The organism is Ekhidna sp., from assembly GCF_039960695.1.
GTDB lineage: Bacteria > Bacteroidota > Bacteroidia > Cytophagales > Cyclobacteriaceae > Ekhidna.
On sequence record NZ_JBDVKP010000020.1, the window covers coordinates 1 to 57,671 of the forward strand.

49 protein-coding genes, 1 tRNA gene and 1 rRNA gene (1 of these 51 running past the window's edge) are annotated in these 57,671 nt (G+C 38.5%); 16 read left to right on the plus strand and 35 right to left on the minus strand.

Annotation, left to right across the window (positions count from 1 at the left end):
• The 5 genes from ABJG98_RS16210 to ABJG98_RS16230 all read right to left on the minus strand — a co-directional run.
• Positions 1 to 92, minus strand: a 16S ribosomal RNA gene (locus ABJG98_RS16210); the annotation flags it as partial.
• A 348-nt stretch (positions 93 to 440) separates the two neighbouring features.
• A complete protein-coding gene (locus ABJG98_RS16215; protein WP_348280590.1) occupies positions 441 to 1,706 on the minus strand; it encodes an adenylosuccinate synthase in 1,266 nt (421 codons plus the stop codon).
• 4 nt (positions 1,707 to 1,710) lie between these two features.
• A complete protein-coding gene (locus tag ABJG98_RS16220; RefSeq protein ID WP_348280591.1) occupies positions 1,711 to 2,049 on the minus strand; it encodes an STAS domain-containing protein in 339 nt (112 codons plus the stop codon).
• Between the two features lie 9 nt (positions 2,050 to 2,058).
• Positions 2,059 to 2,523, minus strand: a complete 465-nt coding sequence (locus ABJG98_RS16225) for a transcriptional repressor (RefSeq protein WP_348280592.1) — start codon at positions 2,521 to 2,523, stop codon at positions 2,059 to 2,061.
• Between the two features lie 25 nt (positions 2,524 to 2,548).
• The gene (locus ABJG98_RS16230) at positions 2,549 to 4,753 is read right to left on the minus strand and encodes a bifunctional (p)ppGpp synthetase/guanosine-3',5'-bis(diphosphate) 3'-pyrophosphohydrolase (protein ID WP_348280593.1); all 2,205 of its coding nucleotides are present in this window, start codon (positions 4,751 to 4,753) and stop codon (positions 2,549 to 2,551) included.
• Between the two features lie 97 nt (positions 4,754 to 4,850).
• On the opposite strand from ABJG98_RS16230, the gene ABJG98_RS16235 reads away from it, so the two are divergent.
• From ABJG98_RS16235 to clpX, 4 genes are all read left to right on the plus strand, one after another.
• Positions 4,851 to 4,932 (plus strand) — tRNA-Leu (locus ABJG98_RS16235).
• A gap of 83 nt (positions 4,933 to 5,015) precedes the next feature.
• The gene (locus ABJG98_RS16240; RefSeq protein ID WP_348280594.1) at positions 5,016 to 6,332 is read left to right on the plus strand and encodes a trigger factor; all 1,317 of its coding nucleotides are present in this window, start codon (positions 5,016 to 5,018) and stop codon (positions 6,330 to 6,332) included.
• 90 nt (positions 6,333 to 6,422) lie between these two features.
• Entirely contained in the window at positions 6,423 to 7,091 is a 669-nt protein-coding gene (locus ABJG98_RS16245) for an ATP-dependent Clp protease proteolytic subunit (RefSeq protein WP_348280595.1), read from the plus strand.
• Positions 7,092 to 7,096: 5 nt separating this feature from the next.
• A complete protein-coding gene (gene clpX / locus ABJG98_RS16250) occupies positions 7,097 to 8,326 on the plus strand; it encodes an ATP-dependent Clp protease ATP-binding subunit ClpX (protein WP_348280596.1) in 1,230 nt (409 codons plus the stop codon).
• Here clpX and ABJG98_RS16255 read toward each other — a convergent pair.
• The 16 genes from ABJG98_RS16255 to ABJG98_RS16330 all read right to left on the minus strand — a co-directional run bounded on the left by ABJG98_RS16255 (position 8,323) and on the right by ABJG98_RS16330 (position 26,393).
• A complete protein-coding gene (locus tag ABJG98_RS16255) occupies positions 8,323 to 9,315 on the minus strand; it encodes a hypothetical protein (RefSeq protein WP_348280597.1) in 993 nt (330 codons plus the stop codon). The two genes, clpX and ABJG98_RS16255, sit on opposite strands and share 4 nt — an antisense overlap.
• Positions 9,312 to 9,734 (minus strand): 6-carboxytetrahydropterin synthase, encoded by a 423-nt coding sequence (locus tag ABJG98_RS16260; RefSeq protein ID WP_348280598.1) that lies wholly within the window; start codon positions 9,732 to 9,734, stop codon positions 9,312 to 9,314. The genes ABJG98_RS16255 and ABJG98_RS16260 overlap by 4 nt, the downstream gene beginning before the upstream one ends.
• Positions 9,735 to 9,792: 58 nt before the next feature.
• Positions 9,793 to 12,348, minus strand: a complete 2,556-nt coding sequence (locus ABJG98_RS16265) for a T9SS type A sorting domain-containing protein (RefSeq protein WP_348280599.1) — start codon at positions 12,346 to 12,348, stop codon at positions 9,793 to 9,795.
• Positions 12,349 to 12,358: 10 nt separating this feature from the next.
• Positions 12,359 to 13,054: a hypothetical protein gene (locus ABJG98_RS16270; protein WP_348280600.1), complete on the minus strand. Its 696-nt coding sequence runs from the start codon at positions 13,052 to 13,054 to the stop codon at positions 12,359 to 12,361.
• Between the two features lie 101 nt (positions 13,055 to 13,155).
• Positions 13,156 to 13,959, minus strand: a complete 804-nt coding sequence (locus ABJG98_RS16275; RefSeq protein ID WP_348280601.1) for a hypothetical protein — start codon at positions 13,957 to 13,959, stop codon at positions 13,156 to 13,158.
• Between the two features lie 8 nt (positions 13,960 to 13,967).
• Entirely contained in the window at positions 13,968 to 15,365 is a 1,398-nt protein-coding gene (locus ABJG98_RS16280; protein ID WP_348280602.1) for a RagB/SusD family nutrient uptake outer membrane protein, read from the minus strand.
• Between the two features lie 14 nt (positions 15,366 to 15,379).
• Positions 15,380 to 18,394 carry a TonB-dependent receptor gene (locus ABJG98_RS16285; RefSeq protein WP_348280603.1) on the minus strand — a complete coding sequence of 1,005 codons (3,015 nt, stop codon included), beginning with the start codon at positions 18,392 to 18,394 and terminating at the stop codon, positions 15,380 to 15,382.
• 247 nt (positions 18,395 to 18,641) lie between these two features.
• A complete protein-coding gene (locus tag ABJG98_RS16290; RefSeq protein WP_348280604.1) occupies positions 18,642 to 20,594 on the minus strand; it encodes an OmpA family protein in 1,953 nt (650 codons plus the stop codon).
• Entirely contained in the window at positions 20,549 to 21,166 is a 618-nt protein-coding gene (locus tag ABJG98_RS16295) for a 7-carboxy-7-deazaguanine synthase QueE (RefSeq protein WP_348280605.1), read from the minus strand. The genes ABJG98_RS16290 and ABJG98_RS16295 overlap by 46 nt, the downstream gene beginning before the upstream one ends.
• Positions 21,150 to 22,019, minus strand: coding sequence for a bifunctional 5,10-methylenetetrahydrofolate dehydrogenase/5,10-methenyltetrahydrofolate cyclohydrolase (locus tag ABJG98_RS16300; protein ID WP_348280606.1), 870 nt, complete (start codon positions 22,017 to 22,019; stop codon positions 21,150 to 21,152). Before ABJG98_RS16300 ends, ABJG98_RS16295 begins: the two co-directional genes overlap by 17 nt.
• A 31-nt stretch (positions 22,020 to 22,050) precedes the next feature.
• A complete protein-coding gene (locus tag ABJG98_RS16305) occupies positions 22,051 to 22,422 on the minus strand; it encodes a four helix bundle protein (RefSeq protein WP_348280607.1) in 372 nt (123 codons plus the stop codon).
• A gap of 16 nt (positions 22,423 to 22,438) precedes the next feature.
• On the minus strand, positions 22,439 to 24,226 hold the full coding sequence (gene lepA, locus ABJG98_RS16310; protein WP_348280608.1) for a translation elongation factor 4: 1,788 nt from the start codon (positions 24,224 to 24,226) through the stop codon (positions 22,439 to 22,441).
• A gap of 95 nt (positions 24,227 to 24,321) precedes the next feature.
• Positions 24,322 to 24,774 carry a D-aminoacyl-tRNA deacylase gene (gene dtd / locus ABJG98_RS16315; protein WP_348280609.1) on the minus strand — a complete coding sequence of 151 codons (453 nt, stop codon included), beginning with the start codon at positions 24,772 to 24,774 and terminating at the stop codon, positions 24,322 to 24,324.
• Complete coding sequence (locus ABJG98_RS16320; protein WP_348280610.1) at positions 24,771 to 25,445, minus strand: NAD-dependent epimerase/dehydratase family protein; 675 nt, start codon at positions 25,443 to 25,445, stop codon at positions 24,771 to 24,773. The genes dtd and ABJG98_RS16320 overlap by 4 nt, the downstream gene beginning before the upstream one ends.
• Before the next feature lie 33 nt (positions 25,446 to 25,478).
• Positions 25,479 to 25,874, minus strand: a complete 396-nt coding sequence (locus ABJG98_RS16325; RefSeq protein WP_348280611.1) for a YkvA family protein — start codon at positions 25,872 to 25,874, stop codon at positions 25,479 to 25,481.
• A gap of 3 nt (positions 25,875 to 25,877) precedes the next feature.
• Positions 25,878 to 26,393, minus strand: a complete 516-nt coding sequence (locus tag ABJG98_RS16330) for a hypothetical protein (RefSeq protein ID WP_348280612.1) — start codon at positions 26,391 to 26,393, stop codon at positions 25,878 to 25,880.
• 186 nt (positions 26,394 to 26,579) lie between these two features.
• Between ABJG98_RS16330 and ABJG98_RS16335 the strand changes: the two genes are divergently transcribed.
• Complete coding sequence (locus tag ABJG98_RS16335; protein WP_348280613.1) at positions 26,580 to 26,861, plus strand: iron-sulfur cluster biosynthesis family protein; 282 nt, start codon at positions 26,580 to 26,582, stop codon at positions 26,859 to 26,861.
• Here ABJG98_RS16335 and folB read toward each other — a convergent pair.
• From folB to ABJG98_RS16350, 3 genes are read right to left on the minus strand one after another with little or no spacing between them, the layout of a single operon-like run.
• The gene (gene folB, locus ABJG98_RS16340; RefSeq protein ID WP_348280614.1) at positions 26,858 to 27,208 is read right to left on the minus strand and encodes a dihydroneopterin aldolase; all 351 of its coding nucleotides are present in this window, start codon (positions 27,206 to 27,208) and stop codon (positions 26,858 to 26,860) included. The two genes, ABJG98_RS16335 and folB, sit on opposite strands and share 4 nt — an antisense overlap.
• A 4-nt stretch (positions 27,209 to 27,212) precedes the next feature.
• Positions 27,213 to 28,226, minus strand: a complete 1,014-nt coding sequence (locus ABJG98_RS16345) for a DivIVA domain-containing protein (protein ID WP_348280615.1) — start codon at positions 28,224 to 28,226, stop codon at positions 27,213 to 27,215.
• Positions 28,223 to 29,128 (minus strand): WD40 repeat domain-containing protein, encoded by a 906-nt coding sequence (locus ABJG98_RS16350; protein WP_348280616.1) that lies wholly within the window; start codon positions 29,126 to 29,128, stop codon positions 28,223 to 28,225. The genes ABJG98_RS16345 and ABJG98_RS16350 overlap by 4 nt, the downstream gene beginning before the upstream one ends.
• Before the next feature lie 29 nt (positions 29,129 to 29,157).
• Here ABJG98_RS16350 and ABJG98_RS16355 point away from each other — a divergent pair, with 29 nt between their 5' ends.
• A complete protein-coding gene (locus ABJG98_RS16355; protein ID WP_348280617.1) occupies positions 29,158 to 29,763 on the plus strand; it encodes a 4'-phosphopantetheinyl transferase superfamily protein in 606 nt (201 codons plus the stop codon).
• Here ABJG98_RS16355 and ABJG98_RS16360 read toward each other — a convergent pair.
• Positions 29,760 to 30,110 (minus strand): DoxX family protein, encoded by a 351-nt coding sequence (locus tag ABJG98_RS16360; protein WP_348280618.1) that lies wholly within the window; start codon positions 30,108 to 30,110, stop codon positions 29,760 to 29,762. The two genes, ABJG98_RS16355 and ABJG98_RS16360, sit on opposite strands and share 4 nt — an antisense overlap.
• Positions 30,111 to 30,189: 79 nt before the next feature.
• On the opposite strand from ABJG98_RS16360, the gene ABJG98_RS16365 reads away from it, so the two are divergent.
• Positions 30,190 to 31,323, plus strand: coding sequence for a helix-turn-helix transcriptional regulator (locus tag ABJG98_RS16365; protein WP_348280619.1), 1,134 nt, complete (start codon positions 30,190 to 30,192; stop codon positions 31,321 to 31,323).
• Between the two features lie 11 nt (positions 31,324 to 31,334).
• Here the strand turns inward: ABJG98_RS16365 and ABJG98_RS16370 are convergent, their stop codons facing one another.
• From ABJG98_RS16370 to ABJG98_RS16405, 8 genes are all read right to left on the minus strand, one after another.
• The gene (locus ABJG98_RS16370) at positions 31,335 to 33,938 is read right to left on the minus strand and encodes an ABC transporter permease (RefSeq protein ID WP_348280620.1); all 2,604 of its coding nucleotides are present in this window, start codon (positions 33,936 to 33,938) and stop codon (positions 31,335 to 31,337) included.
• Positions 33,931 to 36,555, minus strand: coding sequence for an ABC transporter permease (locus ABJG98_RS16375; protein ID WP_348280621.1), 2,625 nt, complete (start codon positions 36,553 to 36,555; stop codon positions 33,931 to 33,933). The genes ABJG98_RS16370 and ABJG98_RS16375 overlap by 8 nt, the downstream gene beginning before the upstream one ends.
• The gene (locus ABJG98_RS16380; RefSeq protein ID WP_348280622.1) at positions 36,552 to 36,890 is read right to left on the minus strand and encodes a helix-turn-helix transcriptional regulator; all 339 of its coding nucleotides are present in this window, start codon (positions 36,888 to 36,890) and stop codon (positions 36,552 to 36,554) included. The genes ABJG98_RS16375 and ABJG98_RS16380 overlap by 4 nt, the downstream gene beginning before the upstream one ends.
• Before the next feature lie 103 nt (positions 36,891 to 36,993).
• Positions 36,994 to 37,689: a DNA alkylation repair protein gene (locus ABJG98_RS16385; protein ID WP_348280623.1), complete on the minus strand. Its 696-nt coding sequence runs from the start codon at positions 37,687 to 37,689 to the stop codon at positions 36,994 to 36,996.
• Entirely contained in the window at positions 37,686 to 38,537 is an 852-nt protein-coding gene (locus ABJG98_RS16390; protein ID WP_348280624.1) for a transglutaminase-like domain-containing protein, read from the minus strand. Before ABJG98_RS16390 ends, ABJG98_RS16385 begins: the two co-directional genes overlap by 4 nt.
• A gap of 12 nt (positions 38,538 to 38,549) precedes the next feature.
• Positions 38,550 to 40,178 carry an acyl-CoA carboxylase subunit beta gene (locus ABJG98_RS16395; protein WP_348280625.1) on the minus strand — a complete coding sequence of 543 codons (1,629 nt, stop codon included), beginning with the start codon at positions 40,176 to 40,178 and terminating at the stop codon, positions 38,550 to 38,552.
• 9 nt (positions 40,179 to 40,187) lie between these two features.
• Complete coding sequence (locus tag ABJG98_RS16400; RefSeq protein ID WP_348280626.1) at positions 40,188 to 41,105, minus strand: MlaD family protein; 918 nt, start codon at positions 41,103 to 41,105, stop codon at positions 40,188 to 40,190.
• 12 nt (positions 41,106 to 41,117) lie between these two features.
• Positions 41,118 to 41,918, minus strand: a complete 801-nt coding sequence (locus ABJG98_RS16405; protein WP_348280627.1) for an N-acetylmuramoyl-L-alanine amidase — start codon at positions 41,916 to 41,918, stop codon at positions 41,118 to 41,120.
• Positions 41,919 to 42,084: 166 nt separating this feature from the next.
• On the opposite strand from ABJG98_RS16405, the gene ABJG98_RS16410 reads away from it, so the two are divergent.
• From ABJG98_RS16410 to ABJG98_RS16445, 8 genes are all read left to right on the plus strand, one after another.
• Entirely contained in the window at positions 42,085 to 44,841 is a 2,757-nt protein-coding gene (locus tag ABJG98_RS16410) for a putative LPS assembly protein LptD (RefSeq protein WP_348280628.1), read from the plus strand.
• Between the two features lie 151 nt (positions 44,842 to 44,992).
• The gene (locus tag ABJG98_RS16415; protein ID WP_348280629.1) at positions 44,993 to 47,980 is read left to right on the plus strand and encodes a TonB-dependent receptor; all 2,988 of its coding nucleotides are present in this window, start codon (positions 44,993 to 44,995) and stop codon (positions 47,978 to 47,980) included.
• Between the two features lie 15 nt (positions 47,981 to 47,995).
• Positions 47,996 to 49,456, plus strand: coding sequence for a RagB/SusD family nutrient uptake outer membrane protein (locus tag ABJG98_RS16420; RefSeq protein ID WP_348280630.1), 1,461 nt, complete (start codon positions 47,996 to 47,998; stop codon positions 49,454 to 49,456).
• A 25-nt stretch (positions 49,457 to 49,481) separates the two neighbouring features.
• Positions 49,482 to 50,318 (plus strand): hypothetical protein, encoded by an 837-nt coding sequence (locus ABJG98_RS16425; protein WP_348280631.1) that lies wholly within the window; start codon positions 49,482 to 49,484, stop codon positions 50,316 to 50,318.
• Between the two features lie 70 nt (positions 50,319 to 50,388).
• The gene (locus ABJG98_RS16430) at positions 50,389 to 51,099 is read left to right on the plus strand and encodes a hypothetical protein (protein ID WP_348280632.1); all 711 of its coding nucleotides are present in this window, start codon (positions 50,389 to 50,391) and stop codon (positions 51,097 to 51,099) included.
• Positions 51,080 to 53,398 carry a T9SS type A sorting domain-containing protein gene (locus ABJG98_RS16435; RefSeq protein ID WP_348280633.1) on the plus strand — a complete coding sequence of 773 codons (2,319 nt, stop codon included), beginning with the start codon at positions 51,080 to 51,082 and terminating at the stop codon, positions 53,396 to 53,398. The genes ABJG98_RS16430 and ABJG98_RS16435 overlap by 20 nt, the downstream gene beginning before the upstream one ends.
• A gap of 108 nt (positions 53,399 to 53,506) precedes the next feature.
• Positions 53,507 to 54,577: a DUF3179 domain-containing (seleno)protein gene (locus ABJG98_RS16440; RefSeq protein ID WP_348280634.1), complete on the plus strand. Its 1,071-nt coding sequence runs from the start codon at positions 53,507 to 53,509 to the stop codon at positions 54,575 to 54,577.
• A complete protein-coding gene (locus ABJG98_RS16445) occupies positions 54,564 to 55,529 on the plus strand; it encodes a hypothetical protein (RefSeq protein ID WP_348280635.1) in 966 nt (321 codons plus the stop codon). The genes ABJG98_RS16440 and ABJG98_RS16445 overlap by 14 nt, the downstream gene beginning before the upstream one ends.
• On the opposite strand, the gene ABJG98_RS16450 is transcribed toward ABJG98_RS16445, so the two are convergent.
• On the minus strand, positions 55,512 to 56,288 hold the full coding sequence (locus ABJG98_RS16450; protein ID WP_348280636.1) for a helix-turn-helix domain-containing protein: 777 nt from the start codon (positions 56,286 to 56,288) through the stop codon (positions 55,512 to 55,514). The genes ABJG98_RS16445 and ABJG98_RS16450 overlap by 18 nt on opposite strands.
• A gap of 142 nt (positions 56,289 to 56,430) precedes the next feature.
• The gene (locus ABJG98_RS16455) at positions 56,431 to 56,880 is read right to left on the minus strand and encodes a helix-turn-helix domain-containing protein (RefSeq protein WP_348280637.1); all 450 of its coding nucleotides are present in this window, start codon (positions 56,878 to 56,880) and stop codon (positions 56,431 to 56,433) included.
• A 611-nt stretch (positions 56,881 to 57,491) separates the two neighbouring features.
• Between ABJG98_RS16455 and ABJG98_RS16460 the strand changes: the two genes are divergently transcribed.
• Positions 57,492 to 57,671, plus strand: partial view of a sigma-70 family RNA polymerase sigma factor gene (locus ABJG98_RS16460; protein WP_348280638.1) — the start only. It continues 408 nt past the right edge of the window; only the first 180 of its 588 coding nucleotides appear in the window; it begins with the start codon at positions 57,492 to 57,494; its stop codon lies off the right edge, out of view.

Genomic DNA, 57,671 nt, shown 5'->3' on the forward strand with positions numbered 1-57,671 from the left:
CCACCAGTCCGAAAACCGTGCTGCCCCTCGACTTGCATGTATTAGGCCTGCCGCTAGCGTTCATCCTGAGCCAGGATCAAACTCTCCATTGTATATAAATCTTAATGTACTGTTTAAACCTAGCTACTTATTACTCAAATATTAAAACTTAAGTTGGAACTAAATTGCTACATAACAACATCCGTTCAAAGAACTTTTGCTTGACTTTTCAAGCTTAGAGAGCATTTAAAGACTGATTTTCATTACTCTGTGTCTTGCCTCCCTGCGAAAGCGGATGCAAAGATAAGAACATCTTTTTTAACCGAGCAAGGATTTCAAAAAAATATTTTAAAAAATTTTCGAAATGTTTTCAGGAAGCGATATGCTTAGAGGCTTTCCTCCGTAGCGGGATGCAAAGATAACTAAAGGATCGATTTCACAAAGTCGAAAATTACTTTTTTCTAACTTTTTTTCAGGACTGTTTCCTTACGGTCTGGTCCTAAGGAGATTAGGGTTATTGGAACGCTTACTGATTGCTCAATGGAGCTAATAAATGCATGCAAATTCTCTGGCAATGCTTTGTAATCTGAAATTCCATCAAGCTTCCACCCTGACATCTCGTTTAGGATTGGAGAATACGAATCATTGTAGGCGTAAGGGAATTCTGTAGTTACACCATCACTTGAGTTATATGAATCGCAAACCTTAACAGGCTGAATACCTGAAAGTACATCAGCTTTCATCATAAAGAGTTGTGTGACCCCATTGAGCATGCAAGAATAGTTTAATGCTGGAATGTCTAACCAGCCACACCTCCTTGGCCTTCCTGTAGTTGCGCCGAATTCATTACCAAGCTTTCTTAATTCTTCTCCTTCTTCATTAAAAAGTTCTGTTGGGAATGGCCCACTGCCTACTCGTGTGCAATAAGCTTTGAAGATTCCGAATACTTCGTTGATCTGATTTGGTGCAATACCCAATCCTGTACATGCGCCGGCTGTTGTCGTATTTGAACTTGTAACAAATGGATAACTACCAAAATCAATATCAAGTAATGTTCCTTGTGCTCCTTCTGCAAGGATCTTCTTTCCTGAAGTAAGTGAGTCATTAATAAGATACTCGGTGCTTAATATCCTAAATTTTCTCATAAGATCAAGACTTTGAAAGAATTGAGCTTCTTGAGCTTGAAAGTCATCATCTAATTCAAGTGAAGAAAGAAGGGACAAGTGTTGTTTTTTTAGCTTTTGATACTTTGCATCAAAATCCTTCTCTACTATATCTCCAATTCTTAAGCCATGCCTTCCAATCTTATCTTGATAGGTTGGTCCAATGCCTCTTAATGTAGAACCTATCTTTTCCTCGCCTTTTGCTAATTCAAGTGCTTTATCAATTAATTTATGGGTTGGCAATATAAGTTGTGCTTTATTGGAAAGCACTAACGTTTTTGTGGCATCTACACCAAAAGGTTCTAGGTCTCTTATTTCTCTTGCAAATACAATTGGATCAATTACTACTCCATTTCCTATAATATTTAGTATGTCTGGATGGAATATTCCTGATGGTATTTGGTGTAGCACATGCTTCTTACCATCAAACTCCAACGTGTGACCTGCATTTGGCCCGCCTTGGAAACGAGCCACTATATCATACTTAGGTGCGAGAAAATCAACCGCTTTACCCTTACCCTCATCTCCCCATTGAAGACCTAAGAGTACATCTACTTTTGACATTACTTTATCTGATTTTTTGGAGTGCTTCTTCTTCTGATTGTGCAATATTAAATATTGCTTGAAGTTTTGTCATTATAAGAAGCTTATTAACATGGTCTGAAGGCTTAATTATATAGAGATCACCATTCTTATTTCTAAATTTGGTCAATAGCGTAATCAATACGCCAATACCGCTACTATTTATGTATCTGACATCAGATATATTCAGCATGCAATGAGTTACTCCATTGGCTATAGCATCGTTGGCTAGCTCGACTACTTCAGGCCCGTTATTCTCTCCAATAAGGTCTCCTTCGAAATGGAGTTTTAGTACTTTATTATTTATCTCCTGGGTGTACTTCATTTACTTAACTTATGAGACTACTTTGTTTTGACAATTTTCTTTTTGGCAGCTAGCGTATAATATCAACGAGTGATGCATCACTTTGAATTGTAATAGTTGACCAACGGTAGTTTGAATGTTTTGAATTCTCGGATCACAAAACTCATGTACTTTATTACAATCTGTGCAAATTAGGTGATCGTGCTGTCTAAATCCGTATGCTTTTTCAAATTGCGCCAAATTTTTACCAAACTGATGTTTTGTTACCAGATCACAATCTACTAGTAGGTCAAGTGTGTTATACACAGTTGCTCTACTCACCCTGTAGTTCTTATCCTTCATGCTTACATATAGGGACTCGACATCAAAGTGGCCATCTCGATCATATATTTCTTCAAGTATTGCAAAACGTTCTGGGGTCTTACGCAAATTCTTATTCTCAAGATGTGCTTGAAAAATTTTCTTTACCTCATCCCTTATATTCTGTCCCGACATACTGCAAATATAATTTAAGGTCTGATCAATTGGTTCGACTGACTTTAACAACACCGTTCACCTTTTCCAGCTTTTTAGCCAATGTGTCAAGATGCGAGGTGTCTTCTACATATAAGCGTATAATGCCTTCAAAAATTCCTCCTTCTGTATTAATAGAAAGTGATCTCATATTTACTTTCAATTCCTCTGAGATAATGTTGGAAACATCACTAACCAATCCCAATCTATCGGTACCTATAATAGAAAGTGTTGCTTCAAATGAATGCTTTCTGGAAGAGGCCCATTTCGCTTTTATAATTCTATATCCATAATTAGAAAGAAGTTCAGCTGCATTGGGACAGGTCGTTCTATGAATTTTAATTCCATCACTAACCGTTACGAATCCAAAAACATCGTCTCCTGCAATAGGATTACAGCACTTCGCAAACTTGTAATCAATAATATCCAAATCTTCACCTAGTAATAATAAGTCACTATCTGTTTTTCTTACTCTACTAAGTTTTTCTTCAACATCTTTCGCTCCATGGGTTCGACTATCAGATTTTGAAGTTTTATTACCCGCTTTGACGAAAGACTTAATGAGTGAGTGATCTATTTTTCCAGTTCCCACTAAATACAACATATCTGCTGGAGACTTAACGTTAAAGTAATGAGCTATATCCTCAAGAACTGTTTGATTATATTCAATTTTCAGCTGTTTTAGCTTTCGTTTTACGATTTCACGCCCTTCATCTATAAAGACCTTTCGCTCCTCTTTGAGCGCATCCTTGATTTTAGATTTGGCTTTAGAGCTTACTACATATTGGAGCCAGCTTTCATTTGGTTTTTGCTTGCTCGATGTGAGAATTTCTACCTGATCTCCATTTTTAAGTTCGAAGTTTAATGGAACCAGTTTCTGATTGACTTTTGCTCCAAGGCAGTGCTCTCCTATTTCAGTGTGAATATCAAAGGCAAAATCTAGAGCAGTGGCACCTTGCGGAAGCGTCTTTAAATCTCCCTTTGGGGTGAATACAAAAACTTCATCACTGTAAAGGTTAGATCTGAAGTCATCTACAAACTCAATTGCATTGCCGTTATTCTGCTCGAGAATTTCACGAACTTTTGCGATCCACATCTCAAGTCCTGTTTCATCAGAAGATTTGCCGTCTTTATATTTCCAATGTGCCGCATAGCCCTTCTCAGCAATTTCATCCATACGAGTTGTTCGTACCTGAACCTCAACCCATTGACCTGTATCACTCATTACAGTTGTATGTAATGATTCATATCCATTGGCTTTTGGGATACTGATCCAATCTCTAAGTCTATCTGGATTTGGTTGATAATAATCTGTAACTAATGAATAGACTTGCCAACAAAATCCTTTTTCATCTTTATATGGAACATTGAGTATGATTCTAACTGCAAATAGATCATAGACTTCATCAAAGGGAACGCTTTGTTTTTTCATTTTATTCCAGACGGAATAGATTGACTTTGGCCTTCCTTTGATCTCATAATCTACATTTAGAGAATTTAGCTTATCCTTAATTGGCCTTATGAAATTCCGGATAAACTTGTTCCTTGAATCTTTAGTCTCATTAATTTTACCGGAGATATCATTATATACCTCAGGCTCAGAATATTTCAGATATAAATCTTCTAATTCTGATTTAAAAGAATAAAGTCCTAACCTGTGCGCCAGCGGAGCATATAGATAGATAGTCTCATTGGCGATCTTAAGTTGCTTATTCCTAGGCATACTTTCCAATGTCCTCATATTGTGAAGACGATCTGCAAGTTTTATAAGAATTACTCGCACATCATCAGAAAGCGTCAATAGCATTTTTCTGAAATTCTCAGCTTGCTGAGAGCTTCCTTGATCAAATACTCCAGAAATTTTAGTCAGTCCATCGATGATTACGGCAACTTTTTTCCCAAAAAGTCTTTCGATATCATCAAGTTCATAATCAGTATCTTCTACTACATCATGCAAAAGGGCGGCTATGATTGAAGTTGTGCCCAAACCGATTTCAGAGATGCAAATTTCTGCCACCTCCAATGGATGGAATATGTATGGTTCACCAGATCTTCTTCGCATCCCACTGTGTGCTTCCATAGAAGTATAGAATGCCTTTTTTATCAGCTTAGCATCTCCATCCTTTAGCACTGGTTTCGCTTTTCGAAGCAGACGCCTATAACGTCTGATGATTTCCTTTTTTTCTGATTCTAAATCTTCCTCTACAACCATAATAATTTTACAAAATTAAACCCTTGTTGAATCAAAAATATTACCTACTTTTGCCATCCGATTTTCAGCGCAAGAAAAAGTTCGAGCAATGAAATCTGCGGATGTGGCGAAATTGGTAGACGCACTAGACTTAGGATCTAGCGCCGCGAGGCATGGGGGTTCGAGTCCCTCCATCCGCACTGAAAAACAACCCTCTTTCCGAGACCCGATAAACGGGACGAGTAAGAGGGTTTTTATTTTATAAACATCAAACAATAGTACGTTGGATATAACTTTTGACAAAACAGAAAAAACACAAGGCGTAATTAAAATTAGCGTAAACCGAGCTGATTTTCAACCAGGTGTAGATCAAAAAATCAAAGAGTATAGCAAGACTGCCAATATCAAAGGATTCCGTCAGGGAAAAGTTCCTACTGGCATGATCAAAAAAATGTATGGGAATGCCTTGGTTGTGGATGAAATCAATAAGCTGGTTTCTGAAAAACTTAATGCTTATTTGAGAGAAGGTGAAACTCAATTTTTAGGTGAGCCCATGCCAGCAGAAACTGATCAAGAGTTTGATTGGGAGAATCAGGATTCATTTGAATTTAGGTATGAAATAGGTTTTGCTGAACCATTTGATTTGAAAGTGGATAAAAAGGTGAAGCTTGAAAAGTATTTCATCAATGTTGATGATAAGGTAATTGATGAAACAATTGAGAATCTTCAACGTCAATTTGGTGAGATGGAAAATCCTGAAATTTCAACTGAAAAGGATACACTTTACGGTCAAGTAAAGTCAAAAGATGGAGAGATTGATCAAGAGATTAGCATAGATTTAAGAGATGTTGAAAAAGGTGCGCTCAAGAAGTTAGTTGGAATTGAGAATGATGCTGAAGTAGAGATTGATCCTAAAAAGAGCTTTAAACATGAAAATGCGCTAAAGAATCAACTTAGGTTAAATGATGAGGAATTCAAGAAATTGAAGAAGCTGACATTTAATCTAAAAGCTATCAATCATTACAATCTGGCTTCAATTGACCAAGATTTATTTGATAAGACATTTGGCAAAGATACGATTAAGGACGAGGCTGGTTTTAGGGATCGGGTAAAAGAGATAGTATCTCAAAACTACTCAGCAGAATCTGATAAGTTTTTTGATCATCAGGTAAGAGAAAAATTAACTGAATCAGCGAAAATCAATCTTCCGGATGAGTTTTTAAAAAAATGGTTGATTAGAACGAATGATAATATAACTCCTGAGCTTATGGAATTGGAGTATGAATCGTACGCAAAAGAGTTGAAATGGTCATTGATAAGAAATCAATTGGTGAAAAATAATGACATTAAGGTTGAGCACGAAGATGTTACTAATGAGGCTAAAGAGCTCATTAAAAAGCAATTTGCTGGTTCGGGAATGGGAAATCAGATGGATGACCAACTTGACACGTTTGCGGATAATTATCTGCAAGGAGAAAATGGCGAAAACTACATGAAAGTTTTTAATCAAGTTCAATCAAACAAGGTATTGGATCATGTTAAAAATGAGGTCACAGTAAAGGAAAAAACTGTATCTCTTGATGAATTCAGAAAACTATGATTTTGAACCAAATGCTATCATTTTAGGTTTTGAAGAAGTCCTGTATCCAGGACTTTTTTATTTTTACACCTTATACTTTAACTTATAGAAATGATAAATACTGAGGAATTCAGAAAATTTGCTGTAAAAGGCCAAAATATAAGCGGAACCGCTGTTGACGACTATGTTCACCATGTGGAAAACATGACTAGAGCAGTAATTGAAGAGCGTCCTACGAATTTTCGTGAAATTGATGTGTTTTCTCGTCTAATTATGGATCGAATCATTTTTCTTGGAATGCAAGTGGAGGAAAACATCGCCAATATCATCACAGCTCAACTACTTTTCCTCGAGTCTGTCGATTCCAAAAAAGATATACTCCTATATGTAAATAGTCCAGGTGGGTCTGTTTATGCAGGGCTTGGAATGTATGACACCATGCAATATGTAAATCCGGATGTTGCTACGATTTGCACCGGAATGGCTGCATCAATGGGAGCCGTATTGTTGGCCGGTGGTGCAGCAGGTAAAAGATCCGCCCTACCTCATGCAAGAATTATGATTCACCAACCAAGTGGGGGTATGCAGGGTCAATCAAGAGATATGGAGATTACTTTGAAACAAATGCAAGAGCTGAGGAAAGATCTTTACAACATCTTAGCTAAGCACTCAGGGAAATCATATAAGGATATTGAAAAAGATTCTGATCGCGATTATTGGATGCGAGCAGGAGAAGCAAAGGAATATGGCCTCATTGATGAGGTATTAGAGAAAAAATAAGAATCATGGCTCAGGTAACTTGTAGTTTTTGTGGTAGAAATAAGAAAGACGTAGATCTGATGATCTCAGGCATACATGCACACATATGTGATAAGTGTATAGCTCAAGCTCAGCAGATTTTAAATGAAGAGCTAAAAACTACCTCCGAAAATGAGAGTCCAAATTTCAAACTCATCAAGCCTGCTGATATGAAATCGCATCTTGATGAGTTTGTGATTGGCCAAGATGAAGCAAAAAAATACATCTCAGTAGCTGTCTACAATCATTATAAACGGTTGATGCAAGCTGTAGATAAAGATGATGTTGTGATTGAAAAGTCTAATATCATAATGGTCGGTCAAACTGGGACCGGGAAAACTTACCTCGCAAGAACTCTTGCTAAGATTTTGCAAGTTCCTTTCTGCATAGCTGATGCTACAGTTCTAACAGAAGCAGGATATGTTGGGGAAGATGTAGAAAGCATTCTCACAAGATTGCTCCAATCGGCAAATTATGATGTCGAAGCAGCTGAACGTGGCATTGTCTACATTGATGAAATTGACAAAATAGCTCGCAAGTCTGATAATCCGTCTATCACTCGTGATGTAAGTGGCGAAGGTGTGCAGCAAGCTCTATTAAAGTTGCTAGAAGGCACGACTGTGAATGTGCCACCACAAGGAGGAAGAAAACATCCAGATCAGAAAATGATCAATGTAAACACAGAAAATATCTTGTTTATATGTGGTGGTGCCTTTGATGGAATAGAAAGACATATTGCCAACAGGTTAAATACACGGCCGATAGGTTTTGCAAATGATAATGAATTCAACTCAGGTGTCATTGACAAGGATAATCTGCTGCAGTATATCACAGCTCAAGACATTAAAAGCTTTGGATTAATCCCTGAATTGATCGGTCGTCTGCCAGTCTTAACACATCTTGACCCGCTGAATAATGATGCTTTGAAGCAGATTTTAACAGAGCCAAAAAATGCGCTTGTAAAACAGTACACCAAGCTATTTGATATGGAAGATGTAAAACTCGATCTTCAGGATGATGCTCTTGATTACATCGTTGAGAAGGCAATGGAATTTAAGCTTGGAGCACGAGGGCTGAGATCTATTTGTGAAGCAATCGTAACAGATGCGATGTTTGAATTGCCATCTAACACGAGCATTAAAGAGATAGTGATAGATAGAGCCTACGCAACTGAAAAATTTGAGAAATCGAAGTTTAATAAGCTAAGAGCTGCTTAACTCTCCATTTCCTCCAACCATTCAGTAATCATTTGTGCTGCTGTTCTGGCAACAGGCTGAGTACCCACCTTATCTTTGAATTTCTGATAACTAGCCATCATCGAAGCACAATGCTCATGATCATTTAATAGTGAGGATAGTTCACCTACTATCAGTTCATGTTCATTAGGAATGAGATTCTTGATTATATCTGTCTTTAGACATTCATTTATTAAAGGTTTTTTTGTTTTAGTGAATCCGAAAATTCCATACTTACCTGAAATTGAAATCTGTGGGCAATTTAGAAATGCTGCTGCTATTGAATCTAATTCAGAATCAACAATAACCGCATTCGCGTACTTCAATAGATTTAATTCACTGTCTACAACTTTTACATTTTCAAGTGATCTAAATCTTGACTTGGAAATTTCAGTTGGCATATTCACGTAGACTATCCACTGACATTCTTTCGACTTTTTCTGAAACTCACGAATTATCTTTTTTAGTTTACCAATGTTCTTTTCGTCACTCAACAGTGCTCCTATCCTTAATTGATCAGAATAGTTTTCTGAAAAATGATGCTTTCTGATTATATCATTTAGAAAATGTCCAATCTGATTGCTATTAGCTTCTGGGTTATGAATAGGTAGATCAACAAAAACCTTATCGAATAAAGTCAAAGCACTTTGGTAAATCGAATTTGCATCCTTATAGTTTAATGTAAGCTGAAAGAAACAAGTGAATGCTCCGCGTGATGTGACTTTTTGTACTAATCTTTTATCAAATGTTTCTCCTATTACTATCAACAAATCGAAACCACTATTCTTTAAGTGCTTGGATTTGATTGGCTTGGATTTGACAGGAAACTCAAAATTCTCGTTTGATTGTTCAACTCTTCCATTGACGTTAGTAAAAATCTCTGCTCTAATGTCGTAACGTCGCAGCTCTGCAGCTAGTAGCTTGGCATAATTGTTCGATTCTGGAGAGTTTGTGACAATCAGGTATTTCATTTATCTCCGTAATAATCTACGAAGTTGCGAGGAGTTTCATAAAGTCGAAGGTGATGCAACATTGCTTTTGGTGCTATCTCATTAATCCGGGGTTCAAGTAGCTTCCAAAATTCAAGAATCAAATTCTCACAACTTGCCATTTTATTGTTCATGAATGATACATCTAGATTTAGATTTTTATGATCTACTTTATCGAGAATTTCAGTTTTAATTAAGTTGCTTAGTCTTTTAAGATCGATCACAAATCCGGTGCTAGCGTCTGGGATACCTTTTACTCCTACAATCAATTCGAAGTTATGTCCATGCCAATTGTCGTTTGCGCATGGCCCGAAGATTTCCACATTCTTCTCTTTTGACCAGTCAGGGTTATAGAGTTTATGTGCTGCGTTAAAATGTTCCTTTCGATAGACCGTAACCATAGGGCAAAGATAGGATTGAAAGGAAATAAAAAAGCCCTTCTTTAAAGGGCTTTTTTAGCTATTGTTTAATAAACCGTTTGTTTACAATTCCGTCTTTTGTGGATAAACTTATCACATAAATACCTGGATCAAGACCGATAACATCAATTTTTTCAGTAAAAATATCATGCTTTATTATCCTTCCTGAAAGGTCTAAAATCTTAACATTCTCTACAGATTCATATAAATCAGTTGGAAGTTGAAGCGTCAAAATGTCTTCGACTGGATTAGGTGCAACAATCAGTTTTGACTTTATTTCATCAGTTGCTAGCACAATATACGGATCAGATATAGAAGAACAGAACTCGTTAAATACTTCCACGGTAAATGCTCCAGTGGCTGGATTCGCAAGGGTGGATCTAGTTGCACCATCAATTGCTTCGCCATCGAGATGCCATTGAATTGCTGTAATATTAGCATCCACTTGGACGGAAAGTATATTGGAAAACAATCTAATTAATGGCTTTGACGGATTGCTGTTTACTGCTTTGAGTCTGACTGTTCCTTCCAATAAACAACTATTTTCATCACGAAATTGGAAAGAGTATAGACCGCTTACAAGATTTTCGAATAAAAAATTAGAACCAAATCCGCCTTCGTTAAAGTTAATTTCTAAGTTGCCAGTACCTCCAGATGCTGAAAATTCAATCGTGCCAGTTTCATCACCGCCACATGATGGATCTGTTTGACTTAAAGTGTATGCAATAGGATCAGGACCTACTGACGCAAATGAGCTAATCGTTTGATCTAAATCCGTGTCTTTAACAGAAAGTATGTAATCACCAGGTGTAATGGAATTGAAAGTATTTGAAGATTGAAAATCACCTCCATCTAAACTATATTCATAACTACCAGATCCTGATGCTATAATTGCAAGGACTCCATCAGCATCAGAAGCGCACGTTGCATTAGAAACGTCTATGTCTGCGATAGAAAAACCTGCACTCACAGGACTAATTTCATAATTATCTATATACAAATTGTTACCAAAACCATTCGTAGCCTTAAATGCCACTTCCGTATTGTTGTATTCATCTGGTATTTGTACAATAAGCGAGACATTTTGCCATTCGTCAGCTGTGGGTATGAATAGATTAGACTCATCTGGTGCAGTTGCAAGGTCAACTCCTGATTTTTCCCAAATCGTACTCCATTCTCCACAATCACCTTTTATTACTACAGCAAGTCCATCAAAGTACTCATCATCGTATCTTGCATAGGCATAGTCGAAAGAGATTTGAAATTGTTTATTAAAAGAGGTTAATAACTTATCAGCAAGCAGATAATCTTCTGCTCCAATGTTAGGGTAGTCAGCAAAGTTAATTTTTACACTTTTTATCCCTTCTGATGATGCCTCATCTGTTTGTTCAAATGTGATATCTAAATCCTCATTTATTAATTCCTCTTCTAAAGTTTCAGTCTCAAATGATCCTGAGGCGACAGTTATTCCATCACTATTATCAAGAACTGTAACATAATCAGCCAAAATCTTAGTCTCAATATCACCACTTTCAGTCTCGATTGAAAGAGTCACATCGTAAACTCCTGCAGTTGAATAAGTTACCAAAGGAAATTCATCAGATGAAGTAGATGGTGTTCCTCCTGGAAATTCCCAAGCCAATGTTGCTGCGGCTATTGACTCATCAACAAATACAATATTCTCACCTTCACATATCCTTCTACCTAATGCAGAGAAGTCTGCTACATAATACTTATCTAATAAATACGTCTTAAAATTTTCGTAAGCATTTACAATCCTTTCACCTTGATCTGCTGAAAATAACTCTCTGCATTGACCAGGAGCATAAGACATGAAATTACGTGGGTTAGGCGAATATAATTGGCCATTCGTATCTCTATTGCTACCTGTATAGGAGCAACCTCCATCAACTTTACCAGATAGATTTGGATCTGCTGGAGTATCACATAGATCATCTCCTGCTGTGGCACAATTGGATCCATCTACTAATTCATCTGTAGTACCTGTATTCGACTTCCCATGTGTATGATATAAGTTAAAGTAATGTCCTAATTCATGCGGTAAGGTCGAACCTCTGTTTACGGTACATCCATTGGCCATCATCACATGATCTCTTCCTGTGGAAGGAAAGTACGCATAGCCGCATAAAGAACTATTCCCACTAGATAATGTATTGTAGAAATAAATATTAATGGTATTATCTACATTATGAAGTGTAGTTATTTGCGATTCCTGGGAAGAATCAAAATCATAGAATATATCCGAGTCTATGTAATTAATTTCTCCTACCAAAAAGAAATTCAATTTCATTACTTCGTACGTCTCATTTAAGTATTCTATTGCATCTAAAAGTTGAGCTTCAGCTAAGCCTCCTGTTCCATCAGATTGTCGAACAATATGGGCTGTAATAGCGATAAATTTTTCGTCAGTAGCAGTAGTTAATCTTGAATTTGGTGTAAGAGTCTTATTTAATTTGGCATTTATGAAAAAAATATCTTTTCTAGATATAGTTGTCCCACATCCAGGTTCATTTTGGCTAAAGCCGAAAGCGACCAAACAAATAAACAGAATTACAAAGCACTTTAATCTCCTCATAGCTTCAAATTTACGAATCAATATCTTCAAGCTCCCTATCAATAAACTGAAACAAGCCAGAAATGTCTTTTGAATTATTGAAATCAACGATGTTTTCTTTTAAATAGGATTGAATCTTTCCTTTTAGTGATGAAAATAATTTAAGAAGCTTTCCTTTTTTAAAACCCAATTCGATTATTTCACCGTTCAACCAAACGTATGTGTTATTTATAGTTATAAATTTCTCGTAATCACTTTCTCCATATGCCGCTGGTGTCACCATCTGTTTCCTTGACTCTATTTTGTCCAGAGCTTTCACAAACTTTCCGTCATACAACACTCTGATAAAATTTTTCTTTTCAATCTTATTAGAATGTTCAAAACCGTTTTTAAAGTAAAAGCGCTCTGTATTGCCTAATTGATCTACAATTGAATATTCGAATGATTTAACATCTTGATTTTCATAATAAAAAGGATTCCCTTTATTTAGATATTGCAATTCGTCCTCATAGGCATTATATCTGATTTTCAGATTAGATAGATATTGATCCGTTTGTGTAACAATTGTCCCTGAGCTCCAATTCCCATCATTCAAATATGGCGAGCCCTCTACTTTATCGTAGCTGCTAGTTCTTATTGGTGCACCAGTTGCATCATTGGCATTAACAATCTGACTTTGTAGATGAAGTGTAATAATTAGATATAAGAAGGTAAGTAATACTTTCATTTTAACTGTTTTTGTATTCAATAGGTGAGAAAAAAATGTTAGTAGAAAAAAAGACCGAGAGAACGCATCCCCCCGGTCATTTTTAGTCCATTCAATAACTTCTATTGAAGTGTAAGAGTAAACCCATATGGGCCAAACGCTCCTAGGGTTCCATCAACTCTAATTGTTTTAGCCGATTCATCAAATGAACTTACTATTGCAGTAAGATTTGCAAATTCAGCTATTTGTGGGTCTCCACCTGGGAAAGCCACTAAAACATTACATGGATCAAACGTCATAACAGTGCCCTCATCGAAATATGTATTCATTCCAGGAGTATTTGACCATGTCCCTGTCAATCCAGCAGGATCCGAAGCATCCGCTGTTAATACAACCTCGTAAGATTCACCAAAAGCAGCAGCTAGACTAAGTCCTTCATTGGTCCCGCTGGTGAATACTTCCTCAACGGTGTAGGTCCCAGACCAATCAGCAATGATAAATTCACAATCATCATCCACGAGAGTAATAACAACTTCAGAGTTGCCATTAACACTTACACTACTGGTGAATTCAACAGTTACTGTCCGAGATACCCCTTCAAAAATTATATTTTGCTCAATATCAAAAGGTATTGAAACATTATACTCTCCTGCAGGTATTGTTACAGAAGTCCCAGACAATGTATAATCAACTCCATTAGTTGTATTATTGTCTGTGATACTATAATCAATAACTAAATCAGAAGATTGTGCTTGGGAAACTTCCAGCAATATCTCACCAGATCCACCTTCAGCTATTGTGAAGCTCCCAACGGATGCCGAAACAAATACTTCGGCAAGTGTTACGTCAGTACCAGGGTCATCAAAACACCCGGTCATCAAAGGCACGAGTGCTAAAATTGTAATTATTCTAAATATATTTTTCATAATTCTTATTAGTTATAACCAGGGTTATTTACCAAAACATCACTTAACTCCAATTCTGATTGTGGGAGTCTTGGAAGTACCTTGAAGTTTGTGTACGGAAGAGTACCAGAACCCGCAGCTGCCGGCTTGGTGATATCTCTGCCTAAACGCTTCAGGTCGAACCATCTGTGTCCCTCAGCCATAAATTCGATTCTTCTTTCACGAAGAACATTATCTACAGTTGCTGTACTTGCTCCAAGACCTCTAGCTGCTCTGAATGCATTGAAAATAGCATCACCAGCTCCAGCACCAAGGGCTTCAGCAGCAATTAAATATGCTTCTGAAAGGCGAAGAATAGGAATGTTTTCCTGCAACGCAAGTCTACTTGGATCTGAAGCTCTCCACTTAGTGAATTCTTCTCCGAGCGTTTCTGTATTGAATAGACCTGCTCTCACATCACCAGCCTCAGAAGCTATTTCAGCCAATAACTCATCACTTGCTGTAATTATGAACTGCGATCCAGGACCGTCGTTCATTAGCAGTGAATGAAGGCTATTGTTAGCTCCATCTACTGTACTCCAATCTGTAGTACGTAATTCAGACTCAAACAATGATTCAGGGTGCAATGCGTTAGCTAAATCATCCCAAGAGGCATCATAGTTTGCAGGTTGCACCAAATCCGAACCATCACCAGTGATTACTTGCTGCGCATAGTTTGCTGCACCAGTCATATTACCAGCGTACAGATACGCTCTAGCCAATAGCAACCTAGCAGCATCGGCATTTGCGAAAATCACATCAGTACTACCTGCTGAAGCAGTCGGTAATAATGGAATAGCAGCTAATAAGTCTGCCTCAATTTGAGCATAAACTTCGGTATTGGTTGATCTGGGTAAATCCACAACATCACTCAAACCGAAGGTAGGGCTTGTCTTTAATACAACCGATAGATTAAAGCCATTTACTTCTTGGCCTGGCTCGTATCCGTTTACTCTAGCAAGATCATGATAAAACAGTGCTCTTAAAAATAGAGCCTGTCCGTACAATGCATCTTTTTCAGCATCTGTGCCTTCGACTCCTTCGTCGTATACAGAGCCAATGATCACATTACATTCCTGAATTGCTGTATATCGGTTGAACCAAATGCCAATTCCAGAATTTTCTGCATTCACATATTCAAGTTCATATCGACCAGTCAACTGAGTCAAGTGCATGTTATCAGCCAATATCTCTGGCCCAATCATCATCGTTTGTCCATAATAGCCAAAGTCATTTACCGACTCATATGCCGCAGTTAAGAACGCGTTATAACCAGTAACACTTCCCAACACTTCTCCCTGAGGTAGTGCTCTAGGGTTTACTGTTTCAAGGTCGCTACAATTTGTAAGTAAGGACCCTGCGAATAGGATATATATTATTCTTTTCATAATTAAATTCTATTTTAAAGTCCAATGCTCACACCAGCAGAAAACTGTCGCCCCAATGGATATGCTCCGAATGATGACGCTCCAGTAGTATTATTGTTGGTAACCACCTCTGGATCAATACCGTAGTAGTTTGTAAATGTCGCTAGGTTCACTCCTTGAACGAATACATTCAAGCTCTTAAACCCAATCGAATTCAACATACTCTGCGGAAGATTGTAGGATAGTGTAACAGTCTTCAGTCGAATGTAAGATGCGTCAGACATGAACTGTGTAGTTCCAATAAAACCAAAGCTTTGATCTATACCATCAATTGTACCATTGTTTGTTAACTGAGGTACGTTGGTGATATCACCTGGTTGTTGCCATCTATTCAAGATATCAGTTAACCTATTGTCGTTACCTCCGGTATCCATAAGGTTATAAAGATCTCCGTTGAATGCCTCAGAACCAAGTTGGAACTGGAAGAATACATCTAACGTAAGTCCCTTGTAGGAGAAGGTATTTGTCCATCCTCCATAACTACTTGGGATACCAGAACCTCTCACACCACCATCCTCAAAGCCTGGGCTGTAGGTAAGATTTCCATCAGCTCCAACAACCATTGCTCTACCATTAGCTGGATTTACTCCTGCATACTGTAGTAAGTAGAAGAAGTCAACCGGTTGACCAACGATTAAGTTTGGAATATTACCTGAAAAAATGGTATCCGTATCTACCAAAGCAGTAACCTCGTTTTTCAACCATGAAATATTCATTTTTGAATCCCATCGGAAACCATTGTTATCCATAATAATACCGCCAAGTTCAAGGTCAATACCTTGGTTTTGAACCGAACCGATATTTGCTGTTACGTTGTTGGTATTGATACCACCAGACTGAAGGAAAGGAACGTTAAATAGGAGATCATCATTATTTGTTCTCCAGAAATCAACACTACCATAGATTCTGTTACTCAAAACAGAGAAGTCTATTCCAATGTTGACTGATTCTTCTTCCTCCCATGTGATCTCATCATTACCAATTTGAGTAATGGTCAAAGGAGAAGCTCCAGCATACTGTCCTGAAGATGCTCCAAACTGAGTTTGCGTAAGATAATCACCTATTTCAGCGTTACCCAATACACCATAACTAGCTCTTAGTTTCAAGTCATCTATGATTGTGACTCCTGAAAGGAAAGATTCTTGAGAAATTCTCCACCCTACTGATCCAGCATAGAATGTACCATACTTAGATTTAGATCCGAATCTGGAGTGTCCATCTCTTCTCACGGTAGCACTTGCAAGGTATCGATCATCATATGAATAATCTACCTTACCAAAGATTCCCAGTCTCTTATACTCAACATCGAAACCTCCAACTGCAAATGGCTGTCCATCAGCAGGAACTCTGAAAAATGGATCTGCGAAGGTATTTGCCGTCAAGTCAGAAGCTTCTCTTCTTTCAGCTTTATACTCATATCCAACAATACCTTTAATAGTGTGAACATCATTGAAAGTTTTGTTGAAGTTCATATTAACGTTAGTATTCCAGTTAATAGAACGTCTATTTCTATGGAACACAGATCCACCTGGTGCAAATACAGGAATTGAACCTGGTCTATTGTTAATATCCTTATTCATAGACATGTCAACTCCAATTAATCCTGAAATTGACAACTCTGGAATAATTTGATAGGTAGCAGAAGCACTCGAAACAGTTTGTAGCGTTCTTCCTAGTCTCACTTCTTCATTCACACCTTCGTAAATATTGTAGTTAAAAAGGTGGCTTAGACCGTTAGTTGGATACGGATTGTAAGTGCCATCAGCCTCTGTTGCCCATGAAGTAGGGATTGATGAGAAAGTGGCAACGAATGGTCCATTTACAAAGTTACCGTTTGCAATCGTACCAAACTGCTTCACATGAGTTACACCAATCTTAGCATTCACAGTCAATTTGTCTGTAGGTCTATGAGTAATATTCAATCTTCCTGTATATCGCTCAAACTCAGACTTAATAATCTGTGCTTCCTGAAAATTGTACGAACTTCCAAAGAAGAAAGTAGTTTTCTCATCACCACCATTCATTGAGAAATCAATAGTTCTAAATCTTGCGTTTTGGAACATGAGATCTACCCAATCCTGATTATTAACTGTTTCTGTTTCTGGGTTACCAAAAAGTTCGTATGCACCACCCGGTGCTGCTGGATCTAATCCGCTATTTACTTCTTGCTCAGCCCGAATAGTTGCGTACTGACTTCCATCAAGCACATCGTAAAGATTGATCGGCTGAACCACACCTTCTTGATATGAAATATTAATATTGGAAGTTCCACCTGCCTTACCAGACTTGGTAGTAACAACAATAACACCATTTGCTGCCTGCGCTCCGTAGATTGCTGCTGCTGATGCATCTTTCAAAATATCAATTGACTCAATATCATTTGGGTTAATGGATGCTAATGGGTTTGAACTCGCTTGCGTAGAACCGCCAGCAGAAGCAACCTGAACACCATCAATAATGATTAGTGGATCATTTCCAGAGTTAATGGAACCAATACCTCTAATTCTGATATTTAGAGCTCCTCCTGGTTGTCCAGAAGCAGCTGCAATTTGAGTACCAGCAGCTCGTCCCTGAATCGCTCTATCGAAGGACTGCATTGGTAAATTCTCAATTTCATCAGCTTTTACTGAAGCTACAGCACCAGTAACCTCTCTCTTAAGTTGGTTTTGGTAACCTGTCACAACAACTTCTTGAAGTTCTGTAGCACCTCCTAGTGTTACATCAATGGTTGTACGGGCTCCAACTTCAATTTCTTGAGTTTCAAAACCAACATAAGAAAAGATTAGAGTAGCGCCATCATCTACTGAAATACGGAAACTTCCGTCTAGATCAGTAGTAACACCTGTCGTTGTGCCTTTAATCACAACGTTCACTCCTGGTAAAGTCTCACCCGTGTCATCGGTGACCTTTCCAGAAACCGTTCTTTGTGCCATTGCAACAAAGGCAATAGCAATGAAGAACGCAAAACTTAGTAGTAAATTCCTCTTCATACTAACTAGTTAATCGTTAAACATTAATTATTTGAAGCCCGAAAGATATGCCTTTTTAAGATTATTTAACAAAATAAAAGAACGCTCCTAGAATTGTAAGAATGCGTTTTTGTCTCAGAAAAATTAAAATTGATTGAAAAAATGGGAAATACTTAAATTTCCAAATTTTCACCTACTACTTAAAGTAAATGTTCAATAAAATTCTGATTTCTTTCCAATGTTAAATTTTGTCTTTTCCGCAACATTTTCACTGCTTCGTCCGTAGGACACGGAATTCTATCCTGCGGTTGGATTGACGATTGATGTCTGTATCATTTGGCATCAACGGATGGGTTTCTGCATAGCCTTTATACGACAGCCTGTCTGCATCAATCCCTTTCGAGATTAGACTAATATAAACTTCCTTTGCTCTAGCTTCTGATAACTCCTTATTATAAGCATTTGATCCTACATCATCAGTATGTCCGGATATTTCAACGATTATCTCTGGATTCTCGATCATTAATTGGTAGGCGTTTTCGATTTCTGATACAGACTTTTTATCTATCCTATAGGAATCTGTCTCAAAGTATATATTCTTTAATACAAGCGTCTGACCTTCCGAGATTGGGGTTAAATTAATATCTATAGTATCTGGTTCCTGTGCGCTATTGAGAGTTGTTTGAAAATGGAAATCAGTATACAAATACCCTTTTTTCTTAACGTATGAAGCTAAATCAAGTCCTACTGGTAATACCATATAGTATTCACCGGTTATTGAATCAGACTTGCTTTTATATACTACCTGATTTGTTGACAGATCGATTACTTCAATATCTGCTTTCAAGGGATTCAAGATATTTTCTTCAAAGACACGACCTATAATGTATGAGGCTGGTGTTGACTTAACTTGGGTAGGTAGATTTATCGTGACTAGTTTACTATCTAATATTTCAAAATTCTTTTGTTCTTCCTTGGCAAAATAGGCAGTTTCTCCATCTGCTCCTATTACAATAGCTACTTCATCCTTGTGTGTATTAATAGGATAACCTAAGTTTTTTGGTGCGCTCCAAACAGTATCATTTTTCGAAGCAACATAGAGGTCATATCCTCCCATTCCTGGATATCCATTGGCTGAAAGATATAAGGAGACTCCATTCGGATGAATAAATGGTGTTGTTTCGTCGCTTCGTGTATTAATACTTTGACCTAAATTTTTAGGCGTACTCCATTTGCCATCTGTATGATAAGAAACCCAAATATCTCTTCCTCCAAATCCACCCGTCCTATTAGACGAAAAGTATAATGTCTTTCCATCGGCAGACAACGACGGCTGTGATTCCCAGTAAATAGAATTGATTGGCTTCCCTAGATTTTTAGGTCTGGACCAGACGTCTCCTGATTTTTTGGTGATATAGAGGTCACAACTTCCTAGAGAGTTCGCCCCATCACAGGAAGTAAATATCATCATGCGTCCATCGGCTGAAACTGTACAAGCTCCTTCATTTAATGGTGAATTAATTCTGCTCGATACAGATTCTGCTGGTGACCAGCTATTATTCTTAAAATAGCTTACTACAATATCCTCATCTCCTTTCACGAAATCTCGCTTTGTGTAGAACATTGTCGCATTATCAATAGTGATAGCTGGTAAATATTGTAGTTTAAATCGGTTGATCTCATCCGGAAGATTCGTGATTTCAATGCTATCCTTTGAGTTTGATATCTGATCTTGAGCAAATTTCAAACTTTTAACTAATAGATCAATTTCGGGGCTAGAAGCTCTCTCAGGAACTTGCTTGAGAAAGTCGTTCAAATATGTTTGGGATGTTAGATAATGCCCTCTATCGAAAGCCATAAAAGCCAGCCTTTCAACTACTGAGGCAATTGGAGTTGGGGCTGTATTTACATAAGAACTGAATTTCGAATAAACAGAGTCTTCCTGCCCCATGGCATTGTATAAACTTCCCATTCTGATAAATGCCTCATGAAAGCTGGGGTCTTCAGTAACTGCTTCTTCCAAATAAGATATTGCTGAAGGGAAATTACGCGCCCTGTACTGTTTATCTGCTTTTTCGTAAAGTTTTTGGGCTTTTTTGTTATTAGTAGAAAGTCCACCTTGAGCAAACGTCAAAAATGAGAATAATGATAGGAACGAAAAGAGTACGATCCTTCTTAAGGGATGTCCATGTACTTGTGTGTCTGCAATGATATCTTCCATCTGGGATTTCGCTTAACAAAATCAACGATCAAAGGTGTCATTTCTTTTTCTTTTGACCACTCTGGTTGGAGAAACAATTGAGCTTTAGCGTTTAATTTATCAGCATGTGCAATTGCCCAATTGAAATCACTTTTATTAAATGCAATCACCTTTAGCTCATGTGAGCTTCTGTAAAATTGATCGAGAGGTGCTTTAAACTTCTTTGGTGAGAAGCATATCCAATCCCAATCACCTGTAAGTGGATAGGCTCCTGAGGTTTCGATATTTGTTTGCAATCCTGATTCTTTGAGCGCAGAGGTCAAGTTTGCAAGATTGTACATTAATGGCTCTCCACCTGTAACCACGACCATCTTTGCTCCTGATTTTTTGGCGTCAATGACTATATCTTGAACACTGATCCAGTCAAATTGTCTCACATCCCAAGATTCTTTCACATCGCACCAAACACATCCAACATCACATCCTCCAAGCCGGATAAAGTAAGCGGGCGTTCCGGTGTAGAAGCCTTCACCTTGAATTGTGTAGAAAGACTCCATCACCGGCAAGTGTTTCGGATCAGTGATTGAGCTCATAAGCTTTTAGGGTATTTAGGAGGAGTGATGCGATCGTCATTGGCCCAACACCACCAGGGACTGGAGTGATGTAACTTGCAATTGGTGCTACTTCATCATACACAACATCTCCGGACAATCTAAACCCGGACTTTTTGGATGAATCTTCAACTCTTGTTGTACCTACATCAATTACTACGGCTCCTTCTTTTACCATGTCTTTGGTGATTAAGCCAGGTTTTCCTACCGCAACGACCAGAATGTCCGCTTCTTTTGTATGCGCTTTTAAATCTGTGGTGGCTTTGTGACATACTGTCACGGTAGCTTTACCTTCTTGAAGCATCATTAAACTAAGTGGAGCTCCTGCAATTCGAGAAGCACCAACAATTACACAATGTTTTCCTTCAGTTTCAATATCATATCTATCTAACAGTTCCATCACACCGTATGGAGTGGCTGGAAGAAGTAGTTGGTGATGAGACATGATACTTCCAAAGTTTTGGTTGGTAAATCCATCTACATCCTTTCTTGGCACAATTCTCTCGGTAATATGTTCAACTGAAATATGCTCTGGCAATGGAATTTGAACAATAAATCCATCGATATCCGAGTCATCATTCAATAATTCAATTTGCTTGATCAACTTTTCCTCCGAAATCGTGCCTGCAAATTGCATGAGCGTATAATCAAACCCCACTGCTTTGCATGCATTGATTTTACCATTGACGTATGTGTGGCTAGCTCCATCATCGCCGACGATTATAATAGCCAGGTGCGGCACTCGCTGCCCATCAGCTTTTATCTGCTCAACCTTAGCAGCTATTTCGCTTTTTATGTCCTTTGAGATTTTCCGTCCGTCAATGATGGTGTGCATATGAATTGAGTTTGGAGTTGGGAGATTAGAGTTAGGAGTTAAGTGTTTTTCTAAATGCTATTGTCATATTCATCAAGTCAAAGCATCTCTGATATAGCAGATCAAATTCATCAGATCTAATATAGTTCCTTTTCTCTGCTTTATAGTGGCAAGTCACTACCTCTGCGATTGATCGAATAGAGTAACCTAAAAATCTTTGATATTCAGGGTTTGATTGTAAAATGGATCCTTCTGAAATATTTAAGGCAATCGAATCTGATGCTCTCCTAATTTGAGAAGTAAGGTTGTATATTTCTTCTTTCGGAAATGCGGAACTGATCTTAAAAATATCTTCACCTAAATCCATTGCATCTTTCCATATTCTTAGTTTCTCAAATTTAAACTTGACAGTCTTTACTTCCATCACCTTACTTCCAACTTCAATCTAATTTCAGTACCGCCATGAATGCTTCTTGCGGAATTTCCACATTACCAACTTGTCGCATTCGTTTCTTTCCTTTTTTCTGTTTTTCGAGAAGTTTTCTTTTTCGAGAAATGTCTCCTCCGTAGCACTTCGCCAATACATTCTTACGCATCGCTCTTACAGATTCTCTCGCAATAATTTTTGTTCCGATTGCTGCCTGTACCGCTATCTCGAACATTTGTCTTGGGATTAACTCCTTCAGTTTTTCGCAAAGTCGCTTTCCCCATTCATATGCTTTATCTCGGTGAACAATGGCAGAAAGGGCATCTACTTTATCCCCATTTAGCATAATATCTAACTTCACCATGTCTGACCTTCTGTAGCCGATCAGTTCATAATCTAGAGAAGCATATCCACGAGAAATGGTTTTTAGCTTATCAAAAAAGTCGAAAACGATCTCTGCCAATGGAATCTCAAATGTCAGTTCTACACGGTCAGAAGTGAGATACACCTGATTTTTTATTTCTCCGCGTTTATCCATGCAGAGGGCGATAATAGGCCCTATAAATTCCGCCTTCGAAATGATCTGAGCTCGGATAAATGGTTCCTCTATATGGCTGATTACGTTCGGTTCCGGGAGCTCGGATGGTGCACTTACTTTAAGAATATTTCCATCGCTTTCTATGGCATGAAAGCGAACTGATGGTACTGTGGTGATAACCGTCATATCGAACTCTCGTTCTAGTCTTTCTTGGACGATTTCCATATGTAACATCCCTAAGAAACCACACCTAAAACCAAATCCCAATGCAGCAGAAGTCTCTGGTTCCCATATGAGTGAGGCATCATTAAGTTGCAGCTTTTCCATTGAAGCTCTCAGCTCTTCAAATTCACTTGTTTCCACTGGATAAATTCCTGCAAAAACCATCGGCTTCACATCTTCAAACCCTTTCACCTGTCGCTGAGTAGGCCTCTCCACATGCGTGATTGTATCTCCTACTTTTACTTCTTTAGCTATTTTTATACCTGAGATCAAATAGCCTACATTTCCGGCAGAAATGGTTTTTCTTGGCTCGTGATCTAACCTTAAAACACCAATTTCGTCTGCTTCATATGTCTTTCCAGTGTTGACAAATTTTACCTTGTCTCCTTTGTTAAAAGAACCATTAAAGACTCTGAAGAATACTTCAATTCCTCGATATGGATTGAAGACTGAATCAAAAATCATGGCCTGAAGCGGCTCATTTGGATCGCCTTTAGGTGCTGGTACCCTATCAACGATCGCTTCCAGAATATCTGTTATTCCTATGCCTTCTTTCGCGCTTGCGTGTAGGATTGATTCTTTTTCACAACCTATTAAATCAATGATCTGGTCGGACACTTCCTCCGGCATAGCTCCTGGAAGATCAATTTTATTTAAGACTGGTATAATTTCCAGGTCATGCTCTAATGCTAAATATAAATTTGAAATTGTTTGTGCTTCGATACCCTGAGCTGCATCAACTACCAATAATGCACCCTCACATGCTGCAATAGACCTTGATACCTCATAGGAGAAATCGACGTGTCCGGGTGTATCAATTAAATTGAGTGTGTACTTTTCTCCGTTGAGTTCGTAATCCATTTGGATCGCGTGGCTTTTGATTGTTATACCGCGCTCTCGCTCTAGATCCATACTATCCAGCAACTGAGCCTGCATATCCCGCTTAGATACTGTCTGAGTAAACTCCAGGAGTCTGTCAGCCAGCGTGCTTTTCCCATGATCTATGTGGGCAATGATGCAGAAATTTCGAATGTTCTCCATATACGTAAGTCATCGGATTGTGACTTTCAATCTCCTCAATCCTTTGAAAATTAGCCGCAAAGGTAGCAATCCTTTTACCTATTCATTCAAAAAAATTATTGTTTGTTTTTGGTGTCTATCAAAATGGTGACCGGGCCATTATTAACAAGGGAAACCTCCATATCTGCACCAAACTTACCTGTTTGCACTTCTCTTCCTAGCAAGCGCCGAAGTTCAGATACAAATGATTCATAGAGCGGTATGGCTATATCCGGTTTTGCAGCCTGAATGTAAGAAGGTCGGTTGCCTTTTTTTGTACTTGCATGTAAAGTGAATTGACTTACGACCAAGGCTTCTCCGTCTACTTCTAAAAGGCTTTTGTTCATAACACCGACATCATCTGGGAAAATTCGCATATTGCTTATTTTCTTACAAAGCCACGCGATATCTTCTTTACCATCAGATTCTTCGATACCTAATAAAATCACTACGCCCGTTCCAATTTCTGAATTTATAACTCCATCAATTTTGACGGAAGCAGAAGTCGTACGTTGGATAACAACCCTCATACTGAATATGCTATATCTACCATTTGCCCTGGTTTGTACCTGCAGAATCCCTCTTCTTCTTTCTTTGCCACTTCAATCATGGCCTTGGCTACTTCTACATCTCGGATAGCTCCGACTCTTTTTTTCGAAGCAATCGTGAAGAAAGATGCAATTGCACTGAAAATCTTTGCTACTTCCTCAATAAAGCGACTTTCCTTTCTTTTGCCAAGCAAAAGGGAGGGTTGAAATATTTTAAGTGCCTTCAGGTTGAGTCCCTGTAGCTTATCTTCTAATTCTCCTTTTGCCATATTATAAAACAGTGGTGAAGAACTATTGGCTCCGACTGCTGTAACTACGGATAACTGCTGAAATTTTAATTGTGATTTCGCAATCTTGGCAAATTCAATTGGATATTCTACATCGACTTTTAAAAAGGCTTCTTTTGATCCAGCTTTCTTGCGAGTAGTACCGAGTGTACAGTAAAAATCATGAGCATTCATGCTGGATTGATACTCTTGAAGTTTGTCAAAATCTTCAACAATTAATTCTACCAGCTTCGGATCTTTGATTTCATGTGGTCTTCGTGTAATGATGGTGATTGTTTCATACCTATCATCTTTGATCATAAGGCGTATGAGTTGCCTTCCAACTAGTCCTGTTGCACCTATTACTACCGCTTTCTTACCTGACATGCTTATTGGTTTTGAGCATGTAATACAAAAAAATTAGTCAGCTTGTTCCCACTCTTCCTCCTCCCATAGACGAAACTTCTTAATATCTCGATTAAGCTTTTTCACGATAAGAAAAACGACGGATGCATCATCGGTGAAACCCAGAGCTGGGATAACATCTGGGATCAGGTCCATTGGTGTTATAAAGTATACCAGAGCGAAGACAATCAATATAATTGAAGAAACGGGAAATGATCTGTATTCACCTGATAGGTGTGCCTGTATCATGCGCATCAGGATTTCAAGCTTGGACTTGAGTTCCTGCCATTCATTTGAGTTTTCAGCCAAACGTTTTAGCTTGTTGCCTGCTGTAGTTAGCGTTGATTTTATTTGATCTTTGTCTATAGCAGTTTTTTTTGCCTTCTCCCATATTTTTTTTGTCTTCTCCATTTCTTAGAATACGTCTTGAATTTCTTCTTTGATGTATTTAATTGCCTGCTTTGGCGTATCCATTTCTTCCCCTGCAGTATTTTCCAATATGGCTCGGGCAAGATCGAATCCTTTTGCTTTTTCCGTTAAGGCGTTTGTAGATGAGTTTATAATAGAAATGGTTTGCTCCACTGCAGTAGTAACGTAGGTCCATGCACTATCTGACATATATACCTGCTGAGAAAGGTTGTGATTGAATTCATTTCTAATCTCATGAATGAGAATTTGCTGAAATTCTTCTGCGGTATAGTCCGAGCTGCTCAATCTTGAAATAAGATTAGAAGGTGTGATTCGCTCCAGAAGCAGTACAATTCGTTCGTAAGCTTGCAATCTTATTGGCACTACGATCTCCTGATTTTTTTGACGTACGGTGAACGCGATCTCGTCCAGCTGTTTTTGTAAAAAGGAACGAACCAGAAGGTAAGCCAGGTATAGAACCAGGCCGGCAGGAATTGTAATTTTCAGTAGGTCGTAAACCATTTCCATGTATTGGATTGTTTAGTGTTTGATAAACGTCAAAAATAACCCGAAAAATTCGGGATTTGTTCATCGCAAAGGTTCAGACTCAGAAAACGATCGATTAGGAAAAATTATTTTTACTTATCCATTTTTGAGGATTAATTAATGTTGTGCTTTAATAAATACAAATAATTCAATTCAACACGTATGAAGCTGCCGGTTGAGATTAGTGAAAGAGCCTTGGAGGAGGTAAAAAACATCCTGAAGAACAAAGGGATACCAGAAGGATACGGCTTACGAATTGCTACCAAAGGGATGGGATGTGGTGTTGGCTTCAAGCTAGGCTTTGACAAAAAGAAAGAGACGGACGATGAGTATTTTGTAGATGGTGTTCAGATTCTGGTTCAGAAAAAGGAAATGATGTTTTTGGTTGGAAAAAAGATCGAATTCTATGATGAAGCTGATGCAAGGGGGTTTGTGTTTGTTTAACCCTGTAGCTCCACAGTCGCCTTCTTACACAATCCTTTAATTGGTGGATTGTACTTACTCACTGTCACTTTAACATGCTTAATTTCGGAGAAATTTTCTTTCAGGGCTTTGATCATCTTTCCAGCTAAATGCTCTAATAAATTAGCATCTATGCTCATTACATCCTGCACGATTTCATATACTTTTTCGTAGTTCACCGTGCCTTCCAGCTTATCATCCAATGCTGCTTCCGTAAAATCTAAATCAAGTGTTACGTCAACACTGTACTTATTTCCGATGACACGCTCCTCTTCATAGTAGCCATGGCGTGCATAGAACTCCATTCCCTCCAAAGAGACTTTTCCCATGATATTAATCGGTATCTAGTTCGTCAAAGAAAGAAACTGTTTTGGATATACGAGGCCCTTTTTTCTCTTCAGTTTCTTCATCCTTGTTTGCCACAACTGTATCTTTTTCGGCAGGCTTTTCCTTCTTCTCAATTGTAACTTCTTCCTCTTCTTTCAGTACAGGAGGTTCCTCTGGTTGCTTGACGTTTAATTCCTCTTTGGATTCATCTTTTGCTTCTACTTCTTCCTTTTGCTTTACAGGCTCAATCCTTACTTCTGGTTTGGGATCTGGAGAGGTCTTTTGAATGATTCGTTCGCGTAATTCCTCTGTTTTCGGAGGTTCCTTTATTTCTTGGACTTTAGGTTCCTGAATCTCAACTCTTGGGGCTACTGCTTCTTTTGCTGGAGGTTCGATGGTCTTAGTATCTATTTGAACCTCAATTTTTTCAGATTTGATCCGCTCTTCACTTTCACGCGCAAGTTTTTTTACTCGTTTCACATAGTCGTCAAACTTAAATTCTTTGTTCTCGCCCGTATTTCGTTCAACTTTTTCAATGAGTGTGACTGAAAGGTTTTTCAGTTCCTGAAGTGCATTTTGTCTGTGATTTTCAATATCACGATGATTCTGCTCAATGCTTTTTACAGCATCCTGTAATTCTTCTATAATCTGACGAGCTTCCATCTCAGCTTGCTCGATCATGGCTCTGGCTTTATTTTTCGATTCACTCAAAAGCCCCTCTGCGTTCATTTTGGTTTCCTTCATGTGAAGTTCTGCAGCTTTGTTTGCCTGATCGATCACATTAGCACCTGTATCTTCTGCTGTCTTAAGAGTTTTATATAGAGATGTTTCTACTTCGCGAAGTTTGGCAACTTCCTTCTCTGCTTGCTGGAGCTTTAGGTTTAGCTCCTTGTTTTCTTCAAGCATTCGTTCCCACTCATTGGATAGCGACTGTAAAAAAGCGTTGACTTCATCTTTATCGTACCCTCTTAGCTTCTTCTCAAAGTCTTTTTGACGAATTTCCAGCGGTGTTATCTTCATTCTGCAAATTTAATTTCCCAAACGGAGATCGAACGATCATCGCTACAAGTTACTAACAAGTCGTGATAATTCATCCAAAGCAGCTTATTAACGCTATTTCCATGTCCTGCGTGCCTATGTTTATCTAATACTTTTAACAGGCGAAAACTATGTGCATCCCATAGTTTAATTGCCTTGTCCATACTAGCTGTAACAAAGTAGCGCCCGTCTGCTCTAAAGATTACGTCATTGATGGTATATAGATGCGCTGCGATTGATTCTCTCAGCACATAATCTGCCTGACTGTCCCATACTTTTAGCTGAGCATCCCGACCACCAGATATCAAATATTTGCCAGAGGGATGAAATTTTGATGCAAAAACAGAGTTTTTATGTCCTTTCAGTTCATTTAATACCTCCATGGATTGGCTGTCGATGATTCGTATTGTATTGTCACTGAAAGCAACCGCTACCTGATTTGCATACCTATCGAAGCTTCTTACCCGATCATTTGCGTATTTTATTCGATTTTTGATTTCCAGATTCTTTGACAGTACGACTACTTCTCCGTTGGAAAGACCAGTCCAAACCTGATCATTGATAATTTTCAAATCAAAAATCTGGTGATCTCCAAGCTGGATAGAGGCAACTTCCTTTTTTAAATTGAGATCAATCTTGTGCAGGCCCTCGTTGTTTTGCGCTACATAAAGAAAACCTTCTTTCGAATCAAATGTGATCGCATAGACAGAGCCTTTGATTTTAACAATGACCTCTCCCTCGTTCGGTGATCTCAGATCCCACAATACAACCATGCCTTCACCTCCTGCTGAAACGAATCTATAATCATCTATGCGATAAAGGGTATAAATGCTGTCATTGTGACCAAGAAAAGTATGGAGTTTTTTTACGTCGATCTTGCCCATTTGGTAAGCAAAAGTATTACAATTGCTTTATGCCATTGCTATTAAACAAAGAGATTGATGACCAGTCTGCATATGCTGTTTGGAACATTCAAGAAACGTTTCTAGAGCTTCCATACCTATCTCCAGAGCCATTTCCAGCTGATTTAAATCCAGTAAGGCAAGCAGAGTGGATTGTGGGGAGAATTTTGGTGAAGTCATTATGTAAGAAATTCGGTATTGAATTTAAGGGCATTAACAAAGAGGAAAATGGTAAACCATACCTCAATGGTAGCAAGGTGCATATTTCCATTTCTCATTCATTTCCAATAGCCGCTGCTATGATTCATCTGGAAAAACCCTGCGGTATAGATATGGAGCGTCCACGAGACAAACATGAATATGTGAAAATGAAATACCTACACTCTTCAGAAATGCAGTACAAAGATGACCTTCAAAGGCTCTGTACCATTTGGTGTGCCAAGGAAGTGATTTACAAAATATTTGGGCGTAAGTTTCTCAGCCTTAAAGATGAAATCCAGGTTTCATTTGAATCTGATAGCATCATGAAAGGCGAGATACTCAAAAAAGGTCATGAAGAGACCCACATCATCTACTATGAATGGGTGAAGGAGTATTTGCTAGCTTTTGGGACTTAATCGTTCTTGCGGAGTAGAAATACCGCACCCAAAATTCCAGCTATTATCAAAGTAAATATGATCCTGTTCCACTCACCATGAACTGCATGCGTTATAGTGGCACCAAGCATAATGGCTCCTAAACCTAATGCAGCTTTCGACGCGAATTTCGGAATAAAAATGAGGATTGCTCCAATGATTTCCAACCCACCAATGATTTGGTAAAAATGATCTGGAAATCCCCAGTCATTGAATTTCTGAAACCACGCTTGTGCAGCCGTAAACTTTGCTTGTCCAGCAATAAGGAACTCCAGGCCCATAAGGACTTGAAGAGTCCAAGTCAGAATTCGTTTAAATTTATTTTTCATGTTTTATGAGTTTTGGTATGAATCTAAGTATTGATTGGCTCTTTTTAGGATCACTTTATAGAATGACACATAAATGCTGATGATTTTAACTGCAGTACAATTAAACTGGTGGATGATTTTGATTTTCTGCGCCTCTTTGGGACTTTTTTGGGCCTACTTTCTTGCAACCCATAAAAGAGGAAATGTAGCTGCAAATAGGTTTGTGGCTATTCTATTATTGGCACTTGCCATTTTGATAATCAGACATTCTTCAAATTTTGGCTTAGATAATTCAGCAGCTCGCCTTCTCTATTTTCTATCTCAAGGAGTATTGTTTTTAATCGGTCCATCTATTCTCTTTCATTTCCAGAGTCTCGCAAAGAAGCAAATAACTACAAAGCATATCCTTCAGCATTATGGCTTTTCTATTGTGCTGACACTTGCTCTATTGGCAGTTTTCAACTATCGAGAAGAGCTACTCAATATCAATCGTTCATCAGCTTTGAAAATCATATTATTCAGTTTTGTTTCTTTTCAAGTTGGACACCTGATGGTATATCTATTTATCTCCAGAAAAGAGATCGTCCATTATGAGGCAAAATATGGCCAGTATCATACTGCTACTTCACGCATAAATCTCCGATGGATGAAAGGATTGATTCGAATTATTTCCTTATTCTCTTTATTGATTTTAGCTATGTATTTTTTAATTCTTTCAGGTGGCTATTATTCAATCAACAACAATGCCGACCTGGTGTTTCTTTTAGCCGTAGGTTTGATAGTCATCCGAATTGTAGTGACTTCTTGGCGCCAACCTGAAGTCGCTTCAGGAATTTATCAAGAGGAGAGTAAATACAAAAATTCTCCGCTTTCTTCTTCAGAATCTACCGTGCTAAAGGAGAAGCTAGACCGGCTTGTAAAGCAAGAGAAAGTTTTCAAAACTCCAGAATTGAATTTAAATCAGCTTGCCAAAAAACTTGAAGTCCCCGCCTATATCCTTTCTCAGCTGATCAATCAAGAATACAATAAAAATTTCTTCAACTTCATCAATGATTTTCGAATTGAATTTGCATCACAGAAAATTAAAGATGGAGATCTTGACACACTTACGCTTGTAGGAGTGGCCTATGAAGCTGGCTTCAATAGCAAGAGCACTTTTAACAGAGCGTTTAAGAAAAAGATGGGATGTACGCCAAAAGAGTATAGTAAAGCAAAAAGGCTCATGCATTCATGAGCCTTTTCCTCTTACTCATCTTTTAGAATTTTAACGGGATTTACCTTAGCGGCCTGTAGCGATTTGATACCAACAGTAAGCGCGCCGATCAAAAATGTGCTCAAGCCAGCAATGATGAATAATAAAGGATTTAGCGAAGTTCTAAACTCAAATCCCTCTAGCCACGAATTTCCAAAATAGTAGCCAAATGGTGTTGCTACTATGAACGCAAAGATCATGAGGATGGAGTAGTCTTTTGAGAGCAACAGAACCAATTGCTTAATGCTGGCACCATGTACTTTGCGAACACCTATTTCCTTAGATCGCTGCTCGGCGGTAAATGCAGAAAGTCCAAAAAGTCCAAGGCAGGAAATAAAGATTGAAATGATTGCAAATATCTTCACCAGTGAGCTTACTGTCATCTCACTATCGTAGCTTGATGCATATACCTCATCTACAAATTCATAATTGAGTTCTTGATCCGGATCAAGTTCCTCATTAACGGAGGCGATGGACTCAATAGCTTTGTTGGGATCTCCCTGAATTTTAACTAAAGCGATATTGGTTCTGGAAGGAACGATACATGATATAATTAAGGGTGCGATAGGTTCGTGTAGGTTTCGCATGTGAAAATTTTTAACAACACCTACAACTTTGCCATCAATGCCCCAAAAGGACAAATCCTTGTTGATAGGATCGTCGAATCCCATTAGTTCAGCCATCACCTCATTGATTATGAAGTTGGTTGAATCGGCCAATTGATCGTCAAATGCTCTTCCAGTGGAAATTTCCATCCCCATCACTTCAATGAAATATTCATCTGTCAGCATGATGTTTATTTCATAGCCTTCTTCACTCATTCCCTCCCACCGAACTGAACTTGTGGATCTACCATAGGAGATCGGATTTCCTGAAGAGGCAGTCATTGCTTTAACCTCAGGGATTTTTTCAATTTCGGTTCGATAAGTATTTAATCTTTCACCAAAATTTCCTCCCATTTGAACAGCTACAAGGTTCTCCTTATCCAATCCAAGGTTCTTGCTTAAAACGTACTCAAGCTGAGCATAGATAACTGCCGTGCCAACAATCAGAAGTGTAGAGATTGAAAACTGAAATACGACTAGACCTTTTCTAAAATATGCGGCTCCTGACGACTGTTTTACTGCCCCTTTTAATGAGCGAATGATGTTAAATGTTGGCAGCAGAACAGCCGGGTATAGGCCTGAAAGAAATCCAACGCCAATAGTAATGCTGAGTAGGAAATACCAGGTTATTGGTTGGCCGAGTTCTATTGTTAACTGTCGCCCTACAAGCTGATTGTAGTATGGTAGCAGCAGCCAGACAATTAAAACGGACAGAACTACACTCATCAATGATAGCAAAAGAGATTCTATAAAAAATTGAGCGCTTATCGAAGACTTGTGCGCTCCCATTACTTTTCTTAAGCCTATCTCTTTTGATCTCCTTCCCGACCTTGCTGTGGCAAGGTTCATGAAGTTAATACATGCTATCAGGAGAATAAAAATTGCTACAATCGACATTATTTGCACATAATCTATGCGACCTCCGGAAACGACTCCATTTTCAAAATTTGAGTAGAGATAATAGTCTTGAAATTTGTGCGCGACTAGGTATTCTTCGCCTGAATTACTTTGCCCAGCAGCATGAGTGATGATTTCATCATACATACGCTCAGCAACTACCGATAGGTCCTCTTCATTCCTAAGCGTAAAGTATATTTTGAAACTACCATTTCCCCAATCATCAACCCAATCATTTTGATTGAAGAAATATTGTGCTGGCAATAACCAATCAAACTGAAGACTGGAATTTTGCTTAATATTTTCAAAAACCGCACTTACGATGGCTTCTCGTCCATCATCAATCACCACAGAAGAGCCGATCGCTTTATCTCTCCAATCAGAACCAAATTGCTTTTCGGCAATAGATCTGGAAATAACAATGGCCCCCAAATCTTGCAGAGCAGTTTTTGAATCACCTTCCAAGAGATCAAATGAGAATAGCGAAAGAAAATTTGAAGAAGCAAAGAAGCCTTCTTCAATGGAGCGTTCATCTCCTTTTTCAAAAGTCATGTCAATTGGCCAGCTAAGCTGTGCGACTTCTTCTATTTCGGGATATTCCTCACGCATCAAATCAGCAACTGGCTTGGGTACGCTCCACGTAGTGTTGACCATTCCACCAGACTGCTTCATATTTCTGAAAACTTCGTAGATTCTATCACCATTTTCATGAAACTTATCTACTTGAATTTCATCGTTGACCCACAAGAGAATGAGCATACTAGAAACGAGTCCAACGACTAATCCAAGAAGATTAAGCGCGGTAAATCCTTTGTATCTCAGGGCATTTCTGAGTGCGATTTTTAGATAATTTTTAATCATAGCAGTATTAATTAGTCCGTTTTTGATTTCAAGATTTTTGATGATCCCTGGACGAAATAACAGCACTACATCCAGGACATATTTGAATTTGGCCTTGAAAAGGCTCTCACTTGCACGTTCAACATATAACTCAGAAAGGTCACCTTCTACATCCTCTATCAATATTGGACTGCAAAACCATCTTAAAAATCGAGTTGCAATCTTTGGAGGTATTATGGTATTCCTTTTATTCATACCTTAATGAGCTCACAGGGTTTGCTCTTACCGCCTTTATCACATGGAAACTGATGGTAGCAAGCGCAATGAGTAGTGCGACCGCTCCTCCAATGAGGAATAAAAATGGGTTGATATCTATTCGGTATGCAAAATTTTCTAGCCATCCTGACATGAAAACATATGTGACTGGTGATGCAATTACAAAAGATATAAAAATCATGGTCGCAAAGCCTTTTGACAATAAGATCATGAGTTCTTGCAGGGAGGCTCCCATCACTTTTCTGATTCCTATCTCTTTAATTCTTCGCTGGATCGATATAGATGCCAAACCAAAAAGCCCCATACATCCTATGAAAATAGATAGTACAGCTATAATTGTAATGACAGATCCCATCTGCTGATCAGACTTATAGAGTTCATTAAAATGATCGTCAAGGAATTCGTATTGCAAAGGGTAGTCTGTTACAAACTTTGAATAGATGTTTTCAATTTCATTGAGAGCAGCTTCCACATTCTTGCCATTGATTTTTACAGACATCTCACTATATCCCCACGCTGTATGTACTACCATAGACAGTGTATTCACTTTGTAATGAAGTGAGTTGAAATTGAAATCTTCGGTAACACCGATTATCGTACCTAATGAGTCATTTGGGTACCATCCATGACCTGCTTTCTCACCAACTGGTTTATCAAATCCCAGTTCCTTAGCAAAAGACTCGTTGATGATAAATGCCAGGCCATCGTCTGTTGCAAATTCCTTAGAGAAAGTCCTACCTTCCTTTAGTTCTATTCCATATACATCTAGATAGTCATAGTCTACATGAACATTGGATGGCGTAAGATTGAGCATACCGGTATCTTGTCGAACCTTAAATCCCCATTGATGGAAGTTATTTCCTAGTCTCTGTCCAGAGGCTGTTACTCCCAAAATATTGGATTGATTCAAAAGCTCTTCTTTCATTTCATTAAAGCTTTCTTGCATCTCACCGTTCATTTCTATGAGTACGATGTGGTCTTTGCTAAACCCAATATCCTTGTTCTTAATGTAAAAGAGCTGCTCAACAACAATCAGTGTACATACTATCATGCCGAGTGCCAGACTGAATTGTAATACAATCAATGAGCTTCTAAAAATGGATTTCTTTTCCTGATTCTTAAGGCCTTTCAAAACGACTATTGGCTTGAAAGATGACAGGTAGAGCGAAGGGTAAAGGCCCGCTATTATACCTAAGATCAGAGTGATTCCAATCGCAATTGGGATAAACTCTATATCCATTAGAAACGGAAATATGGAAAGCTGCCGATCGATCAGGTTATTGAGAAATGGAAGCGATACCGTGACTAAAATGATGGCAAAAACCAAGGCGATAAGCGCCAACAAAACAGACTCAAAAATAAATTGATTGAAGAGCTGTCTACGCATTGCTCCGATGGTCTTTCTTACTCCTACCTCCTTGCTTCTATAACTGGCGCGAGCGGTCGTCAAATTCGTGAAATTTACTGATGCTATGATCAAGATGAAAATGCCAACCAGTACAAATACATCCAGGTATTGACCATTGAATTTTCTGTAATTGTTGTAATCATGCTCAATATCCATTGATGCCAAATGAACTTCTGGAAGAGGCTGGAGAAAGAGTTTATAAATCTCATTGATGTCCGGATTATCCATCGCTCTGCTTAAATAAGCAGGAAACTTGTCGGTTAAAGCTTCAATGTCGGCTTCCTTATTTAGGATCAAATATGTGTTGAGGAAATTGCTTCCGAATCTATTATTGAAGGCCTCTACTTCATTCCCTGAAGCAAACACAGATAGTGCAATATCAAACTGTAGATGTGAATTTTTCGGAACATTTTCCATTACACCTCTTACTACATACTCATTATCATCTACATCAAATCTTTCTCCAACAACATCAATATTGTCAAAAAGGCGAAGTGCAATATCCTTTGATATAACAGCATCAAGTGGTCCGCCTATGACTTCTCTTCTATCACCATGTATAAGATTGAAATTAAACATCTCGAAAAAGGTGCTATCTACACCTACTACTCGCTCTGCTATCAAAGATTTATCATCCCTCCTAATAACCTGACTTCCCCAGCTCCAAAATCGAGTATATCTCTCGATTTCAGGAAATTGATCAGTCATGGTTGGTCCCATTCCCGGCATTGAGAGAGCTACTTTTTGAGTATTGGTACCTGGAAAACTTTGAATTTCGCAGAGTCTATACATATTCTTTTCATGAAATGCGTCGAATGATTTCTCGTCTCTTATGAAGAGGAAAATGACCATGCATGCAGCCATACCTATTGTGAGGCTGAAAATATTGATGGAAGAGAAGCTCTTGTATTTTAAGAGATTTCTGATTGATGACTTTAGGTAATTTCTGAGCATAGATGTGTTGATTAGTCTGTTTTTAATATCGAAGCTTCTGATGATGCCTGGCCGAAATAGCAGCAGTACATCCAATATGTATTTGAGTTTGGCCTTGAAATGATTTTTGTTTGCCCGTTCAACAAAAAGCTCAGACAAGTCACCTTCTAGATCCTCAATCAGTAGTGGATTGCAAAACCACTTTAAAAAGCGTGTTGGTAATTTTGGAGGCGATATTTGAATGTTTTCACTCATCCAAATTTGAAATCAAACGCAACCGAAGGAATAGAATCCCATAACTGCTTTCTAGTCTCCATCACTTGTTGTAGTACTTTTTTACCTAATGGAGTTACTTTGAAATACCTCTTGCGTTTTCCTCCTCGAACTGCTGTCGCCTCTCCGAATTCTGAATCGAGGTAGCCTTTTTTCTCCAGCCGATTCAAAGCCGTACGCATAGCCCCCACACTGACTTTGCGCTCAAGGCGACTCTCTATTTCTTCTTTAATAGATATGCCATATGCATTTTCATACAAGACAGCAACTGTCAGCATTACCACTTCCTCAAATTCCCCTATCGAATACTTATTCATAGATTATATATTTAAATCCTAAAAGTAGTCAAAATATTTAAGTCTTAAATGTAATCTTAATACTCCTGTAAAGAATAAAGGTTACAAAGACTCGCTTTTCGAATTAGGATTTCTTGGATTTCAGCCTACTCTGGATCTTATCACTTTTCAGCTCTCTAAGTGCATCAGCAGCTATCCATCTGGCAGGTTTTGTGTTTTGAAGTTTAATTTGTTCCGCAACTTCAATCGCTTTAGCATTTAGGGCCAGATTTCGCTTGCCTATTTGTCTAAGTGCCCAATTCACCGCTTTTTTTACGAAGTTTCGGTCATCCCATGATTCTTTTTCTATTATTGGGAAGAATCGCTCAATATTTTCGTTCGACAGTTTACTACTCGCAAGAGAAAGGCCAACCATGACTGCAAAGGCCATTCGTTTTTCATATTCAGGCTGCCTACTACTCCACTCTTTCACTTTGTCATAAGCAAAATCTGTTTTGGATATAATTCTCATCCCTAGTCCATCTACTAAATCCCACGAATAACACTCAGAAATCCATTTTTCGGCTTTTTCCCGCGTAAATTTCTTAGGTTCTGATACGTGAATTGCAAGCAGTTTGCATTCGTGCAAATTTTGATCCCACAGCTTACACGCTAGTTCTTGACTCTTGCCTAATTCTTTCGCGTATGGTTTTAAAAAAGCATTTTTTATACCGAGGAGAGTTTTAGGTGCTCCCTTAATCCCAAAATACTCCATTGTGGAGATGTATTCAGGATCTGCCATATCATTTAGGTCCTTTAAAATATGATCGAGGGTCTTCATAGAGAGAAATATTGATCATCCATTTTCTGAAGGATCAATTTAATCTCATCTGCTTTGTGGTAATCTCCGAGTTTTTCAAACGAAACAATGAGATTTCGAAGTGCTCTTAGCACTATGTCAAGATTAGAACATGGATTGTAGAAAATATCCTGTTTCTCAAGTTGAAGACTTTCTAAATAATTATCAATATCATCACGTGTAAAAACTAACCCTCTATTGAATACATTGATATAAAAAGATTCATCCCCAATCTGATATGTCAGAATAAATAAATTTGGCAGGTTTACTCCATAGATGGGTAGCTCCATTTTTTTAGCCAATAGTAAGTAGATCGAGCACAAAGAGATCGGGTTCCCTTTTTTTGTTTCCAACACTGCATTGATCATGGAATTGGCGGGAGAATGGAAATTCTTAGTATTTGCTCTGAATCTGAATTTGTTGAAAAAAATCTCATTAAAAATCTTAATGCGGTCATATGGAATCATTTCATCTTCCATATGACGCCATAGCTCATGATATAATTGATCAGTTTCTTTCCGTAATTCTTCTAACTCCAGATCTGGATAAAGATAAGTTGCAACAATCCAAAGTCCTTCCAGTAAATCTTCAGATTCTCGTTCCTTCCATTCCAAAAAACGCTCTTTTAATAATTCAAATTGAAGCTCATGGACTAAATCTTCAATCTTCCCTTGAATGATCGGATTAAACGTGCTCTCCCACTCTAGTTCCAGCAAAGGGATTATGCTAGTTCCAATAGACATGATCTTCTCCTCAACATGAGAAACCACCTCATGGTCTTCGTCATCCAGGAGAACAACAAGGGCTTTTATTTCAGATTCTTTGAGCAAGTAATAAAGTTATCAAGTTTGAATGACTCCTACATTCATGCGTTCTTCAATTGGTGCATGATTCGCCATTTCTATGCCTTTTGAAATTACATCTCTGGTTTCTTTTGGATCAATAATACCATCCACCCAAAGTCGTGAAGCGGCATAGTAGGGGCTTAACTTCTCTTTATATGAATCTTCAATTTTCTTTAGCTGTGCTTGTTTTTCTTCATCAGTAAGCTCCTTGCCTTTTGCCTTAGCTGATGCAATTTCAATTTGAAGAAGTGTCTTTGCTGCAGAACCACCACTCATTACGGCTATTTCTGCTGTAGGCCATGCATAAATCAATCGTGGATCGTACGCCTTTCCACACATGGCGTAGTTACCAGCTCCATAGGAGCTGCCCATCACGATGCTGAATTTAGGAACCACAGAGTTAGAAACCGCATTCACCATCTTAGCTCCATCTTTTATGATACCGCCATGTTCAGAACGTGAACCAACCATGAATCCATTCACATCATGTAGGAATACTAATGGAATCTTACGTTGATTACAATTCATGATGAATCTCGCAGCCTTGTCTGCAGAGTCTGAGTAAATCACCCCGCCCATCTGCATTTCTCCCTTTTTTGTTTTTACTACTTTTCTTTGATTGGCCACGATACCTACACTCCATCCATCAATTCTTCCGTATCCACATACAATTGACTTACCATACAATTCTTTGTATTGATCAAAATCTGAGTCATCTACCAGGCACTTGATCACCTCTACCATATCATATTGAATTCCTCGATTTGAGGGGAATTCACCGTAGATATCTTCAATTTTCTTCTTGGGAGCCTGGCTTTCAGCTCGATTAAATCCTGCAGTGTCGGGGTCTCCGATTTTGTCAAAAATCTTTTTAATGGCATCCAGGGCAGCTTTATCGTCAGCGAATTTATTGTCAGTGACACCTGAAATTTCACAGTGTGTAGTAGCACCACCTAGGGTCTCATTATCAATATCCTCACCAACAGCGGATTTTACGAGATAGCTGCCTGCTAGGAAAACCGATCCAGTGCCATCAACAATCAATGCCTCATCTGCCATTATTGGGAGATAGGCTCCGCCGGCAACACAGCTTCCCATAATCGCTGCAATCTGCACGATTCCCTTAGAGGACATAACTGCATTATTCCTGAACTGACGCCCAAAATGCTCTTTATCTGGGAAAATTTCATCCTGCATGGGTAGAAAAACGCCGGCACTGTCCACTAGATAAATGATTGGCAGGTTATTTTCAATGGAGATTTCCTGGGCGCGAAGATTTTTTTTGGCCGTCATTGGAAACCATGCTCCTGCCTTCACAGTTGCGTCGTTAGCCACTATCATGCATTGCTTCCCGGACACTTTCCCAATACCAGTAACTACTCCTGCTGATGGGCAACCACCTACTTCCTGATACATTCCATCAGCAGCAAATGCACCAACTTCAAGAAAAGCATGCGGATCGTCAAGGAGGTATTCGATACGCTCACGTGCGGTGAGTTTCCCTTTCTTGTGATGTGAGGCTATTTTCTTTTCACCTCCTCCAAGTTTTACTTTTTTCAGACGCTCGTTTAGCTTGTATACCAGCTGCTTGTTGGCATCTTCATTTTTGTTGAATTGAATGTCCATGAATTTTCGCTACTTACCTTCCTGTGAAATTCCTTTGAGCTTTTTGTTCTTTTTTCCAAGAGGAGCCATAAAATCTTTCGGGTAGTTATTAAAGTGAATAATGAGCTCATCCATATCTACCAAAAGCTTATTCAAATTATTATAAATGGAATCATTTTTAAGAAGTTTTCCAACTGTTCCTTCTTCAGACTGAACTGCTAATAAAAGCTTATTCACGTGATCCAGTGACTCGTTTACTTTTTCTAATGTCTGAGTCAACGGAACATTCCTTAGTGAGTCAATCAATGATTTTGAACTTGCTAAAACTTCATCTAATTGATCTGAACGATCTTTTATACTTATGAGAAGGGAATCTGTAGAGGCAATTACTTTCTCTACCTGTAGTCTATTTACCTTATTTGTGATGGTTCCAATAGAATATTTTAATGTATCCACGGTTCCCCTTATATCTGTTTTATTCAATTCATCTAAAAGACTATTGAGTTTGGTTATAGTTGTGTTTAAGTTGTCTGCAACTGGCTCAAATTGTGATAGCATACCTGCATCCATATCGGAGGCTAAGGTATCTCCTGGTTGAGCAATTTCTTGAGAAGTCCCTACATCAAGTACAATTGCCTTTCCTCCAAAAAGTCCATCATTCGCAAGGGTTGCTGACGCATTCCTACTAATCATTAATCCTTCATCAATATCAAGCGAAACAACAATGTATCCTTTCTTTTGAACCAGTTCAAAACCGCTTACTCTTCCGACAGGTAATCCATTGAAATAGATTGGGTTAGAGACGTTGAGACCTGCAACATTGGAGTAAGTTGCGTAGAATCTATTGGAGGGTGAAAACAAATCAGATCCTCTGAGGAAATTGAACCCATAGTACAAGAGAGCTCCTGAAATAATGGTGATTAAACCAATCTTAAATTCTTTTGACACAGTTCTTAATTTTTAATTCTGAGCATCAAATGCTTCCTTATATTCTTTAATGGCACGGTAAATTCCTGAGGCAATATAAGATTGAACTTCAGGGTTATTTAGTTCCTTCTCTTCCATCGGATTGGAAAGGTAGCCAATTTCCACTAACACGCTTGGCATAGCTGTACTCCACATTACATAAAGACTTGACTGTTTAACTCCATAGCTTCTTCTACCTGCTCTATTCTTGAGCTGACCATCAATCAAGCTTGCCAGCATAAGGCTATTATCTTGATACGCCGATTGCGTTAGATTGTATAGAATATAGGATTCTTCTGATTGTGGGTCAAAGTCGTAATTCTTCTGATAATCTTCTTCAAGCAGGATTACTGAATTCTCTCTTTGGGCAACTTCCAAGGCTCTATCTGTATTTTGAGCTCCCATTACATAAACCTCAGAACCTTTTATGGATTTCTTCCTGGTGAGGGGAGTGGTTTTTGGTAAGGAGTTTGCATGGATCGAAACAAACAAGTCTGCATTATGATTATTGGCCATTTCAGATCGCTTTTCAAGCTCGATGAAGGTATCGTCCTTACGAGTGAAAATAATCTCCACGTCAGAGATGTATTTTTTCACATAATCACCAACCTTGAGAGCTACCTGAAGTGCAACATCTTTCTCTTTGGTATAAGACCCAAGTGTACCTGGATCTTTTCCACCATGTCCCGGATCAATTACAATCTTGGTCACAGCAAAATTCCTTTTACCTACAGGTTGAAATGATGCTAATACTAAAAATAATGTCAATCCGATGGGTAGAACTAGATTTCTCACTCCCTTTATTGTCTAAAATGAAATACTTTTACGCAAAAGTTAGAAAAACCGGCCAAGGCAGTCATTTTCCTTTGCTGTTTATTGCAAATAATCTGCCAATTGTGCCGATAATTAAACATCTCAAAGATAGTTTGGTCATTGTTCATTTTCAAAAAAACGAGTTGGATTGAGGTGTCTCATTATACTTTTCTGTTTCATTATTTCTTTCTGTGGATTTTCACAGGAAATAGACTCTGTCTATAACAACGCAGAAGAGGAAATTTCTATTGGTGACCGCCTGATCGAATTGCCACCATCAGATACAACCAAGAACGATTCCACGGCCATTCAAGCACCTACCCAGAATCAAAGTGACATTCAGACTACTATTAATTACAACGCAAAAGATTCACTATTCTTTAATGTAAAGAGTCGAGAGCTTTTCCTATATGGAGAAACTCATATTGATTATGGAAGAGTATCCCTAGATGCTGAGCGTACAGATGTAGACTGGAATAAGCGGACATTAAAAGCAAAGTATGTTACAGATTCTACTGGAAGGAAAATTGGAAAACCAGTATTTACAGAGGGACCAGACACTTACGTCACCGATGATATTGTTTATAATTTCAAGACCGAAAGAGCCTTGATCAAAGGTGTAATTACCGAAAAACAAGGTGGTTTCATGCATGGAGAAGATGTGAAGAAAAATGCTGAAGATGAGCTTTTTATTCGTGGTGCGGCCTATACTACGTGCAATCTTGAGGATCCACACTTTTCAATTCAATCATCCAAACTCAAAGTAATACCTAATAATAAGGTTGTGTCTGGTCCATTTAACATGCGATTTAGAGATGTACCAACACCTTTATTTTTCCCTTTTGGAATGTTCCCTCAGCCTAAGGAAAAATCCTCCGGAATTATCGTCCCTTCCTATGGAGAAGAACAAAGAAGGGGCTTTTTCCTTCGAAATGGCGGCTACTACTTCGCAATTAGCGATTACATGGACTTAAGGCTGACAGGCGATATTTACTCCAAAGGCGGAAGCGGTGTAAATGCTGTATCTAACTACTACAAACGATATTCATTTCGAGGAACATTCAATTTCTCCTACGCCAACTCTGTAACCGATGATGTAGAAAACCCGATTGAAACCAATGATTATAGTATCCGATGGAATCATACACCGGAATCTAAAGGCAACTCTTCATTTTCAGCATCTGTAAATGCTGCGACCAGGACTTATACACAAAACAACAACCTTGTTGTTCAGGATTTTGACCGAAGTATCAACTCGCAACTAGCTTCAAGTATAAGCTATCGGAAAATATTTGCGGGAACACCCTTTAATATGTCCAGTAACCTCAGGCATAGTCAAAATTTACAATCTGGGATTGTCAACCTTACACTACCAGACCTAACAGTAAATATGAATCGTATTTACCCATTCAAGAACGTAGTGAACTCGAGCAACTCACCGATATCAAAATTGAGCTTTAGTCATAATCTTGTTGCTAAGAATGAACTTTCAAATGATCGAATTAGAAGCTCCAATTTTAATGTAATTAACAGAAGTGCAAGGTCTGACTCTGTAATCACCTTCAACAGTGACAATTTTAATGAGATCTTCAGAAGATCTCAGCTTGGATTCAAGCACGCAGTTCCAATATCTACATCGATGAATGTCTTCAAGTATTTCACTTTAAACCCAACATTTAATTATCAGGAACTCTGGTACACCAAAGAACTTCAATATGAGTATGTAGAAGAAGAAAATGGTGTACGAATTGACACTGTAAGCGGATTTAGCAGAGCTGGTAGTTGGTCTACTGGAGCTTCGCTAAATACCCGAGTATATGGAACTGTATTTTTTACCAAAGGTAAAATTCAGGCTATCAGACATGTGATGACTCCGAGTGTCTCATTTAATTACAGTCCAGACTTCTCCGATACGAAATATGGTGTCTATAGTGATGTCCAAATCGACTCATTGGGGAACACACAGCGAGTAAGTAAATATGAGGGCTTTGCTTACGGATCACCTCCTGGCGGTGAAAGTAAGACACTTGGATTTGCGCTTTCTAACAACCTTGAGATGAAAGTAGCGAGTAAAAAGGATACAGTGAATGGCTTCAAAAAAGTCAAATTATTTGACAACCTGGGAATAAGTACCGGTTATAACCTGGCAGCTGACTCATTTAAACTGAGTAACATAAACATCAACGCCCGAACCAGTTTTTTTGATGGAAAAATCAGCCTAAACGTAACTGGATCACTAGATCCATATGAATATTTACTCCTCTCAGAAACTATAAATTCTCGCGGTGAACGAGTGGTGAGTCAAAGAAAATTGGATAGATATACCTGGAACAATGGAAATGGGCTTGGTAGACTTTCAAGCTTAAATACAGCAATAAGTCTTAACCTATCACCCAATAGTTCGAATAGAAACAATACGTCCACATCCAACACCAATAGCGGTAGAGATGACTTTGGTTTAGATGGAGTATCTCCGCCAGATGAACAAGTTGGTTTTGATGGATATTCCGATCTGGAACGACAGCAGGTAAACCACATTCAAAATAACCCCGAAATGTATGTGGATTTCAATGTGCCCTGGTCTTTAAGAATGCAATATTCGATCAATAGAACCAAGAGGGGATTTGAGGACGCCTCAATTCGTCAGAGTTTTCAATTCAGCGGAACATTGGGACTAACGGATAAAACTCAAATCACATTTAACTCCGGTTATGATTTTGAAGCCAAAGATTTTACCACCACACGCGTGGGTGTTTCAAGGGATCTTCACTGCTGGACAATGAACTTCGATTGGGTGCCTTTTGGGAGATTCCAATCATACTTTCTTTCTATCCGTGTGAAGTCATCTATACTTCAGGATTTAAAGCTAGAAAAACGCCGCAGCTTTTTTGACTTCTTTAATTAGAAGCGCTTTCCAAAAATTGTAAAATAGAATTAAAAACTACTGTAACCTTCAAATCCCCTATGGTTTGAGGCCTTCTTTTTTACAATTATTTAGACTTTTTCAAAGCTACTCTTACAGGTTTAAATCATTTTTTAACAAACAAATCATGCTTATGAAAAAGTTTTTCTTTTCATTGATTGTGTGTCTCTTGGCTTTGTCACAAGTACAAGCCCAGAGATCGGTATCTGGAAAGGTCACTGACGATGTTGGTGAAGGCCTGCCCGGAGTGAATGTGGTAATAAAAGGTACCACTACAGGAGTAACGACTGACATTGACGGAAACTATCGCCTTCAAGTAAATGATGGAGATATTCTCGTCTTCTCTTATGTCGGTTTCGAAGCTCAGGAGATAAATGTTGGCACCAGATCAGTCATTGATGTAACCCTGGGAGGAGCAACAGAACTACAAGAGGTAATCGTAGTAGGATATGGAGAGTCAACAACTAAAAAATTGACAGGGTCAATTGACAAAGTTGATGGCAAAAAATTCGAGCAAGTACCTCTTCCAAGTTTTGATAATATTCTTCAGGGAAATGTTGCCGGCCTAAACGTTCAAGGAACGAGTGGTATGCCTGGCGGAGCAACAAACGTTCGACTGAGAGGAATTGGATCAATTAACGCTGGCAGCGCACCTTTATATGTGTTAGACGGAGTTCCAATAAATATTGGAGATTTAAGTAGAGATCAGCAAACCGCAAATGCGCTTGCATCACTCAATCCAAATGATATTGAGAATGTAACTGTATTAAAAGATGCGTCCGCTGCTGCTATATATGGTTCCAGAGCTGCTAATGGTGTAATAATCATCACAACTAAAAAGGGTAAACCAGGAAAAACTAAGTTCACCTTAAGAGTTCAGCAAGGTGTTTCTCAAAGAAGAGATGATCCATTTGATGTAATGAACTCAGCTCAGTTTACTGAGTATATGCGGGAGGCCGTGACGAATACAGGCGGAGACCCTGATGATGCAGGTTCTGCTTCAACATATTTCCCAATAGTCCCTGATACAGTAGATACTCCTTGGTTAGATTTAGCTTTCCAAGATGGTTCGCTTAAAAGCTATGAATTATCAGCAAGTGGTGGAGATGAAAAAACAAGATTCTTTATCTCAGGATCATTCTTAGATCAGGAAGGTATAGCTGTTCAAACGAAGTTAGAAAGATTTTCTTCACGTTTTAACATTGACCATTCTGCTACCGAAAAACTTACATTCGGTGTAAACCTGACGATATCCAATGCTAAGCAAAATGGTAGATATGGTGGAGGAACTTCTTTTGGAGATCCGATTTATGGTGGAATGTACATGTCTCCACTTTATCCAGTATTTGCTACACAAGAGCAGATTGATAATGGTGACGATCGAGGAACTGGATTCAACTTCAATACTCCCGGATTCTCAAATCAAAATCACGTAGCTACTCAAGCGCTTTCTAGCAATGTGGCTAACTCCTTCCGTACTACTGGTAAGGTTTTCGTGAATTATGATATCATGGAAGGATTGACGTTCAACCAGAGCGTCGGAATGGATATGGTAAGAATCAATGAAGACAGCTGGACTTCTCAAAATCACCCGGATGGTGTAAATGATGGAGGTTTTGTAACGGCTGTTTCTACATTTAACCGTGATTATGTTATTACAAGTACATTGAATTACAATACCACTTTTAATGACTCTCATAATGTATCTGTTCTTATTGGTAACGAATACCAAAATGCTAATAGAGAATCAATTGATGTAACCGCTAATAATTTCCCATCTGATAAGTTGAGAACTATTAATTCGGGTGCGAATAACTTTAGCTATGGTGCATTCGGTACAGAATGGGCTATCTGGGGTATTTTCTCTCGGGTAAATTATAACTTCGATGAGCGATATTTCTTAGACATCAGTGTAAGACGAGATGGTTCTTCAAGGTTTGGAGCAAACAACCGTTTTGCAGTTTTCTACTCCGTGGGAGCAGGATGGAATATATCAGATGAATCATTTTTCAATGCAAGTTTTGTTGATCAATTAAAGCTTCGTGGTAGTTTCGGTACCTCGGGTAACCAATCCATTGGAAACTTCGATTCCAGAGGTCTTTATCAGTTTGGTGCATACGATGGAATCTCTGTGAGCTTCCCATCTCAGCTTGATAACCCAGACTTAACGTGGGAGCAAAGCTCTCAGGTAGATATTGGAGTCGATTTCAGTTTATTTCAAGGTAAACTAAGCGGTTCAGTTGATTACTACAATAAAGAAACATCTGACATGCTATTACAAGTGCCAATTTCGAGAACTACTGGCTTTACGCAATTAGATCAGAACTTGGGGACTATGGTGAATAAAGGATTTGAGGTAACACTGAGTTCTTTAAACCTTGAAATGGGAGACTTCTCATGGGCAACTGATGTTAATTTCTCCAGAAACCAGAATGAGATTACCAGCTTACCTGATGGTGCAGATATCGTGAGCGGTAACACCATTCAACGTGTAGGAGAGTCTGTAAATGCTTGGTATCTTCCAGTATATGCTGGTGTAAATCCTGCCAATGGTGCACCACTATGGTTTGATGAAGATGGCAACATAGTAACCTCATATGGTCAAGCTGATCGTCAGATTGTTGGAAGTCCAGTAGCAAATATCCTTTCAGGGCTTACCAATACATTCACTTACAAAGGTTTCTCTGTATCAGCCTTTTTATTCTTGAGCCAAGGAAATGATGTATTCAGGAGTGTATCTAGATTCATCAATAGTGATGGTTCACGTTTCGGAAGAAACCAGAGTGATGAGCAATTGAGAAGATGGCAACAGCCTGGCGACGTAACAGACGTACCAATAATCAAGCAAGGAAATACTGACGGTGGAAACAATAGTTCAACACGACAGCTACATGATGGATCATTCTTGAGATTGAGAAATGTGACAGTAGCGTACAATCTACCATCAGATTTGGCTTCCAAGATGAAGCTTACAAGTGTGAGAATCTACGCACAGGGTCAAAATATTAAGACATGGACTAAGTATCCTGGTCTTGATCCTGAAGTAGGGATTACCGGAGTTGATTTTGGATTGTACCCACAACCTAGATCTTATACTGTAGGTATCGACATTGGATTTTAATTAAAAAATTGAAGTATGAAATCTTATAATAAATTATATAAAATCAGCTTAGCTCTATTAGTAATAATGGGCATTAGCTGTTCAGATCAATTAGAGGTGGAACCACAACAATCTGTTTCCACTGATGCGGCATTTGAATCACTTGGTGATTTTCAAAATGCTATAATAGGCTTATACTCTGGACTTCAGAGTGGAAGTTACTACGGCAGAAATTTTCCAGCACTAATGGATGCTTCTTCCGATAATGGTAACATCCCTGATGGAGCAGGCGCGCGCTTGACTGTTTACTATACACTTGAGTTAAACCCAACGAACACTACGGTAAGTAATTGGACTCAAGCATATAACGTAATTGGAAGAGCGAATCAGGTTATCAATAGAATTGATGATGTAACCGGAGATCAGAGTATTAAAGATCAACTGAAAGCAGAAGCATATTTTGTACGTGCATTGGCTCATTTTGACGTCATGAGAATTTATGCTCAGGACTACAACTTTACTGCTGACCAATCACACTTAGGAATTCCATATGTGATAACCAATGAAATCGGAACTCCTGCAAGGGATAATACGGGTACGGTTTTTACAAATATCATGAATGACCTAAATGCTGCTGAAGGCCTAATGACGAATGCAACTTCCGCTGGAGGTAGAAGAGCAAGTCAAATGGCAGTTGTTGCACTGAGAGCGAGAGTAAATCTTTACATGGGTGATTACACCAATGCACTTGCCGATGCTAATGAAGTGATCAACACTGGTGGATATACTTTAAGTACATATACCGCGGGCACAGTTTTAGATGGTGATAATAACACTAACAACATCATGGTCGAATGGGCTACTGCAACGGCTAGATCAGAGGATATTCTAGTTATCTATCAAAATAGCACTAATGATTCAAACTATAATGGTCTGGAAGGTTTAGGAGCAATTTACAATAGAGTAGACGGATATGGTGACCTTGGTCCAAGTGATGATATTGTTGCTCAGTATGATCCAGCCGATCTTCGAAACCTTTGGTATAGAAATATTGGTGGAATCAACTTTGTGAATAAGTTTCCAGGGAATGATGGCAATGCCCGTCTTTTCAACTACCCTATCCTGCGATTGAGTGAAATGATACTTATTCAGGCAGAGTGCTTAGCAAGAGATGGACAGACAACTCCTGCACAAAACGCAATTAACCTGATAACTGCTAGAGCTAATGCTCCGGCAATTAATAGTTCAGGTGCTGCTTTAATTGACGATATCCTCGCGGAAAGAAGAAGAGAGCTTGCATTTGAGGGTCATAGATACGGTGACATTAAGCGTCTTCAGATTGATATGGATCGAGGCAGCGGATGCACACTTACTAATGGTAATTGCAACATCCCTTATGGGGATAAATTATTTGCATGGCCAATTCCACAGGAAGAAACAGATGCAAATCCTAACATGGTTCAGGATGCGTTGTGGACTGCATTCCTTGGTGGATAATTCTTTCAATTTTAAATAACTAAAAATGAAATACATAAATAAGCTATATACATTATTGATTGCAGCCATCCTTATGGTAGCAGTCAGTTGTACAGAGACAGAAACTCAAGCAGTTTTTGATGGGAGTTTTGTAGCGTTTACCGTCAGTGAAACTTCTATCTTAGAAGGTAGCGCGTCGAGTTTGACACTTGAAGTAAACATGGCAGGACCACTTTTAAGCAATGACCTTACTGTTGAATATACAGCAACAGCGGTGACAGGTACTGCTGGAAATTTTACACTCTCTGATAACTCAGGGACCTTGGTTATTCCAGCAGGTGAAGTTTCCGCAACTGTGGATTTTTCTCCAGTAAACAATTTTGATGAGGATGGTGACAAATTGATAGAACTCACAATTACTTCGGTAAGTGAGGATCTTACAATTGGATTACCCGGTCCTGATGAAAATAATAAGACAGTTGCAATTACAATTTCAGATGACGATTGCGCATTTGATCTCGTAGCTGACTATGCTGGCACATATTCTGTAGCTGAGGTCTTTACAAGCGGCACCAATGAAGGGTTAACTCTTGCAAGTGCTTTCGGCGAAACATATGCTGTTGAATTAACTGCTGATGCAACTGATCCATCAGGTACGGTTGCGACTTGGAGCAATGTTGCTGGAAATGATACATTCTTTAATGAAGGGACACCAATAACTTTCCTTCCTTGTACGAGTGAAGTTTCTTTTGGCAGTGCACCTCAGATAGCTCTATTCGCAAACCTTACAATCGAGTCTAGCTCATTTTCAGGTGGAGTCATTACTCTTAGTGGACCACTGGGCAGCTTTGGACCATATGAAATTGTGCTTACTAGAGACTAAATCTTTATAAATTCTAATTTAAGCGAGCACCGAAATTTCGGTGCTCGTTTTTTTACATCTTAAAAATTACATGAAACAGTTATCGAGATATTTCGCATTTGCACTATTACTACTGCCGTTATGGTCAAACTCTCAAGGTCTTCCAAGCCTCACAGGAGCGGGAAGACAACATGATATTGAAACTTGGCTGGAAAGAAATAAGCTTAGATCCTTTAATGAAAACGACGATACTCTTGGGGATCGTTTTCTCTATGAAGAATGGAAAACAGGATCAGTGGAAACCACAGACAGTCTCAAAGTGGATAAAATAGAATTGAAATATGACCTGCTATTTGACGCCCTAATCGGAAAAATTCGTGGCAGTATGACTACTCTTCGAAAAGAAAATATTCGAAACTTCACAGTGATTGATAATGGGAAAAAGCTTCATTTTCAAACAGTTTATCATAATGACAGAATGTTATTTCTTCAAATAATCTATACAGGAACTTCAATCAATCTATACAAACAACACAGCGTACGTTTGGAAGAAAAAGATGCTGGAAATCAAGCCTACGGCAGTGGGGTTGCCTACGATAAATATGTTTATAAAGAAGAGTTCTTCATTGAAAGAGGAGAAAGTGGTTTGACATCTATTAATAACAGTAAAGGGGCGATTCTTAAACTTTTAGCTGATAAAAAGGAAGAAATCAAAGACTACATTAAAAGAGAATCTCTTAATGTAAAAGAGGAGCAAGATTTGGGATTAGTATTAAAATATTATGAAAGCATTAAAAATTAAACAATTGGCCATCATCACTTTGATGATGGCCTTTTTTGTATCACATGCTCAGGAGAAGAACTGTGGTACCACCATAGACTCAAGAACAGTCGAAATGATAAAAGATGGATTAATACCATTGGACAGATTAAGAACTTCTGCAGCTGATTCATATAAATTAGCCATAACCGCGCATATTATCAGAAGAGAGGATGGTACAGGCGGATTATCAGTGGCACAACTAGAAACTGCGATTGAAACTGTTAATAGTTTCTATGGAGCTGCAAATCTGGAATTCTTCATTTTTGGAGACATTGACTTTGTGGACAGCGATAAGTTCTTCGACTATGACGCGGGTGATGAAAGTGTTCTTGCAGGCACACGTGATGTAGCAAACACCATCAATATCTATTTTGCAAATAGTGTGACTTCAGGAGGATCCGCCTTATGCGGATATGCCTACTTCCCAGGCAATCCGGATAGAATTCTTATGGACAACGGTTGTACGATAAATGGAACCACATTGTCCCATGAAATTGGCCATTACCTTACCCTTTATCATACCCATGGAAAAACTAACAATGGTACCACAGACGAGCTGGTAGATGGAAGTAACTGTACAACTGCCGGAGATGAAATTTGCGACACGCCAGCTGATCCTAACCTATCAGGAAAAGTCAACAGTAGTTGTCAATATACAGGCACCTTAAGAGACGCCAATGGAGATTTATATCAGCCAAATGCGGAAAATATTATGTCATATTCCACGCAAAGTTGCAGACGACTTTTTACTACTGGCCAATTTGATCGATCCCTATCAGGATACCTTAGTTTTAGAAATTACCTCATTTCCAAACCTTATAATGCGGATTTCATTTCAGAGCAAAGTGTGGTGTGTGTAGGTGATGAAGTCAATTTCAGCAATTTGTCATTGGGGGAATATGACAATATAGAATGGGCTTTTACCGACGGGTCTCCCACCACATCTACGGAAGAGAATCCTAATACATCGTATACTGCCGCGGGATCGTACGATGTGCAACTAACAGTTTATGGAACAGATGGAGGGACTGATATCAAGATCATCGAAGACGCAATAAAGGTACTCGAGTATGGTAGTGTCAATACATCAAGCATGGATGAAAATTTTGAATCTAGCGTCATAGGAGATTTTGTGCTTCACTCACCATCAGATACGTATACATTTTCTATTGAATCAGTTGGTTTAGAAAGTAATCAATCACTCTCCTATCAATTTTTTAGCCATACGAACAATCAAAATGCTGATTATGTATTGTTAGATCCAATTGAAAATCCAGGAGCTATGGACTATGTTTTAAGTTTTGATTACGCGTTCACCTACTTTTCTGATGGATCTTCTGAAAGAATTGATGACATCCAGATTCTGGCTAAAGGATGCGGACAATGGTCAAATGTCTGGTCAGCAAATGGTAAAATAGATGCCACAGTTGATCCAAAAGCGTCAGCATTCAATCCAACTGATCAAGATTGGGTTCATGTGGAAAAATATATACCGGTTGAGGAGAGTTCTGATTTTATTCAGCTTGCAATACAAGCAACAGGGAACACGGGAAATAATTTTTTCATCGATAATGTAGCGGTAAGCTACGCCACAGGTATTGTCATTAGAGATGTGGCAATAACAAATGAAATGTGTGCTGGCGACGCTAATGGTGCAATTGAAGTCAGCGCCAGCTTTAACAGCAATGATATTACGTACAGTATTGATAGTGAAAATTTTCAAACGAATGGACTATTCCCTAACCTCAGCGGTGGCGCGTATCAAGTCACTATAAAAAGTGGTGAAGAGACAGAATTGATAGATGCTACCGTAGCAACAACAAGCCAAAAACCCGCTAAACCACAAATTGTTTTCTCTGATAACGAGTTAAGACTGTTATCGAGTGCTTTCATCATAGAGTGGTATTACAATGGTGAACTTATTGATGACAGTGGCACAACTAAAATACCATTCAATGGCAATGGAAATTATCAGGTCATTGTCAGAAACGAAATAGGCTGTGAAAACATTTCAGATATTTTCATAATTCTAGATTCAACTTCAGAGTCGGATCGCATGGTTTTATATCCAAATCCTGCAACCGACTATTTAAAAGTGAAAGTATCTAAGCCTACAGCTATCGAAATAGTAGATCTGACTGGTCGTATTTTAAAGAAACAACCAGCATTCAAGGGTGAAATTTCTATGAATATTTCAGGTCTCAACTCTGGTGTTTATCTCGTAAGGGCGAAGACTGAGACCGGCACGATAGAAAGAATTATTGTCGTGCATCATTAATTAGTCTTTGAGTAATGTCGTTAGGCTAACAATATCAGTTCTTAAGGTCCCATTGGGGAGGAAAAGAGAGATGAGATCAGTAAATTATATAACTATAACTTATTGATTATGAGATTCTTCTATTCAATTTTGATTATTGGATTTTTAGTACGCTGTGGAGGGAAGGATCTTGAATTTGAGGATATATTAAACACCCCTCCAGCACCAACGGATACTGAATGTACACTAACAGATGGTTGGTCTTTGCCGCCATCAGAAATAGTTGGAGGGGGTATTGGCAAAGAAGGAATACCATCGCTTGAAAATCCAGATTTTCTCCATAAATCTGCAACTAATTTTCTTTCCGGAGATGATTTACTGATCGGAGTTGAAATTAATGGTCAAGTCCGTCTATTTCCTCACAGAATAATGGATCGACATGAGGTGGCGAATGATCAAGTAGGTGCTGCTAAGTACAGCCTTACATTTTGTCCTTTGACGGGCAGTACCGTTGCAATAAGCAGAAATGATGATGACTCTTTTGGCGTGTCAGGGTTATTACACAACTCAAACTTGATTTATTACAACCGTGCCACAAATAACTTTTGGTCTCAAATGAAATTGTCCTCAATCAAAGGTGAGAATGTTTGCGAATCGGTCATTCCACTAGGAACAGTAGAGATGACATGGGAAGGATGGCAAAAGTCTGTTGCAGACTTTGTTGTGCTCGATATTAATACTGGCTTTGACAAAGATTATTCAGACGCTTTCAGTGCGGCAATTCTGGAGCATAACACGCCTTTGTGGCCATATTCACCAAAAGACAATCGATTAAAAAACTTTGAAAAAGTTTATGTTCTTTTCGTTGATGGATTTCCAAAAGCCTATCCATTAAACTTGTTTGATGAAGAAATCAAAGTCATTAGAGATGCGATTCTTGGAAAGGAAATAATCATTATTTCTAACAAAAAACATGAACTTATTACGGCATATTATAATGTCAAGGGTCTTAACTACTCAATACGTGAAGGTGCAGAGCTTATGCTGATGCAAGAAAATAATAGGTGGAACATCTTTGGTAGCCTGGTCAGTGGTGCCGATTCAAATCTTACAAAACCGCAAGGCTACATGGCTTATTGGTTTTCTGCAGCTGCTATGTTTCCAAATATTGAAATATACAATCCGCATGATCAGGATTAGCTTCATATTATTGATGCTTTTAATTTCACAGTCAGTACTTTCTCAGAATTGTTGCTCGGGTGGCGTTCCAATCAGCTCTAATATCGGTGTAGCTCCAGCAAGCAAAAATACCTGGCAAACTATTCTTATCGGTGATGTGAACTTTCTAGATCAGCTTTTAAGAGGTCCAAATAAGATAAATAACGATTCTAGAGAAAGAACAACTGCGTCCACTCTATTACTCTTAAATTATTCATTTAGCAATAGGATTTCAGCAGATTTGACCATGCCATGGGTTTCGCAAATTCGCAAAACAGAAGGAGCAAACAATGCCATCTTTAAAGAAAATTCTTCAGGAATAGGAGATATATCTATACTCCTCAAGTATCAGCTCACCGACCCGCAGTTAACTGCCTCCTCATTCTCTCTGGGTGCTGGTATAAAAGTACCTTCTGGGAGCACTGATCAACAAGATTCTGATGGGATCACTCTAAGTCTTGATATGCAGCCAGGAACAGGCTCTATTGATCAATTTTACTGGTTCTTCTACAGCAATCAGTTCTCCAATAAGACTTCATTATTTCTATCTGCGTTGTTTCAGCAAACAGGCACTTTTACTAATTACAATGGATCTCAAGAGTATAAGACGGGTAATTCACTCGTTGCTCGATTAGGCTTGAATAGAAATTTTATAGTCGCAAACTATATAACAACACTTTCTATGGAATTCATTCCACGTAAAAACTGGGCAGATCATGTAGACAACCAACTCATTCCTAATACTGGCGGTCATTGGTTATTTATAAAGCCCGCACTCACCTTTAACTTCAGCCCAAGTGTCTTACTTAATCTTGGAGCTGAATTACCGCTCTACGCTAATGTAGATGGAGAACAACTGTCTAGCTCAAAAAGATTAACTATTCAACTTATTCATCGAGTGAATACAAAGTCGCCATTAAATAGCGAATTGTGAATGAAAGAACCTCTTCGGGCTTGTATTCAAAAAATATTTAAAGTCTTTGATTAAGTGGGATTGGTCATAGTATCCACATTGATAAGTGAGCTCGGTTAAGCTTTGACCAGGCTCCTCTAAATATGAATTAATAAAGAAATTTATTTTTTCAATTTTGCAAAACTCCTTAGGTGTCAATCCTACTTCTCTATTAAAGTGTTGTTCTAGCTTAGATTTGCTCACGTTAAGAGAAGAGTAAATCTCTTTAACTGAAGTCCTTCCAAACGACTCCCTTATTTGCTCAATCGAATTAAGTATTGTGTCATTGTATTCGTACAGGTCCAGGGATGTCTCCAAGGCTTCTTCTACAATATCACTCGCTACATATGTATTAGATCCTTCCCAGGCCTTTATTAATTCCTTTCTATGACTTAATGAAAGGTTAAGTGCAAAAACACTACTTGAAACCTCTTTAAGCTCTCTGGCCATTTTATTTGCATAAATGGGATTGATTTTAATCACCATTAAGCTGGCGTTAGGCTCCAGAGCAATTTCTACTCCCCTCCTTCTTGGCATACAAAAGTATCCGACACCTTCTCTGAGCAGGAGAGGCCTCACACTCCCGATAGATTTAATTGTGATATCCGTTCTTAACGGAATGAAAACCTCTGCCATATTATTTGGCACAAGCACCTGAGGCCTTTTTTTGTCCTCTCCAGCTATCTGTATGATTTCTTCTACAATAGCAATCTTTTCTTTTAGTCCTATTTGAGTATACATTTTGGTGAATTTTATTTCAACCAAAACGTATTTAGGTGGCCCTCTACTTATTGATTTTCAGCTACATATGTTAAGAATCGTGATTCTTTATATAAAGGATCGTGCTTTTTTACATTTTCGCAAAATTGGCATAGGGTATTGATTATTTCGACTGTTTTGAAGCGCGAAATTGCGTCGGAGACATTCCTGTCTCACTTTTAAAAGCATTGTAGAAAGAAACTTTATTGGAAAAGCCACTATCATCGGCTATCGCCTCAATTGTGTAGTGATCAAAATTGCCACCAATTAACAATTCTTTGGAATGCTCTATTCTAAAGGAGTTGATGAACTTATTAAAGTTTCCGTTGCTGAATTTGTTAATAGAGCGTGAAAGCTGCCTCTCGTTATAGGAAAGCTCGCTTGCGAGATCTGAAAGCTTTAGACTTTTATTTAGGAAGTACTTTTCGGAGGTAATTAAATCAATAGTTTTATTAAATATTTCATTCAACTCTTCCTCTTCATTCTCATCGATATTTTCAAATGATTTTTTCGGTCGATATTTTGTATACCATATTAGCGCAATACCTACTAGGGTTAAACCTATTGCAATCATTATCCAATTCACTTTCAGTTGGTGTAGTTGTTATTAAAACAAGCATTAAAGCTAACAACCCTCATTCGTGAGAAAAATCTTCTTTTTTACAGTTATGTGGTTTCAACCTTTTTTACAATTATCAAAAAAGGCTCCGCTCTATCCTTGTATTCCTCTTCATACTTAACAGAGGGGTTTCAGGTTGCTATCTGACCCCTCTTTTTTTTATTCCATCAATTACAGATATTGAACTATTCTAAGAATACAGTTTCACAATTCAGAGGTTATTTTAATCGGCGCAACCGGAAATATTATTTTTTCGTTGAAAAGTGTACATTTGGAATACCATCAGCTATATTCATAAATCATGGTAAAGAAGAAAAGAGACAACTGGCTCAATTTCAAAAACATAATACATTACGCGTTTGATGACATGTGGAGAAGCATGTGGCAGTTTTTGCTGAAAAGACAAAATAGGTTCCACAGGCATCATGTGCATCATGATGAATAAATCATTGATTAAAAGAATTAAATAAAAAGTCGGCTATTGCCGACTTTTTTTTGTTTTAAATAATTTCACCCCACGCAACCATTAGCTTTATAGCTGCATCTACCCCATGAAGGTCAAAACCATGCTGCGAATTAATAAGTCACTAACCGAAGAAGAACTGCTGGAAGGCTGCCGAAAAGGCAAAGCTTCCTCGCAGCGTGGCTTATACGATCGCCTGGCTCCCAAAATGTTGGGAGTGTGCCTCAGATACATAAAAGACCGTGAAGAAGCAGAACATGTGATGATCGGAGGTATTGTAAAG

What these genes read in the sequence shown, in the direction of transcription:
- ABJG98_RS16395 (WP_348280625.1), bottom strand. Translation starts at nt 40,178, where the DNA reads ATGGACATTCAATTCAACAAAAATGAAGATGCCAACAAGCAGCTGGTA.
- ABJG98_RS16440 (WP_348280634.1), top strand. Translation starts at nt 53,507, where the DNA reads ATGAGATTCTTCTATTCAATTTTGATTATTGGATTTTTAGTACGCTGT.
- ABJG98_RS16425 (WP_348280631.1), top strand. Translation starts at nt 49,482, where the DNA reads ATGAAATACATAAATAAGCTATATACATTATTGATTGCAGCCATCCTT.
- ABJG98_RS16430 (WP_348280632.1), top strand. Translation starts at nt 50,389, where the DNA reads ATGAAACAGTTATCGAGATATTTCGCATTTGCACTATTACTACTGCCG.
- ABJG98_RS16285 (WP_348280603.1), bottom strand. Translation starts at nt 18,394, where the DNA reads ATGAAGAGGAATTTACTACTAAGTTTTGCGTTCTTCATTGCTATTGCC.
- ABJG98_RS16345 (WP_348280615.1), bottom strand. Translation starts at nt 28,226, where the DNA reads ATGAAGATAACACCGCTGGAAATTCGTCAAAAAGACTTTGAGAAGAAG.
- clpX (WP_348280596.1), top strand. Translation starts at nt 7,097, where the DNA reads ATGGCTCAGGTAACTTGTAGTTTTTGTGGTAGAAATAAGAAAGACGTA.
- ABJG98_RS16305 (WP_348280607.1), bottom strand. Translation starts at nt 22,422, where the DNA reads ATGGAAGTAAAGACTGTCAAGTTTAAATTTGAGAAACTAAGAATATGG.
- ABJG98_RS16290 (WP_348280604.1), bottom strand. Translation starts at nt 20,594, where the DNA reads ATGGAAGATATCATTGCAGACACACAAGTACATGGACATCCCTTAAGA.
- ABJG98_RS16255 (WP_348280597.1), bottom strand. Translation starts at nt 9,315, where the DNA reads ATGAAATACCTGATTGTCACAAACTCTCCAGAATCGAACAATTATGCC.
- ABJG98_RS16380 (WP_348280622.1), bottom strand. Translation starts at nt 36,890, where the DNA reads ATGAATAAGTATTCGATAGGGGAATTTGAGGAAGTGGTAATGCTGACA.
- ABJG98_RS16370 (WP_348280620.1), bottom strand. Translation starts at nt 33,938, where the DNA reads ATGAATAAAAGGAATACCATAATACCTCCAAAGATTGCAACTCGATTT.
- ABJG98_RS16350 (WP_348280616.1), bottom strand. Translation starts at nt 29,128, where the DNA reads ATGGGCAAGATCGACGTAAAAAAACTCCATACTTTTCTTGGTCACAAT.
- ABJG98_RS16325 (WP_348280611.1), bottom strand. Translation starts at nt 25,874, where the DNA reads ATGGAGAAGACAAAAAAAATATGGGAGAAGGCAAAAAAAACTGCTATA.
- ABJG98_RS16385 (WP_348280623.1), bottom strand. Translation starts at nt 37,689, where the DNA reads ATGAAGACCCTCGATCATATTTTAAAGGACCTAAATGATATGGCAGAT.
- ABJG98_RS16295 (WP_348280605.1), bottom strand. Translation starts at nt 21,166, where the DNA reads ATGAGCTCAATCACTGATCCGAAACACTTGCCGGTGATGGAGTCTTTC.
- ABJG98_RS16245 (WP_348280595.1), top strand. Translation starts at nt 6,423, where the DNA reads ATGATAAATACTGAGGAATTCAGAAAATTTGCTGTAAAAGGCCAAAAT.
- ABJG98_RS16265 (WP_348280599.1), bottom strand. Translation starts at nt 12,348, where the DNA reads ATGAGGAGATTAAAGTGCTTTGTAATTCTGTTTATTTGTTTGGTCGCT.
- ABJG98_RS16415 (WP_348280629.1), top strand. Translation starts at nt 44,993, where the DNA reads ATGAAAAAGTTTTTCTTTTCATTGATTGTGTGTCTCTTGGCTTTGTCA.
- ABJG98_RS16270 (WP_348280600.1), bottom strand. Translation starts at nt 13,054, where the DNA reads ATGAAAGTATTACTTACCTTCTTATATCTAATTATTACACTTCATCTA.
- folB (WP_348280614.1), bottom strand. Translation starts at nt 27,208, where the DNA reads ATGGGAAAAGTCTCTTTGGAGGGAATGGAGTTCTATGCACGCCATGGC.
- ABJG98_RS16230 (WP_348280593.1), bottom strand. Translation starts at nt 4,753, where the DNA reads ATGGTTGTAGAGGAAGATTTAGAATCAGAAAAAAAGGAAATCATCAGA.
- ABJG98_RS16335 (WP_348280613.1), top strand. Translation starts at nt 26,580, where the DNA reads ATGAAGCTGCCGGTTGAGATTAGTGAAAGAGCCTTGGAGGAGGTAAAA.
- ABJG98_RS16360 (WP_348280618.1), bottom strand. Translation starts at nt 30,110, where the DNA reads ATGAAAAATAAATTTAAACGAATTCTGACTTGGACTCTTCAAGTCCTT.
- dtd (WP_348280609.1), bottom strand. Translation starts at nt 24,774, where the DNA reads ATGAGGGTTGTTATCCAACGTACGACTTCTGCTTCCGTCAAAATTGAT.
- ABJG98_RS16355 (WP_348280617.1), top strand. Translation starts at nt 29,158, where the DNA reads ATGCCATTGCTATTAAACAAAGAGATTGATGACCAGTCTGCATATGCT.
- lepA (WP_348280608.1), bottom strand. Translation starts at nt 24,226, where the DNA reads ATGGAGAACATTCGAAATTTCTGCATCATTGCCCACATAGATCATGGG.
- ABJG98_RS16300 (WP_348280606.1), bottom strand. Translation starts at nt 22,019, where the DNA reads ATGCACACCATCATTGACGGACGGAAAATCTCAAAGGACATAAAAAGC.
- ABJG98_RS16375 (WP_348280621.1), bottom strand. Translation starts at nt 36,555, where the DNA reads ATGAGTGAAAACATTCAAATATCGCCTCCAAAATTACCAACACGCTTT.
- ABJG98_RS16455 (WP_348280637.1), bottom strand. Translation starts at nt 56,880, where the DNA reads ATGATTGCAATAGGTTTAACCCTAGTAGGTATTGCGCTAATATGGTAT.
- ABJG98_RS16275 (WP_348280601.1), bottom strand. Translation starts at nt 13,959, where the DNA reads ATGAAAAATATATTTAGAATAATTACAATTTTAGCACTCGTGCCTTTG.
- ABJG98_RS16260 (WP_348280598.1), bottom strand. Translation starts at nt 9,734, where the DNA reads ATGGTTACGGTCTATCGAAAGGAACATTTTAACGCAGCACATAAACTC.
- ABJG98_RS16220 (WP_348280591.1), bottom strand. Translation starts at nt 2,049, where the DNA reads ATGAAGTACACCCAGGAGATAAATAATAAAGTACTAAAACTCCATTTC.
- ABJG98_RS16435 (WP_348280633.1), top strand. Translation starts at nt 51,080, where the DNA reads ATGAAAGCATTAAAAATTAAACAATTGGCCATCATCACTTTGATGATG.
- ABJG98_RS16445 (WP_348280635.1), top strand. Translation starts at nt 54,564, where the DNA reads ATGATCAGGATTAGCTTCATATTATTGATGCTTTTAATTTCACAGTCA.
- ABJG98_RS16225 (WP_348280592.1), bottom strand. Translation starts at nt 2,523, where the DNA reads ATGTCGGGACAGAATATAAGGGATGAGGTAAAGAAAATTTTTCAAGCA.
- ABJG98_RS16320 (WP_348280610.1), bottom strand. Translation starts at nt 25,445, where the DNA reads ATGTCAGGTAAGAAAGCGGTAGTAATAGGTGCAACAGGACTAGTTGGA.
- ABJG98_RS16365 (WP_348280619.1), top strand. Translation starts at nt 30,190, where the DNA reads ATGATTTTAACTGCAGTACAATTAAACTGGTGGATGATTTTGATTTTC.
- ABJG98_RS16420 (WP_348280630.1), top strand. Translation starts at nt 47,996, where the DNA reads ATGAAATCTTATAATAAATTATATAAAATCAGCTTAGCTCTATTAGTA.
- ABJG98_RS16330 (WP_348280612.1), bottom strand. Translation starts at nt 26,393, where the DNA reads ATGGTTTACGACCTACTGAAAATTACAATTCCTGCCGGCCTGGTTCTA.
- ABJG98_RS16215 (WP_348280590.1), bottom strand. Translation starts at nt 1,706, where the DNA reads ATGTCAAAAGTAGATGTACTCTTAGGTCTTCAATGGGGAGATGAGGGT.
- ABJG98_RS16280 (WP_348280602.1), bottom strand. Translation starts at nt 15,365, where the DNA reads ATGAAAAGAATAATATATATCCTATTCGCAGGGTCCTTACTTACAAAT.
- ABJG98_RS16450 (WP_348280636.1), bottom strand. Translation starts at nt 56,288, where the DNA reads ATGTATACTCAAATAGGACTAAAAGAAAAGATTGCTATTGTAGAAGAA.